53 protein-coding genes, 1 pseudogene and 1 riboswitch (1 of these 55 running past the window's edge) are annotated in these 57671 nt (G+C 67.8%); of the genes and pseudogenes, 20 read left to right on the plus strand and 34 right to left on the minus strand.

What is annotated here, in order from left to right; genetic code table 11:
* Positions 1-613 carry the beginning of a fumarate reductase/succinate dehydrogenase flavoprotein subunit gene (locus tag QJS31_RS18890; protein ID WP_282784105.1) on the minus strand. The gene continues 1316 nt to the left of window position 1, outside the view, so 613 of the gene's 1929 nt are visible here — the first part of the coding sequence; it begins with the start codon at positions 611-613; the stop codon falls past the left edge of the window.
* Between the two features lie 30 nt (positions 614-643).
* Positions 644-1477, minus strand: a complete 834-nt coding sequence (locus QJS31_RS18895; protein ID WP_306357278.1) for a hypothetical protein — start codon at positions 1475-1477, stop codon at positions 644-646.
* 353 nt (positions 1478-1830) lie between these two features.
* Between QJS31_RS18895 and QJS31_RS18900 the strand changes: the two genes are divergently transcribed.
* Complete coding sequence (locus QJS31_RS18900) at positions 1831-3156, plus strand: acetyl-CoA acetyltransferase (RefSeq protein ID WP_282784109.1); 1326 nt, start codon at positions 1831-1833, stop codon at positions 3154-3156.
* Positions 3157-3467: 311 nt separating this feature from the next.
* Positions 3468-3698, plus strand: coding sequence for a hypothetical protein (locus QJS31_RS18905; protein WP_282784111.1), 231 nt, complete (start codon positions 3468-3470; stop codon positions 3696-3698).
* A 182-nt stretch (positions 3699-3880) separates the two neighbouring features.
* Here the strand turns inward: QJS31_RS18905 and QJS31_RS18910 are convergent, their stop codons facing one another.
* The 4 genes from QJS31_RS18910 to QJS31_RS18925 form a co-directional block, all read right to left on the minus strand.
* Positions 3881-4171: a hypothetical protein gene (locus QJS31_RS18910; protein WP_029932390.1), complete on the minus strand. Its 291-nt coding sequence runs from the start codon at positions 4169-4171 to the stop codon at positions 3881-3883.
* 183 nt (positions 4172-4354) lie between these two features.
* Complete coding sequence (locus QJS31_RS18915) at positions 4355-5329, minus strand: alpha/beta fold hydrolase (protein WP_282778208.1); 975 nt, start codon at positions 5327-5329, stop codon at positions 4355-4357.
* Between the two features lie 357 nt (positions 5330-5686).
* Positions 5687-7642 (minus strand): acyl-CoA dehydrogenase family protein, encoded by a 1956-nt coding sequence (locus QJS31_RS18920; protein WP_282778209.1) that lies wholly within the window; start codon positions 7640-7642, stop codon positions 5687-5689.
* Between the two features lie 121 nt (positions 7643-7763).
* On the minus strand, positions 7764-8411 hold the full coding sequence (locus tag QJS31_RS18925; protein WP_282778210.1) for a GNAT family N-acetyltransferase: 648 nt from the start codon (positions 8409-8411) through the stop codon (positions 7764-7766).
* On the opposite strand from QJS31_RS18925, the gene QJS31_RS18930 reads away from it, so the two are divergent.
* Entirely contained in the window at positions 8322-9233 is a 912-nt protein-coding gene (locus QJS31_RS18930) for a LysR family transcriptional regulator (protein ID WP_282778211.1), read from the plus strand. The genes QJS31_RS18925 and QJS31_RS18930 overlap by 90 nt on opposite strands.
* Before the next feature lie 9 nt (positions 9234-9242).
* Here the strand turns inward: QJS31_RS18930 and QJS31_RS18935 are convergent, their stop codons facing one another.
* Complete coding sequence (locus tag QJS31_RS18935) at positions 9243-10427, minus strand: ATP-binding protein (protein ID WP_306357279.1); 1185 nt, start codon at positions 10425-10427, stop codon at positions 9243-9245.
* 230 nt (positions 10428-10657) lie between these two features.
* On the opposite strand from QJS31_RS18935, the gene QJS31_RS18940 reads away from it, so the two are divergent.
* From QJS31_RS18940 to QJS31_RS18950, 3 genes are all read left to right on the plus strand, one after another.
* Positions 10658-10915, plus strand: a complete 258-nt coding sequence (locus QJS31_RS18940) for a hypothetical protein (RefSeq protein WP_306357280.1) — start codon at positions 10658-10660, stop codon at positions 10913-10915.
* Positions 10916-11126: 211 nt separating this feature from the next.
* Positions 11127-11291, plus strand: a riboswitch (cyclic di-AMP (ydaO/yuaA leader).
* 49 nt (positions 11292-11340) lie between these two features.
* Positions 11341-11976 carry a C40 family peptidase gene (locus QJS31_RS18945; protein WP_228813177.1) on the plus strand — a complete coding sequence of 212 codons (636 nt, stop codon included), beginning with the start codon at positions 11341-11343 and terminating at the stop codon, positions 11974-11976.
* 3 nt (positions 11977-11979) lie between these two features.
* The gene (locus tag QJS31_RS18950) at positions 11980-12387 is read left to right on the plus strand and encodes an RNA-binding S4 domain-containing protein (protein WP_282778213.1); all 408 of its coding nucleotides are present in this window, start codon (positions 11980-11982) and stop codon (positions 12385-12387) included.
* An 85-nt stretch (positions 12388-12472) separates the two neighbouring features.
* Here the strand turns inward: QJS31_RS18950 and QJS31_RS18955 are convergent, their stop codons facing one another.
* Together QJS31_RS18955 and QJS31_RS18960 are read right to left on the minus strand one after the other, a co-directional pair.
* Complete coding sequence (locus QJS31_RS18955; protein ID WP_039808334.1) at positions 12473-12850, minus strand: hypothetical protein; 378 nt, start codon at positions 12848-12850, stop codon at positions 12473-12475.
* A 19-nt stretch (positions 12851-12869) separates the two neighbouring features.
* Positions 12870-16103 (minus strand): acyltransferase domain-containing protein, encoded by a 3234-nt coding sequence (locus QJS31_RS18960; RefSeq protein WP_306357281.1) that lies wholly within the window; start codon positions 16101-16103, stop codon positions 12870-12872.
* Positions 16104-17003: 900 nt separating this feature from the next.
* Here QJS31_RS18960 and QJS31_RS18965 point away from each other — a divergent pair.
* Complete coding sequence (locus QJS31_RS18965) at positions 17004-17954, plus strand: MBL fold metallo-hydrolase (RefSeq protein ID WP_306357282.1); 951 nt, start codon at positions 17004-17006, stop codon at positions 17952-17954.
* A gap of 124 nt (positions 17955-18078) precedes the next feature.
* Here QJS31_RS18965 and QJS31_RS18970 read toward each other — a convergent pair whose 3' ends face one another.
* The gene (locus QJS31_RS18970) at positions 18079-19047 is read right to left on the minus strand and encodes a nitronate monooxygenase family protein (RefSeq protein WP_282782694.1); all 969 of its coding nucleotides are present in this window, start codon (positions 19045-19047) and stop codon (positions 18079-18081) included.
* Positions 19048-19354: 307 nt separating this feature from the next.
* Here QJS31_RS18970 and fadD5 point away from each other — a divergent pair, with 307 nt between their 5' ends.
* Positions 19355-20941: a fatty-acid--CoA ligase FadD5 gene (fadD5, locus tag QJS31_RS18975; RefSeq protein ID WP_306357283.1), complete on the plus strand. Its 1587-nt coding sequence runs from the start codon at positions 19355-19357 to the stop codon at positions 20939-20941.
* Between the two features lie 68 nt (positions 20942-21009).
* The gene (locus QJS31_RS18980) at positions 21010-21627 is read left to right on the plus strand and encodes a cysteine hydrolase (RefSeq protein ID WP_306357284.1); all 618 of its coding nucleotides are present in this window, start codon (positions 21010-21012) and stop codon (positions 21625-21627) included.
* Between the two features lie 7 nt (positions 21628-21634).
* Here QJS31_RS18980 and QJS31_RS18985 read toward each other — a convergent pair whose 3' ends face one another.
* Positions 21635-24247, minus strand: a complete 2613-nt coding sequence (locus QJS31_RS18985) for a lysylphosphatidylglycerol synthase transmembrane domain-containing protein (protein WP_306357285.1) — start codon at positions 24245-24247, stop codon at positions 21635-21637.
* A gap of 243 nt (positions 24248-24490) precedes the next feature.
* Here QJS31_RS18985 and QJS31_RS18990 point away from each other — a divergent pair, with 243 nt between their 5' ends.
* From QJS31_RS18990 to QJS31_RS19000, 3 genes are all read left to right on the plus strand, one after another.
* Positions 24491-25117: a GDSL-type esterase/lipase family protein gene (locus tag QJS31_RS18990; RefSeq protein ID WP_282782684.1), complete on the plus strand. Its 627-nt coding sequence runs from the start codon at positions 24491-24493 to the stop codon at positions 25115-25117.
* 85 nt (positions 25118-25202) lie between these two features.
* Positions 25203-25760, plus strand: a complete 558-nt coding sequence (locus QJS31_RS18995; RefSeq protein ID WP_282782686.1) for a dihydrofolate reductase family protein — start codon at positions 25203-25205, stop codon at positions 25758-25760.
* Positions 25761-25867: 107 nt separating this feature from the next.
* Positions 25868-26788, plus strand: coding sequence for a LysR family transcriptional regulator (locus QJS31_RS19000; protein WP_039807933.1), 921 nt, complete (start codon positions 25868-25870; stop codon positions 26786-26788).
* Between the two features lie 138 nt (positions 26789-26926).
* Here QJS31_RS19000 and QJS31_RS19005 read toward each other — a convergent pair whose 3' ends face one another.
* Both QJS31_RS19005 and QJS31_RS19010 read right to left on the minus strand, forming a co-directional pair.
* Entirely contained in the window at positions 26927-28486 is a 1560-nt protein-coding gene (locus tag QJS31_RS19005; protein ID WP_282782689.1) for an NAD(P)/FAD-dependent oxidoreductase, read from the minus strand.
* Between the two features lie 46 nt (positions 28487-28532).
* Positions 28533-29150 (minus strand): class I SAM-dependent methyltransferase, encoded by a 618-nt coding sequence (locus QJS31_RS19010; protein ID WP_282782691.1) that lies wholly within the window; start codon positions 29148-29150, stop codon positions 28533-28535.
* 152 nt (positions 29151-29302) lie between these two features.
* Between QJS31_RS19010 and QJS31_RS19015 the strand changes: the two genes are divergently transcribed.
* The 6 genes and pseudogenes from QJS31_RS19015 to QJS31_RS19040 form a co-directional block, all read left to right on the plus strand.
* On the plus strand, positions 29303-29767 hold the full coding sequence (locus tag QJS31_RS19015; RefSeq protein ID WP_306357286.1) for a hypothetical protein: 465 nt from the start codon (positions 29303-29305) through the stop codon (positions 29765-29767).
* Positions 29767-31176, plus strand: coding sequence for a hypothetical protein (locus QJS31_RS19020; RefSeq protein WP_306357287.1), 1410 nt, complete (start codon positions 29767-29769; stop codon positions 31174-31176). The genes QJS31_RS19015 and QJS31_RS19020 overlap by 1 nt, the downstream gene beginning before the upstream one ends.
* On the plus strand, positions 31173-32486 hold the full coding sequence (locus QJS31_RS19025) for a VWA domain-containing protein (RefSeq protein ID WP_282784976.1): 1314 nt from the start codon (positions 31173-31175) through the stop codon (positions 32484-32486). Before QJS31_RS19020 ends, QJS31_RS19025 begins: the two co-directional genes overlap by 4 nt.
* 9 nt (positions 32487-32495) lie before the next feature.
* Complete coding sequence (locus QJS31_RS19030) at positions 32496-33608, plus strand: AAA family ATPase (RefSeq protein ID WP_282784974.1); 1113 nt, start codon at positions 32496-32498, stop codon at positions 33606-33608.
* The gene (locus QJS31_RS19035; RefSeq protein WP_306357288.1) at positions 33605-36394 is read left to right on the plus strand and encodes a DUF5682 family protein; all 2790 of its coding nucleotides are present in this window, start codon (positions 33605-33607) and stop codon (positions 36392-36394) included. Before QJS31_RS19030 ends, QJS31_RS19035 begins: the two co-directional genes overlap by 4 nt.
* Before the next feature lie 230 nt (positions 36395-36624).
* A pseudogene (locus QJS31_RS19040) lies at positions 36625-40014 on the plus strand (DNA-directed RNA polymerase subunit beta); the annotation flags it as partial.
* 63 nt (positions 40015-40077) lie between these two features.
* On the opposite strand, the gene QJS31_RS19045 reads toward QJS31_RS19040, so the two are convergent.
* From QJS31_RS19045 to QJS31_RS19085, 9 genes are all read right to left on the minus strand, one after another.
* The gene (locus QJS31_RS19045) at positions 40078-40647 is read right to left on the minus strand and encodes an alkaline shock response membrane anchor protein AmaP (protein WP_282786324.1); all 570 of its coding nucleotides are present in this window, start codon (positions 40645-40647) and stop codon (positions 40078-40080) included.
* A complete protein-coding gene (locus QJS31_RS19050; RefSeq protein ID WP_282786326.1) occupies positions 40644-41183 on the minus strand; it encodes a DUF6286 domain-containing protein in 540 nt (179 codons plus the stop codon). The genes QJS31_RS19045 and QJS31_RS19050 overlap by 4 nt, the downstream gene beginning before the upstream one ends.
* Positions 41180-41521, minus strand: coding sequence for an Asp23/Gls24 family envelope stress response protein (locus QJS31_RS19055; RefSeq protein WP_282786328.1), 342 nt, complete (start codon positions 41519-41521; stop codon positions 41180-41182). The genes QJS31_RS19050 and QJS31_RS19055 overlap by 4 nt, the downstream gene beginning before the upstream one ends.
* Positions 41518-41706, minus strand: coding sequence for a hypothetical protein (locus QJS31_RS19060; protein ID WP_029930217.1), 189 nt, complete (start codon positions 41704-41706; stop codon positions 41518-41520). Before QJS31_RS19060 ends, QJS31_RS19055 begins: the two co-directional genes overlap by 4 nt.
* A 30-nt stretch (positions 41707-41736) precedes the next feature.
* Entirely contained in the window at positions 41737-42222 is a 486-nt protein-coding gene (locus QJS31_RS19065) for an Asp23/Gls24 family envelope stress response protein (RefSeq protein ID WP_306357290.1), read from the minus strand.
* A 96-nt stretch (positions 42223-42318) separates the two neighbouring features.
* Entirely contained in the window at positions 42319-42636 is a 318-nt protein-coding gene (locus QJS31_RS19070) for a hypothetical protein (RefSeq protein WP_306357291.1), read from the minus strand.
* Positions 42633-43004, minus strand: a complete 372-nt coding sequence (locus QJS31_RS19075; RefSeq protein ID WP_306357292.1) for an Asp23/Gls24 family envelope stress response protein — start codon at positions 43002-43004, stop codon at positions 42633-42635. Before QJS31_RS19075 ends, QJS31_RS19070 begins: the two co-directional genes overlap by 4 nt.
* Positions 43001-43594: an Asp23/Gls24 family envelope stress response protein gene (locus QJS31_RS19080; protein ID WP_306357293.1), complete on the minus strand. Its 594-nt coding sequence runs from the start codon at positions 43592-43594 to the stop codon at positions 43001-43003. Before QJS31_RS19080 ends, QJS31_RS19075 begins: the two co-directional genes overlap by 4 nt.
* Positions 43585-44151, minus strand: coding sequence for an RNA polymerase sigma factor (locus QJS31_RS19085; RefSeq protein WP_306357294.1), 567 nt, complete (start codon positions 44149-44151; stop codon positions 43585-43587). Before QJS31_RS19085 ends, QJS31_RS19080 begins: the two co-directional genes overlap by 10 nt.
* A gap of 165 nt (positions 44152-44316) precedes the next feature.
* On the opposite strand from QJS31_RS19085, the gene QJS31_RS19090 reads away from it, so the two are divergent.
* Positions 44317-44523, plus strand: a complete 207-nt coding sequence (locus QJS31_RS19090; protein WP_282785721.1) for a CsbD family protein — start codon at positions 44317-44319, stop codon at positions 44521-44523.
* 99 nt (positions 44524-44622) lie between these two features.
* On the opposite strand, the gene QJS31_RS19095 is transcribed toward QJS31_RS19090, so the two are convergent.
* Together QJS31_RS19095 and QJS31_RS19100 are read right to left on the minus strand one after the other, a co-directional pair.
* Positions 44623-44970, minus strand: coding sequence for a DUF1330 domain-containing protein (locus QJS31_RS19095; RefSeq protein ID WP_282785720.1), 348 nt, complete (start codon positions 44968-44970; stop codon positions 44623-44625).
* Positions 44971-45033: 63 nt separating this feature from the next.
* A complete protein-coding gene (locus QJS31_RS19100) occupies positions 45034-45456 on the minus strand; it encodes a helix-turn-helix domain-containing protein (RefSeq protein ID WP_282785719.1) in 423 nt (140 codons plus the stop codon).
* A 78-nt stretch (positions 45457-45534) separates the two neighbouring features.
* Here QJS31_RS19100 and QJS31_RS19105 point away from each other — a divergent pair, with 78 nt between their 5' ends.
* Positions 45535-45945 (plus strand): RidA family protein, encoded by a 411-nt coding sequence (locus QJS31_RS19105; protein WP_282785718.1) that lies wholly within the window; start codon positions 45535-45537, stop codon positions 45943-45945.
* 16 nt (positions 45946-45961) lie between these two features.
* Here QJS31_RS19105 and QJS31_RS19110 read toward each other — a convergent pair whose 3' ends face one another.
* The 10 genes from QJS31_RS19110 to rpsF form a co-directional block, all read right to left on the minus strand.
* Positions 45962-46840 carry an alpha/beta fold hydrolase gene (locus QJS31_RS19110; RefSeq protein WP_282785717.1) on the minus strand — a complete coding sequence of 293 codons (879 nt, stop codon included), beginning with the start codon at positions 46838-46840 and terminating at the stop codon, positions 45962-45964.
* 113 nt (positions 46841-46953) lie between these two features.
* Entirely contained in the window at positions 46954-47151 is a 198-nt protein-coding gene (locus tag QJS31_RS19115) for a hypothetical protein (RefSeq protein ID WP_306357295.1), read from the minus strand.
* 247 nt (positions 47152-47398) lie between these two features.
* Positions 47399-47950 carry a hypothetical protein gene (locus QJS31_RS19120; RefSeq protein ID WP_282785715.1) on the minus strand — a complete coding sequence of 184 codons (552 nt, stop codon included), beginning with the start codon at positions 47948-47950 and terminating at the stop codon, positions 47399-47401.
* A 364-nt stretch (positions 47951-48314) separates the two neighbouring features.
* Positions 48315-49459 (minus strand): IS3 family transposase gene (locus QJS31_RS19125; protein ID WP_306357296.1). Its coding sequence is split into 2 segments (ribosomal slippage): positions 48315-49183 and positions 49183-49459, totalling 1146 coding nucleotides; the frame shifts between segments, so codons are not numbered across the junction.
* A gap of 113 nt (positions 49460-49572) precedes the next feature.
* Positions 49573-51063: a hypothetical protein gene (locus QJS31_RS19130; protein ID WP_282781422.1), complete on the minus strand. Its 1491-nt coding sequence runs from the start codon at positions 51061-51063 to the stop codon at positions 49573-49575.
* A 270-nt stretch (positions 51064-51333) separates the two neighbouring features.
* A complete protein-coding gene (locus QJS31_RS19135; RefSeq protein ID WP_306357297.1) occupies positions 51334-55230 on the minus strand; it encodes a replicative DNA helicase in 3897 nt (1298 codons plus the stop codon).
* Between the two features lie 612 nt (positions 55231-55842).
* Positions 55843-56298: a 50S ribosomal protein L9 gene (rplI, locus tag QJS31_RS19140; protein ID WP_029930204.1), complete on the minus strand. Its 456-nt coding sequence runs from the start codon at positions 56296-56298 to the stop codon at positions 55843-55845.
* 17 nt (positions 56299-56315) lie between these two features.
* Entirely contained in the window at positions 56316-56567 is a 252-nt protein-coding gene (gene rpsR, locus QJS31_RS19145) for a 30S ribosomal protein S18 (RefSeq protein ID WP_029930203.1), read from the minus strand.
* A gap of 57 nt (positions 56568-56624) precedes the next feature.
* Entirely contained in the window at positions 56625-57182 is a 558-nt protein-coding gene (locus QJS31_RS19150; protein WP_282781426.1) for a single-stranded DNA-binding protein, read from the minus strand.
* Between the two features lie 102 nt (positions 57183-57284).
* On the minus strand, positions 57285-57575 hold the full coding sequence (gene rpsF, locus QJS31_RS19155) for a 30S ribosomal protein S6 (RefSeq protein WP_081592823.1): 291 nt from the start codon (positions 57573-57575) through the stop codon (positions 57285-57287).
* Between the last annotated feature and the right edge of the window lie 96 nt (positions 57576-57671).

Consider the following 57671-nt stretch of genomic DNA (forward strand, 5'->3'; position numbering starts at 1 on the left):
CCGCCGGGGTCTCGAACAGGATGAACCGGCCCGACTCCCGCCAGTAGCCGAACGCCCCGGAGATGCGGTCGCCGTCCTTGAGCAGCTCGGTGATCGTGCACTCCTGGAAGATCTTGATGCGCGCCTCGTAGTCGCCGGTCTCCGCGAAATCCTCCTGTTGCAGCGAGACGATCTTCTGCTGCATGGTGCGGATGAGTTCGAGCCCGGTGCGGTCGCCGACGTGCGCGAGGCGGGGGTAGGTGTGCCCGCCGAAATTGCGCTGCGAGATCCGGCCGTCGGAGGTGCGGTCGAACAGCGCGCCGTAGGTCTCCAGCTCCCACACCCGATCCGGGGCCTCCTGCGCGTGCAGTTCGGCCATCCGCCAGTTGTTGAGGAACTTGCCGCCGCGCATGGTGTCCTTGAAATGGGTCTGCCAACTGTCCTTCTCATTGGCATTGCCCATGGCGGCGGCGCACCCGCCCTCGGCCATGACGGTGTGCGCCTTGCCGAACAGCGATTTGCACACCACCGCGACCGAGAGTCCGTGTTCGCGCGCCTCGATTACCGCGCGCAGTCCGGCGCCACCGGCACCGATCACGACGACGTCGTACTTGTGCCGTTCGACTTCAGGCATAGGACCGAATACTCCTGACGATGGGGATGATCAGTTGATGAATCGGAGGTCGCCGATGGTCCCGCTCGCGACCAACATGACGTAGAAATCGGTCAGCATCAGCGTGCCGAGCGTGATCCAGGCGAACAGCATGTGCCGGGTGTTGAGGCGGGATACCTGGGTCCACATCCAGTACCGCACCGGATTGCTGGAGAAGTTCTTGAGCCGTCCGCCGGTGGCATGGCGGCAGGAGTGGCACGACAGCGTGTACGCCCACAGCATCACCACATTGACCAGCAGGACCAGATTGCCCAGACCCAGCCCGAAGCTGCCGTCGGAGTTGGTCAGCGCGTACAGCGCGTCGTAGGTGTTGATCAGGGTCACCACCACCGCCGCGTAGAAGAAGTAGCGGTGCGAGTTCTGGATGATGAGCGGCAGCCGGGTCTCGCCGGTGTACTTGGCGTGCGGTTCGGCGACGGCGCAGGCGGGCGGCGACAGCCACACCGACCGGTAATAGGCCTTGCGGTAGTAATAGCAGGTGAGCCGGAAGCCCAGCAGCAACGGCAGCACCAGGAAGCCGAGCGGAATCCACATCGGGAGCTCACCAACCGGCGTCCCGAAGTGCGCGGAGCCCGCGACACAGGAATCGCTCACGCACGGTGAGTAGAACGGTGTCAGGTAGCGGTACTCGTCGACCCAGTATGCCTCGCGCACAAACGACCTGATGGTCGCGTAGACGACGAATGTGCCCAGGCCGAGCACCGTGATCAGTGGCGGTAGCCACCAGCGGTCGGTGCGGAGGGTGCGGCTCGCAATAGCGGCACGGCTCTTGCTGAATACTCCGGTGGCGCCCGACTCCGGGGCGCTCGTCGGTGCGGCGCTCACTGCTGGATGCCTCGCTGCTCTACCCCGTGGAACGTCATCGTTACCTCCGGCATCGAATGTGATGCCCAGCACCTTACGACAGGTGCGCTATCACCCGGGCACTGTCCCGGGAATTCGGACCCGCCCGCAAACCCGTGATTTGCGCCACATTTCCTCGGTGCGTCGGGGGCGAGCTGCGGTGGTGAACAAACCGCAACCCTCACGAACCAGGCACGAGCCCAGTGAGATTCAGCGAATCGCGCACCGAAACAAAACTTGATTCTGGAAATTCGGTCCACCGGGCGTCACACGGCAGCAACAAGTCTGTGATGCCCTGTCCTGCGAGATCGACATCCGGGGGAAGGAGCCGGACCATGAGGAGAGCCGCCATCGTCATGCCCATGCGCACACCGGTCGGCCTGCCCGCCGGAGCGTTGGGTGCCGTGGCTCCGCATCGCCTGATCGCGACGGCGCTGTCCGCCGTCCTGGGCCGCTCCGGCATCGACCCCGAGCGGATCGAGCACCTGGTCACCGCCGTCCCCACTCCGGAACCCGCCCGCCTGGCCGCCGACCTGGCCGGAATCCCGCCCGCCATCGGACATTTCCCGATCGGTGCGGGGCCGGGCAGCGGACTGCGCGCCCTCATCACCGCGGCCATGATGGTGCAGGCCGAAACCGCCGACGTGGTCCTCGCCGTCGGGGCGGAGTACCCCCGAACGGGGACGATGCCCGGCGGGTCGGGTCAGGGGCAGCCCCCGCCGTACACGGCGGGGTTCGCGCGTCGCGGCGATGGCGAATCCGGCGCGCCGCCACTGATTTCCGCACGGTACGTCGGCGACGGTGACGGTCCGGCGGTTGCTCGGGCCGAGGGGGCGGCCCGAGCGGCCCTGGAGCGGGTCGAGTATCTCGCGGCGCACTACGGGATCACCCGGGTGCAGGCCGACGAGGTGGCGGCGGTGAGCCATCGGCGGGCGGCGAAGGCCCGCCGCCAGGGCGTGTTCGGGACCGAGACCGCGCCGGTGGTGGTATGCGCCGATCCCGACGACATGAACTCGGACGTGGTCCAGCTGATGGACCGGGACGAGGGGCTGCGCGACGACGTGTCGCCCCGCGCCTTCTCCACCCTCCTGCCACTGTTGCCCGGCGGGATCACCACCACCGCCAACAGCAGCGCCCGTACCTTCGCCGCTTCCGCGTGCCTGGTGGTGGCCGAGGAGCGGCTGGCCGACCTCGACCTGGAACCCCTGGGCTATCTGGTCGGGTGGGTGAACGCCGCCGTGGATCCGGCCGTTCCCCTTCCCGCTTCCGCCGAGGCCACCGCGAAGGTGCTGTCCCGCAACGGTTTCGAACTCGGCGATCTGGACCTGGTCGAGGTGGACGAATCCGACGCCGTCGAAATCCTGGCCCTCGAGCACCTGTGGGGCGACTGGGATCCCGAGGACACCCGCCTCAACGTACACGGCGGCGCAATCGCCCTCGGCGATCCGGGCGGCGCGGCGGGACTGCGCATCGTCACCACTTTGCTCCACGAGCTGTCCCGCCGCGAGGGCGGCCGTGGTCTCGCCGTAACCGCTTCCGGCACTTCGCAATCCCTGGCCGTGCTGTTCGAAACCCCGCACTCCCGCCCCATCACACCCACCCCGCGCGGCGCCCGCTTCCACGGTTCCCGCTCCCGCCGCTCCGGCCGCCACCGTGCCTGACCGCCACCGTGCCTGACCGGCCCTGTGCCTGAACGGCTGTCGTGCGTGTTCGGCGGCCGCGGCTGACTGGCCGCCGTGCGTGTTCGGCCGCCGTGGCTTGATCGCCGCTGCGCCCGGTCGACCGCTGCGCCTGGCCGACACCGCGTGCTCGACCGGTCCTGTGCCCGTTGACCCCGGTGGCGCGGTGCCCCATGATGTGGGGGCTGACCGGCGCGGTGTCGCGCGGCTACCGTGCTGTGGATACCGGCCGGAAGGCCATGCGGCGCAACAAGATCGTGTGCCGTTCAGCTTGAGAACACGGAGGCTTTGCCGTGCGTCGAACCGCTCGTCTCGTCATGATCGGGGCGGTGTCGGCCGCCGCCCTCACCACCGCGACCGCTCCCGCGTCCGCGGATATCACCGGCTCGGCCAGTGGTTCGGCCTCCGGCTCGGCCACCGGCAGCGCCGATCTGGCGACGGTGATCAGCCAGCTGTTCATCACCATGTCCGCCAACACCGCCCCGAACTGCCCTTACGGCAACATCTTCTGCTTCGTCCGCTGATCGGCCGTTCACGCTGTCCGGCGGGGCGTACGAATGCGGCGGCCGTGCGCCGTGTTCGCGGTGGCGTGGTCGGCCGGTTCGTACCGCCCCGCGTAAGCGGTCCCGCACCCCGCTGCGGTGCGGGACCGCGCACGGCCCCTGGGGATCGCACCCGCGCGTGGCGGGTGCGGAGGTCGATCCCCCTACTTGGTGCGGGGACGAGAGTGGAAGCCCAGCCCCTCGTCCTGCGCGCCCATCCAGGCGGCCTCGTCGGACTTGGAGTCCGGGACGTAGATGACGTCCTGGTCGCGGCGGGCGGCGACCTCGGGCGGCGGTGCCTGCTCGAAGTCGTCCGCGTCGATGGCGAGCCGCTCGAGGTCGTTCTCCAGGCGGCGGACCGGGCCCGCGTCCCCGTAGTGCGAGCGCAGGGCGGTCACGCACTGCCGGAGCTGGCCGACCGCGTAGCGGAGTTCCGCAATCTCGCTGCGTGTCATCGAAACCTCCTCGAGCCGTGTGACAGACCACACATCGTGATCTACAACACAGTACGGCATGGATCGGGATATGGCTCGTCCGAGCGATGTAAGCGCAGGTCAGCCGGGTGGCTGACCGTCGACTCCACCCACGATAGCCCGAAATTTGCCCGTTCGGCAGGGGGGTGCTGAGCGCATCCCGCGCTATCCCGCGACCGCGAATTCCGGACCGAGTTCCGGCCCTCGACCGGGCAGTGCGGCCAGCGCCCGGTCGACGAGGGCGACGATGGCCGCGGCCACCTCCGCGGCCCGTTCCAGGATCACGCTGTGCCCGGCCCCGTCGATGCGGACCAGCTCGCTGTCGTCGAGTTGGGAGGCGAGTACGACGGAGTGGGCGAAGGGGATGACGATATCCGCCGATCCCGCGAGCACCAGGGTGGGAATCGCGCCCAGCCGGTGCAGGGTGGCGGTCTCGTCGAAGCGGATCAGCGAGTCCAGGAAGGCCGACATGGTCAGTAGCGGCGTCTCGTTGAGGATGGTGGTGGCCACCGCGAGCACCCGCGGGCTGACCTGGCGGGTGCCCAGCGCCGCCTCCCGCATGATCGGTTCGAAGAAGCGGCGACTCAGATGCTTCGACGCCTGCATGAACCGCGGCGCGCGGCGCACGGCCAGGTTCAGCGAGCTGACGGCCGGACCGGAGAGGAAGCGCCCGAGCCCCACCCGGGTGACCCCGTTGGCGGCCCCGGCGATCAGGCCGACGCCCGCCACCCGGCTGCCGATGGTCTCCGGGTACAGCCGCGCGTAGGCGAGCGTCACCATCGCCCCCATCGAATGTCCCACCAACACGACTGGGCCGGTGGGCACCACCGTGCGCAGCACAGCGTCCAGATCCTGCGCGAGTTGGTCGACGGTGTAGGTGCGCGGATCGGCCACCCCGGAATCCCCGTGCCCGCGATGGTCGTAGAACACCATGCGGACATCCGCGCCCCAGTGCCGCTGCAGATGTTCGCGCAGGAAGGTCCAGGATTCGGTGCGCAGGCAGTGCCCGTGGACGAACACCACGGTGACGGGCGCGGCGGCCGGACCGAAGTCGCGCACCGCGATGGGGGTGCCGTCGGCGGCCGTGACAGTGGTGTGGTGGCCGTCGGAATCGGCGGCGCGGCGGCTGAGCAGGGACATGACGCCTCCTCGAAGAGATCGCCTTTAGCCCGGTTGTCGATAGTCATTGCCGCGGCGTTAACCGGCCACACCTGGCGTTATGCACAAGTTGTCTAACCGACGCCGCCGATCGATACGAGCCGATCGGCGAATCTTCGAATATCTGGCCAACGGCCTAGAACCCGCTAGAAAACACTGCCAAGGTGAACACCTTGAGGATTCTAGATAAATCTAGCGATCTCACTAGAAAAGTGTAGATAATGCTGACGACCGTGCCGCGCACAAGAATCTGCCCCTATCTAGCGCGATTGCTAGATAGGGGCAGATTGGTCTGAGCACCGGGGCGCCCAGCCCCTTTCCGGTCCGGCGTCCGGAGTATCAGGTCGACGCGGAGGTGCGCGTCGACGGCAGGAACGGCCGCAGCAGATTCGGTTCCGTGGACGGTCCCATCTGCCAATCCGAGATCCACGGCCCGGTGCCCTCGCTCGGGTCCAGCGCCCCCGCCTCGAGCCAGCGGTACCGGCCGTCCAGCAACCCGCGCGCGATCTCGGTGTCGGCGTCGTCGGTGTTGTCCCACAGCGCGTCGAACAGGCGCTGCACCCGCAGTCGCGACTGGCGGCAGAACACATCGGCCAGTTCCTGTGCCGCCGCGCCCTCGGGTCCGCCCTTGCGCATCTCGGCCTGCGCCCGCACGCACGACGCCGCCATGGCGAACAGCTCTGCGCCGATATCCACGATGCGTCCCAGGAAGCCCTGCTTGTACTCGAGCTTGGCTTGCCACCGTGCCATGCCGTACATGAGCGCCCGCGCCTGCTTGCGCGACATCCGCTCCACGAAGCGCATATGCCGTGCCAGCGGCCCGAATTCGCCGAAGCTGGCGGGTACCGTGCCCGAACCGACGGCCAGCTGCGGGAACCACTTGGCGTAGAAGCCGCTCGCCCCCACCGCGGCCTTGGCCTTGTCCTTCAACTCGGCATTGCGATCGACCAGCGCTCCGGCCGCCGCCATGTGCGCGTCGGCCATCTCGCGGGCGATGAGCAGGCGCATGATCTCGCTGGAGCCCTCGAAGATGCGGTTGATGCGCAGATCCCGCACCAGCTGCTCGGCGGCCACCGCCCGTTCACCGCGCGCCCGCAGCGAGGCCGACGACTCGTAGCCGCGTCCGCCGCGAATCTGCACCAGTTCGTCGGCGATGGCGCAGCTCATCTCCGAGGCCCACAGTTTGGCCAGGGCCGCTTCGATGCGGATGTCGTTGCGGTCCTCGTCGCACATGGTGGCCGAGAGGTCCAGCACCGCTTCCAGCGCGAAGGTGGTCGCGGTGATGAAGGACAGCTTCTGGCCGACCGCGGCGTGCTCGCCGACCGGCCGCCCCCACTGCACGCGGGTCGCCGACCACTCCCGTCCGATCTTGGTCGCCCATTTGGCGGCGGCGGTGCACATGGCCGGAATGGCGAGCCGGCCCGCGTTGAGGGTGGTGAGCGCGATCTTCAACCCGTCCCCCTCGCGCCCGACCAGATTCCGCTTGGGCACCCGCACCTCGTGCAGCCGCGTGACACCGTTCTCGATACCGCGCAGCCCCATGAACGAATTGCGGCGCTCTACGGTGATGCCCGGGCTGTCGGCCTCCACGATGAAGGCCGAGATCCCGCCCCGATGCCCGTCGCTGCGGGGCACGCGCGCCATGACCACCAGCAGTTCCGCGACCACGCCATTGGTGGTCCACAGTTTCACGCCGTTGAGCTCGTAGGCTTCCCCGTCCGGGGTCGGCGTGGCGGTGGAGGCCATGCGCGCCGGATCGGAGCCGACATCGGGTTCGGTGAGCAGGAACGCCGACACGGCCCCCTTGGCGCAGCGCGGCAGGAACTCCCGCTTCTGGTCGTCCGTGCCCGCGAGCTTGAGCGGTTCCGGTACGCCGATGGACTGGTGCGCCGAGAGCAGCACGCCCAGGCTGGGGTGGGCGGAGCCGACCAGCATGAGCGCCTTGTTGTAGCCGACCTGCGAAAGCCCTTGTCCGCCGTACTCTTCGGGGATCTTGAGGCCGAAGCAGCCGAGCGCTGCCAGTCCTTCCACGTATTCGGTGGGGATGCGGCCCTCGGCCTCGATCCGGTCGCCGTCGATGGTTTCGCAGAAGGCCCGCAGCCGGGTCAGGTACGCCTCGTACTTCGCCGTGTCCTCGGCGCTGGGCCGCGGGTAGGGATGGATCAGGTCCAGCCGGAAGCGCCCCAGAAACATCTCTTTGGCGAAAGAGGGTTTGGCCCAGGTGGTTTCGCGGGATTCCTCGACAAGTTGCCGGGCTTGCTCCTCGGTGGCGTCGACTTTGGCGGCAGTCGCCATGATGTCCTCCCTCGGACGTGATCGGAATCACATTCGAGTGTAGGAGTGTTTGTTACCCGCCGGTAGATCCGTTGTCAGTCTGAAATATGCTGCCTTGCAATGATCTTGAATGGGTGGGCAATTACTCGGCTAATACAGTCAGGTCGTACTTCATGAACACATCGGCGCGGTCGTAGGGGCTCGGCGGCAGTTCCTCCGGTGGCACGTGCACGAACCCCGCCGACTCGTACAGGTGCACCGCATTGGCGAGCTTCCGATTGCTCGCCAGAATCAGGGTGGTCGCGCCGAGTTCGCGCGCCGCGTCGATGGCCGCCGCGAGCACGAGCCGTCCGATTCCCTGCCCCCGATACCGCGGCGACACCGCCATTTTCGAGATCTCGTAGACCCCGTGGCCCTCCGGCACCACCGCACCGCAGCCCACGATCTCGTCACCGACGCGGGCGATCAGCACCCGACCGCCCTTGGCGACGATCTCGCGTTCCGGATAGTCGAGCAGGGCCGAATCGGCGGGTTCGAGGGTGAAGTAGGCGCGAATCCACTCCTCGTTGAGTTCCTTGAACGCCCGAGCATGGGCGGGCGTGCTCATGGTTTCGATAGTCGGTTGTCGCACCTGATCAGCATGCCCGGCCTGGAACAATAAGGTCCAATACTTGATAGCTGCGATTGATACGCTCGTCTTATGGTTGAGGGTGTGGAGCTGCGGCACCTGCGGTATTTCCTGGCGGTCGCCGACGAACTGCACTTCGGACGGGCCGCCGTCCGGCTGCACATCGCCCAGCCCGCGCTGACCCAGCAGATTCGCCGGCTCGAAACCCTGCTCGGCACCAAGCTGTTCGACCGCACCTCGCGCAGCGTCGCGCTCACCGCCGCCGGTGCGGTGCTGCGCGAGCGGGCCGCCGCCATCCTCGGGCACGCCGCCCGCGACCTGGACGAGGTGAGCCGGGTGGGACGCGGCAGCCAGGGGCGGCTGTACCTCGGTTTCGTCCCCTCGGTGCTGCCGCTGGAGCCGCTGCGCGGAGTGCGTCGCTTTCGTGAGCTGTATCCGCTGGTCCGGGTGGATCTGGTGGAGGGTTACACCTCGCGGATGATGGAGCAGCTCGGCCACGGCGCGCTCGATACGGTCATCGTGCGCGACCCCGACGAACTGCCGAATGTCCGGACCGCGCCGCTGATCACCGAGCCCTACGTCGCGGTGCTGCCCGCCGACCATCCCGACGCCGGGCGCGCGGCCATCACCGGCGCCGAACTCGCCGACCATCCGCTGGTCTTCTTCCCCAGGGCCGCGGGACGGCTGGCGCACGAGAAGAATCTCGCGCCGCTGCTGCGCTCGGGACGGCAGCCGCAGGTGGTGCAGGAGGGCAATACCTGGACGACCATCATGTATCTGGTGGCCGAGGGGCTCGGGGTCACCATCGCGCCGCGCAGCGCGACCTTCACCGCGCCCGCCTCGGTCCGCATCCTCCCGCTCGCCGAAACCGATGCGGAGACCACCGTCTACGTCGCCCATCGCCGCGATGACGACCGCGCGCTGATCCACAATTTCCTCGCGCTGCTGCCGAATCACGGGAATGCGGGCAAACTTCCGGCATAATCTCCGGTCCTAGGGCACGCCGCGCAGATATCGGCCGAAATGCGGAACCGTGAATCCGATGGAACCGCGCTCCGCCGAATAGATGAGACCTTTCTTGATCAAACCGTCGCGGGCCGGTGACAGCGACGCGGGTTTGCGTTCCAGATGTTTCGCCACCGCGGCGGTCGGCACCGGGCCCTCGTCACCGGCGAGATCGGCCATGGCGCGCATGTACTCCCGCTCGGCCGGGGTGGCGCGCTCGTACCGGGAACCGAAGAACCCCACGGCCAACTCCTCCTCGGCGTGCGGTGCGGCCACCTCGACATCCTCGGCGGTGATGGGGCTCTGGGCGGCCACGTCCCAGGTCGCCTTCCCGTACGCCTGCACGAAATACGGGTAGCCGTCGGCCTTCCGGTAGAGCGTGTCGAGGGCCTGTTCGGTGTACTTCACGTTCTCCCGCTCGGCCGGCGCGATCAGCGCCTGATCGGCGGAGTCGCGGTCGAGGCGGTCGATGCGGTGATAGGAGAACAAGCGCTCGGAGTACGACTTGGAGGCCGAGAGCACGGCGGGCAGATGCGGCAATCCCGCGCCCACCACGATCAAAGGCGCGGCGTCCTGGCTCAATTCGTGGCACGCGCCGCAGATGGCGGAGACGTCGGCCGGGCCGAGATCCTGCATCTCGTCGATGAACACCGCGATGCCGACCCCGCGGTCGCGCACCAGCTGTGCCGCCTCCAGCAGCAGTTCCACCAGGTCGATCTCGATATCGCCGGAATCGGCGCGGCCGGTGACGGCGGGGACGTCGATACCCGGATTCCAGCGCTCCCGCATGCCCTTGTCGGCGGTGGCGCGCAGGGCGAAAGCCTTGAGAATGCCGAGGAAGTCGTCCATCTGCTCGGGATTGCGATGCGTGGTCGCGATGGAGCGCACCGCCATGTGCAGTGCCGACGACAGCGGTCGCCGCAACCCCTGATCGGGCCGCGCCTCCAGCTTGCCGGTACCCCAGCCGCGCGCCCCCGCCGCCGAGCGCAGCTGATTCAACAGCACCGTCTTGCCGACGCCGCGCAGCCCGGTGAGCATGACGCTGCGTTCGGGGCGGCCGCGTGCCACCCGCTCCAGCACGACATCGAAGGCGTCGAGCTGACGGCCACGGCCCGCGAGTTCGGGCGGACGCTGGCCCGCTCCGGGGGCGTACGGGTTGCGCACGGGATCCATGCCGCCCAACCGTAGCGTGAAATCGGTGGACTATCGGGGTATCTACGGAGTCCCCTAGAGATGGCTATCGATTGGCATATCGGCCGCCCGGGTACTGCGTCGGCGACGGTCCGAAGCATCGACGGTCCGAAGCATTCGTGCGTCCGCGAGATTCCGGTTCGCATCGCGGGCGAGCGCACGTCTCTACTCTTATGTCTGATTCGCGAAGTAGCCCAGCGCAGGGAGGGACCATGTCGGAGGAAGCTGCACCTGTTCCCACCGTCGCGGAGGTGGTCGAATCGTGGAACGTGCCCGAGGAGGCGCCCGTGGCGGCGCGTATCCGCAACAACATCCTGGTGGCCATCGAGCGCGGATACGACGATCCGCAACTGGTCGCCGACCTCGCGGTGGGTCCGCTGGTCATGGCGCTGGGAAAACTCGAGGTGGAGTTGGCCGACGCCCGGCGGCGGATCGAGCACCTGGAGCGCACGGTGACTCCGGACGAGTGAGGCGCTCGCCGTCCGGTTTCCGTTTCGGTAACGGGGGTAACGCCTCCCGTGACCCGGTTGTGACTCGGCGTGTGTGCGTTGAATCGTCCGCTCAGCGGGCGCTTTTGCGCCACGCCGCAACACACCCGCGTGTGGGGTGGACAACATCGGCCCCGAGCCGTAATCTTCTCGTGACTTAGCGGAGTCTGTCGCTTCATCGGAGAGGCGGCCCGCGACGTTACCGCCTAATCGGAAGTCGGGAGAAGGTGCCGACACCGAACCGGGGACCCAGAGTTCGTGGGGTGAATCCTCATCGGCCGCAAGGCCACCGAGGTAGGGCCGATCTTCCCGGCCCGAACCCGTCAGCTAACTCGGTCGGCGGTCAGAGCAAGGAAGATCGGAGATGTAACTCGGTGGGTAAGCACAGCTTGCAACGGGAATCTCGGTTGCCGAATTCCGTGAAGGGCGCTCTTGTCATGGGCGCGTTCGCCACGGGTGCGTTCCCGGCGATCAACGCCAACGCGGCTCCGATCGAGATCCCCGGAATCGGTACCTTCGACACTCCGCTGTCGGAACAGGATGCCTCGGCGGTCAATACACAGGTTCAGGCATTCACCTCCGGGGTGCTCAACCCGGAGACCAACCACTTCGGTGGTGGCCTGGGTGTCGGTGGCGGCGCGCAGCTGCCCGGCATCGCCCCGCCGCAGTTCGACCTCCCCGGCTTCGGTCAGCAGCAGGGCCCCGGCAATATCGCCCTGGAGGCCGCCAGGACCAAGGTCGGCGCTCAGTACTCCTGGGGCGCGTCCGGCCCGTACAGCTTCGACTGCTCCGGTCTGGTGCAGTGGGCGTACAAGCAGGCCGGAATCGACCTGCCCCGCACCAGCTTCGAGCAGTCCCACGTCGGCGCGCCGATCGCCTTCGAGAACCTGGCTCCCGGCGATATCGTCATCACCAACGGCGGTGGCCACGTCGGCATCTACGCCGGCGACGGCAAGCTGCTGAACGCGGTCCAGTCCGGCACCCCGGTCTCCTACACCCAGCTCAGCGAGGATCAGGTCGTCACCGCACGCCGTATCGTCTAGGACGTGGCGTCCGACCGAACCAGTGCACCGGCTCAGGCCCGCGTCGATTCGTGGATCTGGGCCGTTCGCCTTTTCAAGACCCGCTCGGCGGCGGCGACGGCCTGCCGCGGCGGGCATGTGCGCGTCAACGGTACGGCGGTGAAGCCCGCCCACCAGATCAAGCCCGGCGACGAGATCCGAGTCCGGGTGGGCGGTCTGGAGCGCATCGTGATCGTCGAGCGCGTCATCACCAAGCGTGTCGGCGCACCGATCGCCGCCCAGTGCATGATCGACCGCAGCCCACCCCCGCCCGATCCGCAGCTCACCGCGCTCATGCCGCGCCGTGACCGCGGCTCCGGTCGACCGACCAAGCGCGAGCGTCGCGAGACCGATCGACTCCTCCGCCTGCCCGGAGCGTCAGGGCGCGACTGAGCCGACGCCCGTGCCCGTGGACCGGTGAGTCACGTCGGCCCGCTGACCGACGGTCAGCCGCCGCACGGACGAGCGTGCCGGCGTTTCAGGGCAGCGCGGCGATCTTCAGCGGGATGGCGATGTTCTCGTCCGCGTAGTGCACGGCGCACACCCGGTGGTAGCCGTCGGCGATCTGGAGCGGCACGCCGGTGCGGAAGTCGCCGCGCACCAGCAGGATCGGCGAGAGCGCCTTTCCGGTCACGATCTTCTCCAGGTCCCGCCGCACGTACGGATTCATGGCGGGCGCGAGGTCGAGCCGGGCCGCCCGCAGAATGTCCTTGGCCTTCTTGTGTACGACCGGTGCGGCCCGCAGCTCCCGCACCACCGTCTCGATCACGTCCGGTTCGGCCAGCAGTTCCAGGAAATCTGCCGCCGCCGGATAGTCGTGCTCCTCCGGCTCCTTCTTCCACTTCACCTCGACCACGGGCTGCGCCATGCGGTCATCATCCCCGCGTGCCCTTCGCGTGGTCGTCCGACACGCGGTGGTCGGCATCCTCCCAATCGACCCGCACCACCCGCCGATATCCGTGGGCGGCGGCCAGCCCATCCAAGTCCCCCCGCGCCCCGTCCGCCACGGCCACCAGCACCGTGAAGTCGGGAGCATCGGCGGCCGTCAGTTCCAGCACATTCGCGGCCGCCCCGGTCCACCCCGCCCCGGTGTGCACCACCCCGCGAATCGGCGGCCCGCACTCCCGCAGATCGTGCAGTACCTGCGCGAGGTCGTCGCGGTCCGCGATATCGCAGCGCACCAGCACGATTCGATCCTCCCACCCGTCCAACGGCGGCGGCAGCGCGCGCGGCTCCCGCGCCAACAGCACCACATCGCTCGCCCCCGCCGCCAACAGCCAGCACACCGCCCGCACCCCCGCCGGCCCGAGACCCCCGGTCACCACATACGTACTCTCCGCCCGCACCTCGGCATCCCACACCGGACCATCCACCACACCGGGCCTGTCACAGTCCGCCCACCGGACCGGGTGATGCGACGAGCCTTCCCCCGCCGTGCCCGCCCCGGTACCGACGACCCGTCGCTCGTCACCTGGTGCGGCCACCCGTTGCTGTGGCTCGGCCATGCTCGGGTGCGGGCGGTCGCCAGGCACGATCTCCGGATGCTGTGACACGGAAGTGCCACGATGCCGCCGGTCGTTTACTGCGGCCGCCGATTGCCGTTGTGCGACGGAGTGCGGCTCGTCGGCTGGAGCTGTGCTCGGCCGCTTGGGCGCGGTGGGGTTCGGACGCAGCCGGTTGCCCGGCGTTGTGGTCGGCTGGTGTCGCGTGTCGGCGAATGGCTCGCCATCCGGAGTGGTGGCCGGGGTCCGTGGTGCGGCAGTGCATGAGCCTCGCCGGTCGTCCGATGTGGTGGAGACGGCGTGCGCACCGGTGTCGTGGGTGGTGGGCTGGTGTGGCGTGGGGTGGGGGTGTCGCCAGTGGCGGGGTGGGGGTGGGGCGGTGAAGGGGCCGAGGGCGGTCCAGTCGAGGGGGCGGCCTTCCAGGTGCAGGTGGGCGAGGGCGCGCAGGAAGGTGGCGGGTTCGTCGGCGCGGGCGGCGACCGGGTGGGTGGAGTCGCGGAAAGTGGCGTGTTCCCGGACGGTGGCGGTCAGCGTGGGGTGCGGCGCGATCTCCAGGATTGTCGACATGCCCGCGGCGGCGGCGTGTTCCAGGGCGGCGGTGAGGTTGACGGGACCGCGGGCGTGCTCGCCCCAGTAGGCGGCGTCCATCTCGGCGGACAGTGCGGCACCGGCGCGGGTCGTCGAATAGAGCGCGACGGTGGGCACCCGGGGCGTTATTCCGGCGAGTTCGTCGACCAGCAGCGGGGCCAGTTCCCGGCTGCGCGGGCTCGGCACCGCCGGATGCCAGCCGCCGTTGTGGTCGGTCAGGCGCTGCGCGGATATGGTGCGGCGATGGGCGCGGCGCACCAGTGCGTCGATATAGCGCGCCTCCCCGGATACCGTGACCGACCGGGGACTGTCGATGGCCGCCACCGCGACGGCGGCCCGCATGGGTTCCACCAGCCGCATGGCCTCGACGGCGGTGGCCTCCAGGACGGCCGTGGCGGCATAGTCGGCCCGCGCGGCCATCCGACTGTGCGCCACCACCACACGCGCCGCGTCCGCGAGCGACAGCGCTCCGCCGACGGCGGCCGCCGCCATCTCGCCCGTGCCATAGCCGACCACCGCATCGGGCCGAACTCCCCACCGGGCCAGCAGTTCCGCCATGGCCACCTGATAGACGAAGGTCGCCGCCTGCGCGAATTCTCCGCCGCCCGTGCCGTTTCCGAAACCGAACCGCGGCGTCCACACCCGCGGCCCGCCCGCCGCCGCCACGGCATCGGTGGCCGCCATGAGCGCCCGCGCGAACACGGGATACCGGGCCGCCATGCCGCGCCCCATACCCGGATACGGTTCGCGCGCACCGGAACACAGAAGTAGCAGCCCGCCACCGGCACCGACGGTGGTCGGCCCGAATACCTCGATCACCGCCGCCGGGGTCGCCTCCGTCCGACAACCCGGCCCGGTCCGGCACTCGCCCTGCGGTGCCTGCCCGAACGTCTGGATGCACTCGCCGGGATGGGGACGAGGCACGTGTGCCGGCTGCTGCGTGTGCTGATGCGGCTCGACCGGCCGCGTCAGTGCCGATTGCCGTGTCTCCCTCGGCGATCCGGAGCGGCCGTTCCGTTCACCGTGCCCGGGCTGCCCGGTCCGCAAGGGATACCCGTCCTGTCCGCCTCGCTCCTGCTGAGCTCGCGCCGCTCGAGCGGTCCGCGCGGCCGGACGGACCTGCTCGGCCTGCCCGATTCGTTCAGCCTGTCGAGCGCGTTCCGCCGCCGAGACCGGCTGCCGGGTCGCCGCGATCCGGTCGGCCAGTGAGCGCAGTTGCGCGGCGGCATCGTCGGTGTCCCGCCCGAGGATCGCCGCCCGCACCGGTCCCGGCAGCAATCGCCCGGTGGCGGCGGCGAATTCCCGCAGCGAGCGGTACGTACCGAGCTGCTGCGCCCAGTACAGCGCCGTCTCGTGTACCTCCAGGGCATCACGGCCGCTCAGTGCGATAAATACCGGCGGTTCGTCGCCGCGGTCCGACCGCGCCAACCGATCGTTGTGCGCGTGCGCGCTGTTCGGATCGAGCGGAATGCGCGCCTCACCCGCGCCGTCGGAAAATCCGATGATATCGGTGAGCTCGGCGTGCATCCGGATGCCGCTGAGCGTGGCATCGGCCACCCGCTGCATGACGACCACGGTGAATTCGCTGCCATTCCAGTCGGTTTCTCCGTGCGCGCTCGAAACGTCGAGCGTCAGCGGTAGATCCACGCCGCCAGCGATGACGAAGGGCACGGCCGGGTCGGCCAGCAACCGTGCCGCGGTATCCACTGCGGCGGCCGCCGCGGAGGGCTCGCTGTCCAATATCAGGCTGGGACCGCGCAACCCGAGTGCCCGCGACAGCCGGTTGGCGAGATTGTCCGCGCCGCGCGGCCGGTGTCCCGCTGCCCCGAACACCACCGCCGCATTCGATCCGCGCGCCACGTAACCCAGACCGGACTCGTCCAGTGCCGCGACGGCCAACTCGATCCCGGCACACTGCCAGGCCGCCAACCTCGCGGCATCCGCCGCGGTCAACCCGAACCACGGGTAATCGAACCGGGCCGGAGAACCGGAACTCAGCGCCGCGTGCCCGAGGTCCACTCCCGCATGGCCGAGGTGCACTCCCGCATGACCGGGTTCCGCTGTCGGATGGCCGGGTTCCGCTGTCGGGCCGCTGGGACCTGCTGTCGGCTTGCCGGGTTCCGCTGTCGGGCCGCCGGGACCTGCTGCCGGGCCGCCGGGTTCCAGTGCCGGACGGCCGAATCCAACCGTCGGTACACCGACCCCGACTGCCGGACTGTCGCCTCTCACCTGCGCGGCTCCGCAGTCCGCCCAGCTCACCGAGCCGCGGGCGAGGCCGACCACGCAGACCGCCGGAAGGGTCGCCGGCGCTGGCTGATCCGATACCGGCGCTGGCTGATCCGGCGCACCACCCCCATTCATGGCGCGCCGCACCGTGGTCGTGCGGGTCCGGTGCGCCCGGAATCGCGTGGGGCTGACTTGTGTGCGGCTGTGTCGTGTGCGGCTGACTCGTGCACGGCTGTGTCGTGTGCGGCCGAATCGTGCATGGCTGTGTGGTGTTCGGCTGACTCGTGTGCGGCTGTGTCGTGTGCGGCCGAATCGTGCATGGCTGTGTGGTGTTCGGCTGACTTGCGCACGGCCGAGTCGTGTACAGCTGTGTCAGGCACGGCCGAGTCGGGCACGGCCGAGTCGGACACGGCCGAGTCGGGCACGGCTGTGCCGCGTGCGTGCCGGTGCCGCACGGTGGTTCCGGCCGATGCTGTCGTACTCTCCCGCACAGGAATTCCCTCCCGCGTCCGGCGGTCCCGGCCGCCGAGGTACCCCCCGCGATTATGCCGAGCACACACCTCGCTCCGAAAGTCCCGTCGGCGTGCCGACCCGACCGGTCGGCACTAAATGTCCCCGCGCAGCGAGCCTTCCCCGCATGTCTCCACACCGTGAGCCTTCCCCGCCCGAGTCGGGATCGCATAGCCTGGCGCGGTGAACCTCGACGTCACCGCCGGTCGCCCGTCCACTCTCGGCACCCTGGCGCGCTGCTGCACCGCGCTCGCCGCCACCCCGGCGCGACTGCTGCGGCCCCGCCGACCGGACGCCGACTTCCTGGCCGGACTCGAGGTAGCCGATCCGGCCACCCCGCGCGCCACGGTCACGCTGCGCGCACTCATCCAGGGTCGGATGGCGGCCCCGGAGATCATCGTGGCGGAGGGGGTGCGCAGCCTGCGCGAGCTGCCCATGGCCATGGGCGCGTTCCTGATCGAGCATCCGCGCGCCAGATTCCTGGTCGATCCCGCGCTGTGCGCGAATGTGCACGAGCGTGTCATTCCCGGTCTGCCGTTTCCGGTGCCGCTGCTGGTCGCCCCGGAGAAGCCGGTACTCGGCCTGCGCGACGCCCTGGCCGCCCGCGATCTCTCCGGTGCCGATGTCGATTTCGTGCTGGCCACCCACCTGCACTGGGATCACGTGTCGGGTCTGCTGGAACTGCCCGACTCGGTCGAATTACGGCTGCCCGCCGTCGAATACGACTGGGCCATGCACGGCGAGCACGCCCCCATCGGCGTGGTGCGCGCACCCCTGCACGACCGCGCCGTCGGCAGCCTGGAACTGGACGGCCCCCCGGTGCTGACCTTCCCGCGCAGCCACGACCTGTTCGGCGACGGCGCGGTCGTCCTGGTCGACCTCGCGGGTCACACCCCGGGCAGCGTCGGCGTCCTGCTGGCCGTGGCCGACGGCACCCGCGTCCTGCTCGCGGGCGACGCCGTGTGGAATCGGGTGCAGGTGCGCCTGATTCGCGAGAAGGCCCCCATGCCCGGCCAACTCTTCGACGCCGACCGCGACGCCGCCTTCCGTACTATTCAGCGCCTGCACGCCCTGCCCGAGGGCATCGAGATCATCGCCTCCCACGACTACGACGCCTGCGCCGCCCGCGCCTGACATCCCTAGCGCCCGCCGAACGTCGTCGACCGCCGGGTACCGGTGCCCGGCGGTCGAGTGCCGACCCGATGTCGTCCCCGGGGTCACCCGGCAGGCCGCGACATCGGTTGTCCGGTCGGGTGAATCAGCTCATCATGCTCGCCAGGCGGGAGTTGATGATCGACTCCGCCTCGGTGACCATGCGCGACACCAGTTCCGCGCAGGTCGGAATGTCATTGATCAGACCCTGCACCTGACCGGCCGACCAAATGCCCGCGTCCAGGTCGCCCTCTTCGAAGACGCGCCGTCCGCGCGCACCGGCGACGAGATCGCGCACATCCTCGAACTTGCCGCCGGACTTCTCGATCTCGACGACCTTGCGGCTGATCTCGTTGTTCGCCACGCGCGCGGTGTTGTGCATGGTGCGGAAGATGAGCTGGGTGTCGCGCTCGCTGTGCGCCACGATCTGCTCCTTCACCGTCTGGTGAATGGCCGACTCCTGGGTGCACATGAAACGGGTGCCCATATTCACGCCGTCCGCGCCCAGCGCCAGCGCGGCCACCAGGCCGCGGGCGTCGGCGATACCGCCGGAGGCGATGACCGGAATGTCCAGTACCTGGGTGGCGGCCGGAATCAGGATCAGGCCGGGCACATCGTCCTCACCCGGGTGACCGGCGCATTCGAAGCCGTCGATGCTCACGCCGTCGACGCCGATCTTCTGCGCCTTGAGGGCGTGCCGCACGCTGGTGCACTTGTGCAGCACCTTGATTCCGGCTTCCTTGTAGTAGGGCAGGAAGGGTTCCGGATTGCTGCCCGCGGTCTCGACGATCTTCACGCCGGACTCGATGATGGCCTTGACGTAGTCCTGGTACGGCGGCGGGTTGATGGACGGCAGGATGGTGACGTTGACGCCGAAGGGCTTGTCGGTCAGCGACCGCGCCTTCTCGATCTCGGCCAGCAGATCGTCCGGGGTGGGCTGGGTGAGCGCGGTGATGATGCCGAGACCACCGGCTTCCGACACCGCGGCGGCGAGTTCGGCGCGGCCGACCCACATCATGCCGCCCTGCACGATCGGGTGCTCGACCCCGAACTCCTCGGTGAACCTGGTACGCAGCGTCACGCTGTCCTCCTAGCCTCTCGCGGGTCGCACGCACGCCCGGACTGGCCCGATAGTCGCATAGTTGCATATGGGTGGACAACCCTCATGTGAGCGATCGTTTGCACTCTGAAATAGCGATCTGCGGCGAGCCTGTGGATAAACAGTCGCTCGTCAGCGCCTGGTGTGGCCAGAAATTATGGTCTTGAGCTGCTAAATGATCGAATGAGAAAATTTCGGCAGAACCTTCTCTGTAACCCTTGTCACGCCGAAAAGTTAGTTGCTATTCTCTCGACTATTCACTCCCCGTGTGAGAGGAAGCAGCATGACCGCCGGCATCCAGCCGCTCGACGAGCCCCTTCGGTCGCGGCGCAACCACTGGGTCAACCAGATCGCGACCCATGCGGCCATGCGGCCCGACCGGGTGGCCTTCCGTTTCCAGGGCGTGGACACCACGTGGCGGCAGTTGCACGAGCGTTCGGAGAAGTTCGCCGACGCGCTCGCCCGTCGAGGGGTCGGGTTCGGCGATCGCGTGCTCATCCTGGCGCTCAACTACACCGAGTACATCGAGGCCGTGATGGGCATCAACGCCCTCGGAGCCATCGCGGTGCCGGTGAACTTCCGCCTCACTCCGCCCGAGGTGGCCTACATCGTGGGTGATTCCGGCGCGAAGGCCATCGTCACCGACGCGCCGCTGCAACCGCTCGCCACCGCCATGGTCGGCCAAGCGCCCGCGCTGGAGACCTGCGTGGTCATCAACGGGCAGACCGGCGACGGCGCGATCGGCTACGAAGACTTCATCGCCGAGCCGGGCGAACCGCATGCGCCGCTGGACATTCCGGAGGACACGCCCTGCCTGATCATGTACACCTCGGGCACCACCGGCAGCCCCAAGGGCGCGGTGCTCACCCACGCGAACATGACCGCGCAGGGGCTCACCTGCATCCGGGCCATGGAGATCACCGAGGACTCCATCGGCTTCTGCACCTCCCCGCTGTTCCACATCGCGGGCCTGGGATCGCTGACCCCGTATTTCCTGTTGGGCGGCAAGACGATCCTGCACCCGCTGGGCGCTTTCGACGCCGGTCAGTGGCTCGACGCCGTGGAGGCCGAGCAGGCCACCACCGCCTTCTGCGTCCCCGCCCAGTGGCAGATGATCTGCGAGGACCCGACGATCGAGCAGCGCAAGCTCGCGCTGCGCTCGCTGTGCTGGGGCGCGGCCCCGGCCTCCGACACGGTGCTGCGGGCCATGGCGGACCGCTTCCCGGAGGCGTTCAACGTAGCGGTGTTCGGCCAGACCGAGATGTCACCCATCACCTGTGTGCTGGAGGGCAGGGACGCGCTGCGCAAACTCGGCTCGGTCGGCAAGCCCATCCCCACCATCCAGGCCCGCGTGGTCGACGACGAGATGAACGATGTGGCTCCCGGCGAGGTCGGTGAGATCGTCTATCGCGGACCGACTCTCATGCAGGGCTACTGGAACAAGCCCGAGGCCACCGCGGAGGCGTTCGCGGGCGGCTGGTTCCACTCCGGTGACCTGGTGAAGCAGGACGAGGAGGGCTTCGTCTGGGTGGTGGACCGCAAGAAGGACATGATCATCTCCGGCGGCGAGAACATCTACTGCGCGGAGGTGGAGAACGTGCTGTTCGCCCACCCCAAGGTCCGTGAGGCGGCGGTGATCGGCCGCCCGCACGAGAAGTGGGGCGAGGTGCCGGTGGCGGTGGTCGCGCTGCTGCCGGGCACCGACCTGACCCTGGCGGAGCTCGAGCCCTTCCTCAACGAGAACCTGGCCCGCTACAAGCACCCCAAGGATCTGGTGATCGTGCCGGAGCTGCCCCGCAACGCCAGCGGCAAGGTCGTCAAAGTCGCACTGCGCAAGGACTTCTCAGATACCGATCACTCGGGTAGCTGAGTGCCGCCGCGGCGCGCTGTACCGCCATTCCGGCGCGCCGCGGCCCCTGCATGGCGCACCATGGGGTCATGATGCTCGAACCGGAGCGCACCGCGGTGCTCGCTCTGCATTGGCAGGTGAATGTGATTCGGCCCGAAGGGTTCTTCGGTCCCATGCTGGCGGAACCGGTCGCGGAGAGCGGGGTGGTTGACCGGGCGGTCGAGTTCCACGGTGCGGTCGCCGCGGCGGGACTTCCGGTCGTGTTCACCCGCTTCACCATTCCGGTCGGCGAGGGCGCTTTGGTGCGCAATACCGGATTCATGCGTTCGGTCGCCGCCGCGCAGACCGAGTTCCGCCCGAATTCTCCAGGCACGCAGATCATTCCGGAAATGTCGGAGCAGGCCCGCGCGGGTGCGGTCTTCGACAATCAGAAGCTGTCCGGTCTGGCGGGCAGCGCCCTGCCGGACTGGCTCGCCGCCCGCGGCATCGACACCCTGCTCGTCACCGGCGTCGCCACCAACCTCACGGTCGAGCAGACCGCCAGGCACGGTACGGATCTCGGCTTCTACGTGCATCCCGTGGCCGACTGCGTTGCCGCCGCGACGGCCGAGGCCCACGCCGCCTCGCTGTCCGATCTCGAATTGACCACGGCCGGTTGTCTTTCCAGCGAGCAGGTGCTCGAGAACGTGCACGCCACCCGCCGCTGAGCCGCGCTCAGATCATGTCGTTCGCGGTGAGCCACCGCATGATCGGCCAGCCGACGAACACCGGCAGCCAGCAGGTGAGCACCCGGTAGAGCAGCACCGACGGCACCGCGATACTCGCGGGCACGCCGAACGCCGCCAGACCGCCGATGAGCGCCGCCTCCACCGCACCCACACCGCCGGGTGTCGGCGCGGCCGAGGCGAGCGTGCCGCCGATCATGGTCACCACCGTGACCGTCACGAAAGTCGTACTGCCGCCGAAGGCTTCGATACTCGTCCACAGCGCCAGCGCCGCGCCCAGCGTGGTCGCCGCGCACCCGCCCACGATCATGACCAGCCGCAGCGGGCTGCGCGCCAGCTCGCGCAGCGAACTCACCACCTCGGCCAGCTGCGGTCGCACCTCGGTGCGCAGCCACCGCCGCACGGTGGGCAGGAAGATGGACACGCCCAGCAGGCCGAGCAGCACACCGCCCACCAGGTACAGCACCGTGGCATTGGGGAAGATGTGCGACAGATCCGCCGAAACGCCCGCCGCCACACTGAAGAAGATGAGCAGCACGATGTGCGTGACAACCTGCACCGACTGCTGCATGGCCACCGCGGCCGTGGCCCGCACCGCGCCCAACCCGCTCCTCTGCAGGAACCGCACGCTCAGCGCCAGACCACCCACACCCGCCGGGGTCGTGGTGGCGGCGAAGGTGTTCGCCACCTGCATGAGCATGAGATTGCGGAGGTTCACCGCGGCCCCGGCACACGCCCACAGCGCCATGGCCGCGCCGATGTACTTGAGCACCGAGACGAGCAGGCCGAGCAGCGCCCACCACCAGTTGGCGCTGCTGAGTTCGGAGGTGAAGGTCGGCACCGCGCTGATATACGGGTAGGCCACGTACACCAGGCCGATGAGCAGCACCAGCTGGATGATCTGATTGCGGGAGAACCGGGTGATCTGCGCGGCCTCGATGCGGTCCTGCCCGGTCTGGTGCGCCACTTGATCGCGGGTGGCCTTCAGCACCTCCTTGAAGTCCGGCACCGACTTGCGCACCTGCACCGGAATGGCGACCTTGGTGAGCCGTCGCGACGCGGTCAGCACCCGCTGCGTGCCCAGCACCTCGAGGGCCGTCCGCACGGCCGTCTCCGCGCCGAACACATCGGCCGTGGTGACCAGCAGCTGCGCCACATCCGACTGGAACCGCGCCTCGTACGCCCCGAATTCGGATTGGGTGAAGCCGCCGAACAACACGTCGCCGCCCGCCACCCGCACATCCTCGGCGCGCAGTTCACCGTGCGAGATCTGCGCCTTGTGCATGGTGTCCAGCGCCCGCCACACATCGGCCAGCTGTTCGCCGTGCGTGTCGGCCAGCGGCTCCCCGGCGGCCACGGTGTGCGCGTACAGCATCCAGCCGCGATCCAGCGCCGCCACGGTGAGCGGTTTGTTGCTGCCCAGGCCGAGATCTCCGATGGCGATGCCCATGAGCGCCCGGTGCTCCACCGCCCGCCGCATGGAGGCGAACAGCGCCGGGTACTCGCCGCTGCGGATGGTCAGCCACCGCCGCAGCGCCTGCAATGCGCTGCGGCTGCGCTGATTGGCCCCGTAGAGCTCCACGATCAGCTCGTCCTCGGCGGGCGTGTGCCGCATGGCATCGAGCGCGGCGGCACCGGAGTCCGCCTGGTCCCGCGCGGCGGCGAGTCCGTCCGGTGTGGATGTCGTATCCGCGGCCGTCTGGTTCGCGGTGGCGACGGCCGTGGTGACACCGCCGCCGGCGGCGCGCGCCGTCTTGCGTGTCGAACCGCGCACCGATACCGACCCGGAGGCGATGACCGCCGCCATCCCGGGCGTGGCGGCCGGGCTGGTTCCCGCTCGCGGCGTGGTGCTGGCCGAGAGCACCAACGGCCCCCGTCCGCCCGGCCGCAGCACCGTGAAGGCGTTCACCTGGTATCCGCGCCGGGCGAGCACCCGCACCGCGGCGTCCAGCGGCACCTCCAGCGCGGGCGTGCCGACCACGAGCACGATCACCGCGCCCACGAACCAGCCGATGGCCAGGCCGAGCAGGGCGCGCGCGGGCACCACCAGGCTCACCACCAGGTGAATCGGCACGAAGGCCAGCAGCAGCGTCCACCACCACCGGCGGGCGCGGACGGGCAGCCACGGGCTGGCGACCGTCAGCGTGGCGGCCAGCATGGCGATCCAGCGCGGATCGTCGAGGAACTGCGACAGGAAGGTGTTGACCTGCTGCGGTTCCGACAGATGCCAGGTGGGGGCGGCGAATCCGGTTCCGGTGAAGGAGAAGGCCAGCAGGGCGATCAGGCCCGCGGACAGATACCCGCCCAGCAGTTTCCACTGCCGCCGCCAGATCAGGCGCAGGAAGATGGCGAACGGCAGCGCCAGGATCGCGAAGCCGTACACGATGTAGACCGCGTTGGACTGCTCCGGCGTCAGGAAGCCGATGATCTCGGACAGCGAGCGCTCCAGCGCCTCCCACTGCGGCCGGGTGATGAGCGAGCCCACGATGACGACGGCGACCAGCAGCGTCGACAGCACCACCCGCAGGATGTCGCTGGTACGCCGGAGCCGTGGCTGCAGCAGGCTGCCGGCGACGGGGATCTCCCGTCCGTCGACTCGCATGTCCTATCGGCGCTTTCGGATCGTGGGAACTGCCTCGGTCCCATGGTCGGCTCGGTGTCTGGCGGGCAGGTGAACGGACGAACCCGCACACCTACTCGCCGGCTACGGTAACCCGTCGCGCCGGTCCAGCGGGACGAGCCCATCTCCCAGTGTGTCCGGCGTGTCCGCCCCGATGCGTCCGATACGGCCGAGCAACCTCCAGGCGCACCTGGAAGTATCGTCGGCGTGCTCGAGGATCTTCGCGTGTGTTTCGTCGGTGAATCGTTCGTCGCGGGGGTCGGCGACCAACGCTGCCTGGGCTGGGCGGGCCGCCTGGCGGTGCGGGCCATCGCGGCCGGGCAACCGCTCACCCACTACAACCTCGGCGTGCGCCGGGAGACCTCCACCCAGTTGCGCGCCCGCTGGCTCACCGAATGCGAACCGCGGCTACCGACGGGCTGCGACGCCCGCCTGGTGCTGTCGACCGGTGTGAACGACACCATGCACGAGCACGGGTGGCCACGCGTCCCGCTCGACGAATCGGTGGCGAATCTGGCGGCCGTGCTCGAGGTCGCGCGCGCCCGGGAGTGGCCCGTCCTGGTGGTCGCGCCGCCGCCTATCGCCGATGCCGCGCACACCGACCGCATCGCCGCCCTGGACGAGCGCTTCGCGGCGCACTGCGACGCGGTCGGCGTCCCGTACGTGCGGGCGCATCAACCCCTGCGGGACAACCGGGTGTGGATGGCGGAGGTCGCCGCCGGGGACGGGGCGCATCCGGGTGCGGCCGGATACGACGAATTCGCCGAACTGCTGGCCCCGCACTGGCTGCGGTGGCTCACCGACCCCGGGTTCCTAGCCCGTGGGCGAATCTCCGGCGGCGGGCGCCGATGAGTTCTCGCGGGTCTTTCCGTCTGCATGTTCGAGCCCGCTCGGCCATGCCGAGGCGGAAGAACCCACACCGAGAGTGAGAAGAATCATGGGCAAGATCGTTGTCGCCGAATTCGTTTCGCTGGACGGCGTTATCGAGAATCCGGCCTGGACCGTGCCGTTCTGGAACGACGACATCGCCGACTACAAGAGCGCCGAAATGCGGGAGGCCGACGCGCTGCTGCTCGGGCGCGTCACGCACGAGGCGTTCGCCGCGGCCTGGCCGAACCACCCGGAGGAGGGTGAGTACAAGGACAAGATGAACGCCATGCCCAAGCACGTGGCGAGCTCCCGGTCCGACCTGGAATGGAACGGGCACCGCATCGAGGGCGATCTGGCCGACTCCATCGCCAAGCTGCGCGGAGAGCAGAATCTGCTGGTCTTCGGTAGCTCCAAGCTGGTCCACTTCCTCGAAGCGAACGGTCTGGTGGACGAATACCGCCTGGTCGTCTACCCCGTGCTGCTCGGCAAGGGCGACCGGCTGTGGACCGATGTCGATGCCGAGGCCACCCTGGAGGCGGTCGAGACCACCGCGCTCGACAACGGCGTCATCCTGTCCACCTACCGGGTCGGCGCTCCCACCGTCACCCGCCCCAGTTTCGGGTGAATCGGGCACCGCGACAGCGCCGGAATCACGAATAGCATCACGAACTCCGGCCGCTGCGGCGGACGCCGGGATATGCCTACGGGTACATGCGTTCGTAACCTTGTGGCGTGGACATCGATACGCGACTGCTGCGTTACTTCATGGCGGTCGCGGAAACCGAGAATTTGGCGCGGGCCGCGCAGCGACTGCATGTCGCGCAGCCCGCGCTGGCCACACAGATAAAACAGCTGGAAAACCAGCTGGGAGTGGAACTGTTCATCCGGTCCCGGGCGGGGATGACGCTCACCGCGCCCGGCAAGGTGCTGGCAAAACAGGTGCCGGGATTACTGGCCGGGTGGGACCGCATTCTGCGCGAGACCAAGAGCGACGCCAGCCGCACCGCCTGCGTGCTGCGCCTCGGCGCGGTGCCCAGCGCCGCCGATGGGCATATCCCCGAGATCATCCGGGTCTTCCACCGGCTGCATCCGGACTGGGAGGTCGATCTGCGGCAGGGCGGGTGGACCGATCCGACCGCCGGACTCGACGACGGCGATGTCGACGTCGCCATCCTGCGGCTGCCGTTCCCGGGGCAGGACGAGTACCACGTCCGGGAACTGTTCACCGAACCCCGCTGGATCGCGCTGCCGGAGGACCATCCGTTGGCCGAGCGCGAGGACATCGCCTTCCGGGAGCTGTGGGACGAGCCCTACGTGGCCTCGCCCGCGGATACCGGGTGGTGGCGCGACTACTGGATGGGGTTGGACGCCCGGCCTCGCGATACCGCCATCGTCGGGGCCATCGCCCGCAATACCGACGAGTGGCTGACCGCCATCGCGAGCGGCTACGGGGTCAGCTTCACCCCCGCGTCCACCTCGCACACCCACGCCCGGCCCGGGGTGGTGTTCCGGCCGGTGCACGGCATCGGGCCGACCCGGGTCGCGGTGGTGTGGCCGGACGCCTCCGAAACCGATCCCGTGGTGCGGTATTTCATCCGCTGCTGTTCCGATGTGATCGGCCAGTCCGCCGACGGGTATCGGCGTCCGTCGTAGCTGAACACCGTCGTAGCTGAACACCGTTGTAGCCGAGACACCGTGTAGCCGAATCCCGGTCGTGGCCGCATCCCCGTGCTGGCGAATCCCGGTCGTAACCACATTGCCGCCGGAGCCGCATCATCACCGCCGCCGCGGTCAGGGCTCGTCGAGGACCGCCATGGCCGCGTTGTGGCCGCCGATACCACTCACCCCGCCGCCGCGTACCGCGCCCGCGCCGCACAGGTACACATTGCGGTGCCCGGTGGCCACACCCCAGCGGGTGGCCGGGCTGTCGTCGGAATCGTCGGCGCGATAGGGGAATTCCAGATCACCGTGGAAGATGTGCCCGCCGGGCATCCCGATCTCGTGCTCCAGGTCGAGCGGTGACTTGGCCTCCAGGCAGGGGCGGCCGTCCGCGTCCAGGGCCAGGCAGTCGCGAATGGGTTCCGCCAGCACCGAATCCAGTCGCGCGAGGGTGGCGGCCACCAGCTCCGACTTCGCGCCCTCCGGATCCTCGTCGAAAAGCCGCGCGGGCGTGTGCAATCCGAACAGAGTCAGGGTGTGCACCCCCTGCGCGGCCAGATCGGGTGACAGGATCGACGGATCGGTGAGCGTATGGCAGTAGATCTCCGACGGCGGCTCGGCGGGCAGCCGTCCCGTCGCCGCCTCCCGGTAGGCGCGTTCCAGTTGCGTGGCCGCCTCCCCCACATGGAAGGTGCCCGCGAAGGCGTCGCGCGGATCGACCGCCGGATCCCGCAGCGCCGGTAGCCGCCGCAGCAGCATATTGATCTTCAGCTGCGCGCCTTCGGGTTTGGCGCGCGGCTCGCCCAGCAGTCGCCCCAGCTCATACGGTGCGGCATTGACCAGCACGCGGTCGGCTCCCACCGCGCCGCCGTCGAATCGCACCTCCGCGGTGCGGCCGTCGGTATCGATCCCGGTCACGGCGCGGCCGGTGACGATCTCCGCCCCCGCCGTCCGCGCGACCGTCGCGAGCGCGTCGGTCAGGGCCCCCATGCCGCCGACCGGCACATCCCAATCCCCGGTCCCGCCACCGATCACGTGGTAGAGGAAGCACCGGTTCTGTGCCAGCGTCGCGTCGTGCGCATGGCTGAACGTCCCGATCAGCGCATCGGTGAGCACCACCCCGCGCACCGTATCGTCGGTGAAGGTCCGTTCCACGAGTTCGCCGAGCGGCCGCTCGAAGATCGCCTCCCACATCGCGTCGTCGGCCACGATGCCGCGTAGCTCCGTCCGTGTCGGCAGTTGTTCGGTGAACGTCGGAAACACCCGCCGCGCCAACTCCCCCATCTCGGCGTAGAACCGCTGCCAGGCGTCGAACTCCCGTTCCGATCCGGTGACCCGGGCGAAACTCGCCCGCGTGGCCCCCGCCGATCCCCCGTCCACGAGCAGCCCGCCGTCCCCCACCGGCGTATACGACGAGATCCGCCGTTTGCGCGTCTCGAACCGCACCCCGAGGTCCCGAATGATCTTCGCGGGCAACAGGCTCACCAGATACGAGAACCGTGACAGCCGCGCGTCCACCCCGGCGAACACCCGCTCCGACACCGCCGCGCCACCGGTGTGCGCCTGCCGTTCCAGCATCAGCACCGACCGACCCGCCCGCGCCAGATAACCCGCCGCGACGAGGCCGTTGTGGCCGCCCCCGACGATGACGGCGTCGTACCGACCCCGGACCGGAGAGCTGCTGTCGTTCATGCGTCGACTCTAGAAGCGCGCACCGACAATCACCGGTAGGCCACGGTCAGCGCCGCACCGCCAGCAGGCAGCCCTGTGCGCCGCGTTCGTTCTCCTGGGGTTCGCGGACCATCCGGAAGACGGTGTGCAGGCCGTGCGGGGCCAGCACCTCGGCGAGGGCGTCCGGGGCCCAGCGGTAGGCAGTCGTGACCCTGTGGTCGTATGCCTCATATCCGCGTTCGGTGGCCTGAAACCCGAAGAGCGCAACACCATCCGGGCGGAGCACCCGCGCGATCTCGGCGAATGCGAGTGGCAGCCGCCGCGGGTGGGTGTGAATCGTCGAGTACCAGGCGAGAATGCCGCCCAGGGAGGTGTCGGGTAGGTCGAGGGCCTCCATGGAGCCCTCCTCGAAGCGGAGGCCGGGGTGGGCGGCGCGGGCCAGCCGGATCATCTCCGGCGAGAGGTCGATACCGGAGACGTCCAGGCCGAGATCGCGCAGATGGCCGGTGAGCCGCCCGGGGCCGCAGCCCAGATCGAGGACCGGATCCGATGCCAGTTCCGCGAACACGCCCAGCAGGGCGCGGTCGAAGGGCATATCCCGCAGCGCGTGCTCGAACGTGGCCGCGTACAGTTCCGCGACCCGGTCGTACGCCGTCCCTACCACCAGCATCTCGTCATCCGCCATAGACCCGACTGTAGCCAGTGCCGGACCCGCGAACGTCCCGTCGGGAACCTGTCGGTGGCATGGCATAGCTTCATGCCCATCGCGACCAAGTGGGAGGCAAAGTGATGGTCTCGAATTCGAATGATGAAGCCGCACAAGAAAATTCGACAAGCATGTCGATTGTGCGAGTGCTGCCCGCCGTCGCGCCGCGCAAGCTGGCGAAGGTGCCGTTCGTCGAACTGGCGGAGGGGCGGCTACAGGGTGTGGTGTCCAGCGGTTCCGATATCGCCCGGGTGTACGTGGCGTCGGTGACGGCCGGGACGCACGGATTCAGCTGTAGCACCAACAACAATCGGCCCTGCGGCGGCCTGTCCGGGAACTGGACCTGCAAACACCTGGACGCGCTCATCGCCGAGGCGGTGCTCCAGTACGGGCAGCAGCGCGTCGCCCGCTACCTGCGGGTGGAGGTGCCCGAGGGGGCACGGCTGGCCGACGCGCTCGACGGGACTCGCGATCCGGCCCCGGCGGACCCGGTCTTCAGCCGGTTCCTGCGGCATCTGTCGTATCTGGAACTGCCGGGCAGCAATTCGCCGATTCCCGAACTCCAGTGGTTTCCGGCGGCGGGGGTGAGCCGCTGATGTCGGTGCGCTGGGAAGAACTGCTGGGCGCGTCGCCCGAGGAGATAGCGGTTGCCCAGGAGGTGGTGGCCGGATTCGACGCCGCACTGGTGAACGGTTTCGCCCGCGTGGACGACCGGCAGACCATGGCGCTCCAGGCATTGGCGGGCGCGGTGGCCGGATCACCGCTGGCGGCTCCGGTGGCCGAAGCCGTCACCGCGACCGGGACCGGGTCGATCGGCCAGCATCAGCTGGCCGCGCTGGCGGCGGCGCGCGCCGCCCTGCTCGGTGCCGTGCACGACGCCCTGCTGGAGCGGCTCGACACCGCGCTGGGCCGAACCCGGGCCGACTGGGTGCAGCCCGCGGTGACCGCCGCCGATCCGCATCCGCTGGCCGTCGGTTGCCGCTCCTGGCTGGGCGAGGTGGCCATCGCGGGCTGGCGCGGGGTGGACCACGACCTGGTGACGGCGGCCGATCGCACGGTGGAGGGGCTGCTCGCCGAGCCGGGGCAGCGTCGGCTGGCCGTCCTGCTCGACGGGCTCACCGCCGAGCTGAGCGCCTCGGCCCCGATCGCGACCATGGACGCGCTGCCCGTGCGGCGCTGGGCCGACCTGTGGACGCGCGCCCTGTTGCTGACCTGGCGCACCGCGGACACTCTTGTACCGGAAGCCACTGTGCCGGAAACCGCTGCGTCGGAAACCGCTTCGGGCCGCCTGTTGCCGCTCGGCGTGGATGTGCACGAACACGGCACCGCCGTTCAGGCGCAGGTGCACGCCATCCTGGAAGCACCGGGCGCACCTTCGCGCACGGTGCGGGTGAGTGTGGCGGCCGCCAAGGTGGACACCATTGTCGGACCGGCGGTCTGGCAACTGCTGGGCGCGCACCCGCGCCTGCTCACGGCACTGGCCGAACACCGCGCCCTGACGGTGACCGATATGCCGCTCACCGCGAGTGGTGATCTGGTGTGGCGGGACGGGCGGGCGAGCGTCGGCGATCCGGCCGACCCCTTCGCCACCGCGAGCGTGCAGCTGACCGATGCGCTCGCCGCGCCCACCGCCCCGCTGGACCGCGATCCGGTGCACATCGCCGAACCGGTGTTGCTCGAGGGCTACCGCATCAAGGACGGCGCAATGGAATTGGGCGGCCTGCGGTTGCCGCTCGAACTGGACCGGCTGCCGTCGTGCGGACCGCTCACCCCGGCCGCGGTATCGGGTTCGTTCGCCTGCCTCGGATTGCTGCGCTGGGACGGCGGACGCTGGAGCCTGCGCCCGCTGGCGGTGCGGCGCAAGGTCAAGTCCACCGTCGTCGCCCTGCACAACGGTGACTGGGCCTGCGGCCCCACCGACCCCAAGGTGGCCAAGGCACAGGCGAAATCGGGTGACGCGGTGCTGGTGCTGCGTGAGCGGGCGGGACGGTTGCTGCGGAAATGACCGATCATGAGACCCGCCGCCAGATTCTGTACTGGCGGCTGCTGTCGGGCGTCTTCGGGGGCGATCCGCAGCCCACCCTGGAATCCGCGAGTGCGAGCATCGTCGAGGATATCGGGCTGCCACTGGCGGTCCTCGACCCCGGCGTCTCCATAGACACTGTCGTCCAGCGCTTTCCGGAGCTCGCCGCGGAATTCGCGGCACTCGATCTCACGGCCGAGCGCGCCGCGGCCGAAACCGAGGCCGAAACCGAGGAGCCGGCGGCGATCGGCGGCACCGATGTGCGCACCGCCGCGCTGGTATCCAAGCTCCTGCTGAACATCTTCGCCACCGGCTGCGGTGCGGTGAGCGCCGATCAGCTGTCCGGCTGGCAGAGCGACGCCAACTGGCTGCGCCGCGGCCTCGGCGAACAGCGCGCCGGGGAGGTGCGCGGTGTGCTCGCCGAACTGGAGGGCGATCTGGTCTCCCGGATGCGGCTGCGCGAGGTGCTGGCCGACCCGAAGCTGGCCGCCCAGCTCACCCCGAGTATGTCGCTGGTCGAACAGCTGTTGCGGGACAAGCACAATCTGTCCGGTGTCGCGCTGGCCAATGCCAAGGCCCTGATCCGACGCTACGTGGACGAGGTCGCGGAGGTGCTGCGCACCCAGGTGCGGCAGAGCAGCGCGGGCACCGTCGACCGGTCGGTGCCGCCCAAGCGCATCCTGCGCAATCTCGATATCGACCGCACCATCTGGAAGAACCTGCCCAACTGGAACCCGCGCGACGAACGCCTCTACGTGGACCGGCTGTTCTACCGGCAGACGGCCAAACGCACCGTGCCCGCCCGCATGATCGTGGTGGTCGACCAGTCGGGATCCATGACCGATTCCATGGTCAACTGCACCATTCTGGCGTCCATCTTCGCGGGCCTGCCCAAGGTGGACGTGCACCTGATCGCCTACGACACCCGGGCGCTGGATCTCACGCCGTGGGTGCACGACCCGTTCGAGGTGCTGCTGCGCACCAACCTCGGCGGCGGCAACGACGGCCCGGTCGCGATGGCCATGGCGCAGCCCAAGATCACCGATCCGAAGAACACCGTGCTGGTGTGGATTTCGGACTTCTACGAGTTCGACCGGTCGCAACCGCTGTTCGATGCCATGGCGGCGGTGCACCGCTCCGGGGTGAAGCTCATCCCGGTGGGTTCGGTCAACAGTTCCGGCCAGCAGAGCGTCAATCCGTGGTTCCGCGAACGGTTCAAAACCCTCGGTACCCCGGTGATTTCGGGACGCATTCAAAAACTTGTCAACGAACTCAAGAACTTTCTCGACTAGGAGACCATCATGTCCGACGTCCTGCGCGCTCCCGCCGAAGTCAAGTACGCCGAGGAGCTGGATTGGCTGGAGTCCATCGACGACGGTCCCAAGCCCTTCGCCTGGCGGCTGAGCCCGAAAATGGTGCGGCTGTTCATTCTCGGCTCCGAACGCGCCGACGGCCTGGATCGCACCGTCGAGCAGAAGTGGTTCGGCGACCGCAGTTTCGTCGAACGCAGCATCGTCACCCTGGCCTCCGATCGTGGCCTGCTGCTCATCGGCGATCCGGGTACCGGCAAGAGCTGGCTGGCCGAACTGCTGTCCGCGGCCATCAGCCGCAACTCCACCCTGGTGGTGCAGGGCACCGCGGGCACCACCGAGGACCACATCAAATACTCGTGGAATATCTCCATGGTCATCGCCAAGGGCCAGTCGCGGGAATCCATGATCCCCTCGCCGATCATGACCGCCATGGAGCGGGGCGTGATCGGCCGGTTCGAGGAGCTGACCCGTTCCACCAGCGATGTGCAGGACGCGCTCATTTCCATCCTGTCGGAGAAGTACGTCTCCATTCCCGAACTCGACGACGACAATGTGGTGTTCGCCCAGCCCGGGTTCTCCATCATCGCCACCGCCAACAGCCGTGACCGCGGTGTGAACGATCTGTCCTCGGCGCTCAAGCGGCGCTTCAATTTCGTGCGCATCCCGGTGGTGTCGAACAAGCGCAGCGAGGCCGAGATCGTGCGGTTCCGCACCCAGGAACTGTTGCGCCGCCATCGGATCGAGCTGGAACTGCCGCCGACGCTGCTGGATATCCTGCTGGAGAGCTTCGCCGATCTGCGCGCCGCCGCCGCGGCGGCCACCAGCGATGACGACAAGCTGGAATCGGCGCTGTCGACCGCCGAGCAGATCGGCGTGCTCGAGGACGCGATTCTGCACAGCCAGTTCTTCGGCGAGCGGGAATTGCGCGCCGAAACCCTCGCCGGTTCCCTGGTCGGTTCGCTGGCGCGGCGTGCGCCGGAGGATCTCGCCATTCTGAACAAGTACCTGCACGGCGTGGTCGAGCCACGCAGCAAGGATCAGGGCGGGTCCTGGGGCGAGTTCCTCGAGGGCGGCCGGGCGGCGATCGCGAGGCTGTCGTGACCACCTCCGAAACCCGTTCGGCGACTTCGGTGTTCGGCGCGCTGCGGGAGCAGCTGGCGGACGCGGCCGCCGCGTTCGCCGGTGATCCCGGTGCGGCGGGCGACATTCTGGCGGGCATGGTCGACGATGTCGACCGGGCGCTGTCGGAGCGGCTGGAGATCTTCCCGGTCTGCCACCATTCGCCCGCCTCCGGACTGGCCATGGTGCGTCGCCTGCGTGAGAAGCAGCCCACCGTCATCTACATGGAGCTGTGCGAGGATCTGCGGCCGCTGCTGGACGAGCTGCGCAACTGTCGGCTGCCGGTGGCATTGCAGGCGTTCGCCAGTGCGGTCGACGGTTTCCCGGCCTCCTGGTCCCCGCTCTCGATCGTCGCCCCCATTACCGAATCGTCGGCCGAATATCAGGCCATCGCGTACGCGCTCGACACTCCGGGCGTCGAGCTGGTGCTGGTGGACCGGTCCACCGATCACGTCTTCCAGTGGTCGCCGACCGAGGACGATGCCACGGCGGACGCCGACACCCCGGAGTCCGACAACGGCCTGCACGGCGAAGCCGTCGGCATCGACATCGGCGATATGCGGCCGCGTTTCGCCGAGTTGGAGCAGTACCTGCTGCACCACGGCAAGGTGCGGCACTGGTCGGAGTGGTGGGACCAGTACGTCGAACAGCCTCTCGCCGACGCCGACTACGACACCTACCGGCAGGTCATGGTGATGATCGGCAGCCTGTTCCGGCGGTTGCGGCGCGGCAGTACCGAGGTGGACGAGAACCGCGAGCGGTACATGTGGACGCGCATGCGCGAACATCTCGCCGCCACCGGTGCCGACCCCGAACGCGCCCTGTACATCTGCGGCGCGGCCCACGCCGCCAGCCGGGTGGAGCAGTTCGGATCGGATTCCACCGCGCCGTACGAGATCTCCCCGCGCACGGCCACCACCTGGCATTACGGGCTCATCCCCTCCAGCCACTCCGCCATCGAGGAGCAGTTCGGGCTGGCCGGCGGCGCGGTCTCCATCGCCGCCGCCACCTGGGCGAAGGGTTTGCGGCGCGCCAAGACGCAGGCGTTCCGGCTGGCGGGGCAACCGGGGTCGCGGGGTCGCGCCGGGAAGAAGACGCTGCCCGTCGCGACACCGGCCGCGGCCGTCGCGGATCACCTGTCCGGCTTCCTGACCAGCGCACCGGCCCTGGACCCGCTGGACGAATCCGAACTGCTCGAGTGGTCGGTCGATATCGTCCGGCTGGCTCGCCGCAATGGTTACCTGGCCAGCACCGCCGACGCCATCGCCATCTTCGAACACGCCATTCTCTTGGCGGGCCTGCGCAATCGGACGCGTCCGACGCCGTACGACTTCCAGGACGCCGCCATCACCTGCATCGAGAAGGACACCGTGCCCGGCCGCCGCGATGTGCGGCGGCTGTGCGAGATCCTGCTCGGCGGGGATCGGATCGGGCAGGTCGGCTATTCGGCGCTGCCGCCGCTGGCCCGCGACGTGCTCGATCGGCTGGCGCCCCTGGGGCTGGACCTGTCCAAGCGCACCCTGCAACGGGCACTGCTGGACCTGCGCGCCGACCCGCACCTGCGGCCGTGCTCGGATCTGCTGTGGCTGCTGCGCAAGCTGATTCCCGCCGACGCCGTCCGGCCCATCATGGGCTCGCGCGGTCTGGGCGAGCAGGCTGTGCAAGAGAGCTGGGATCTGGGGCTCGGCAAGTATCAGCGCTCCCTGGTGGAACTCGGCTACGAGGGCGTCACCGTCGAGCAGGTCTTCGAACAGCGCCTGCGCCGGGCAGTCGACGACCCGGACGCCACGGCGGCGGCGGCCCTGGCCGCTGTCGAAGACGCCCTGGTGTATCTGGGCTCGGCGCGGTTGGCCGACGAGATCGGCTCCCGCGCGGTGGAATTGCTCGCCGCCGAACGCACGGTGGACGACGCACCCGCGGTGCTGCGCCGAATCCGACTGCTGATCAACCACTTCCGCTCGTCGGCAGCGGGCATGCCGGAATGGTGCGAGCGTTTCGTGACCGTGGGCTACGCGCACTACTGCACGCTGTTGCCGACGGCCTTCGCCGCCGACGACAGCGGCGCGGGTCAGGTGGCGGCCATGCTCGGCTTCCTGTTCGGGATGGAAAGCCTCGCCCTGTCGCTGGGCTGTGACCACACCCAGCTGGAACTGGCCGTACTGCAATCCCATCCGGAGGCCCCCGACAAGGTGGCGCTGCTGTGGGCGGCGCGTTTCCAACTCGGGCTGCTCCCGCTGGCCGAGCTGCGCGAGCGCTGCGACGACATGCTGGTCAATCCCCTGGTGCTGCCGTCGTTCCCGCGCTACCTCACCGGTTTCGTGCACGCGATCGATCCGGCCCCGGCGCTGCAACCCTTCGTGGTGGAACTGCTGTCGAAAGCCTTCGGTCGACTGCCCGATCGAGTGCTGCTGCCGTGGCTGCCCACACTGATCACCACGCTGCGCAAACAGGTGGGCGAGGTGATGCCGGCGCTGGTCCGGGAGGCGGGCCGCACCTTCCCGGGCGCGCTGCCCGCGGTGGACGGTTGGGTGCCGCCGTGGTCCGAGATGGCGGCCGCGCCGACCGCGCCGCTGACCTCGGCACCTCGCGGCCCCGCCACCGACCTGCTCGCCGCGCATCCGGCCGCGTGCGACGCGTTGGCGGTGCTGTTCGGCCACGATCCGGTCTGGCAGGAGCCACCCGCGGCCGCCGATACCGCGGTCGCCGACCTGCTCGACCGGTATCCGGCGACGGCGACGGCACTGGCCGCGAACCTCGGCATCGGCTGATCCGTCCGGGGTCCGGTCCACTGCGACCGGGCCCCGGCGAATCCTCGCCGATTACTTGACGAATCGCCGCCGCCCCTGTAAATATTGAAATGGGAAGACGCCGATAATTCGGATGTCTATTTGTTCGTGCCCTCGACATAAGTCGTTTTCGGGTGTAATTTTGGACTTCGTTTCCGGGGAAGAACCGTCCAGATCTCGAAATCCGAACGACTGTGGGGATGTAAATGTCGAGTCGAGTATCGTTCGCCGAAATCCGTGAGCCGCTGGCGGTTCCGGACCTGTTGGGTATCCAGACCGATTCGTTCGAGTGGCTGGTCACGAGTGGTTTAGCGGAGGTGCTCGAGGAGATCAGCCCGATCGAGGACTTCGCCGCGACAATGTCGCTGACGCTCTCCGAGCCGCGCTTCGAGGAGATCAAGACCTCCGTCGAGGAATGCAAAGACAAGGATATGACCTATGCGGCGCCGCTGTTCGTGACCGCGGAGTTCATCAACAACAGCACCGGGGAGATCAAGTCTCAGACGGTGTTCATGGGCGATTTTCCGTTGATGACCGACCAGGGCACGTTCGTCATCAACGGCACCGAGCGCGTCGTCATCTCACAGCTGGTCCGCTCCCCCGGGGTCTACTTCGACGAGACCATCGACAAGGCGAGCGAGAAGACGCTGCACAGCGTCCGCGTCATCCCGTCGCGCGGTGCGTGGCTGGAGTTCGACGTGGACAAGCGCGACACCGTCGGCGTGCGCATCGACCGCAAGCGGCGGCAACCGGTGACCGTGCTGCTCAAGGCGCTCGGATGGACCGGCGAGCGGATCGAGGAGCGGTTCGGCTTCTCCGAGATCATGATGACCTCGCTGGCCAAGGACGGCACACCGGGCACGGACGAGGCGCTGCTCGACATCCACCGCAAGCTGCGGCCGGGCGAACCGCCGACCAAGGAGTCCGCGCAGAACCTGCTGGAGAACCTCTTCTTCCGGGAGAAGCGCTACGACCTGGCCCGCGTCGGCCGCTACAAAGTGGACAAGAAACTCGGCATCGGCACCGGCGCCGACGCGGCCCAGCGTCCGGGAGTGCTCACCGAGGCCGATATCGCCGCGATCATCGAATATCTGCTGCGCCTGCACCGGGGCGAGCAGGTCATGACCGGACCGGGCGGCGTGGAGGTGCCGGTCGAGGTCGACGATATCGACCACTTCGGCAACCGTCGCCTGCGCACGGTCGGCGAGCTGATCCAGAACCAGTTTCGTGTCGGCCTCTCCCGCATGGAACGTGTGGTGCGCGAGCGCATGACCACCCAGGACGTCGAGGCCATCACACCGCAGTCGCTGATCAATATCCGCCCCGTCGTGGCCGGGCTCCGGGAATTCTTCGGCACCTCGCAGATGTCGCAGTTCCTGGATCACCGCAACCCGCTCGCCAGCCTGACTCATAAGCGTCGGCTCTCGGCGCTGGGTCCGGGTGGCCTGTCCCGCGATCGTGCCAGCCTCGAGGTCCGCGACGTGCACTACAGCCACTACGGCCGCATGTGCCCGATCGAGACGCCCGAAGGCCCCAATATCGGTCTGATGGGCTATCTCTCGGTGTACGCGCGGATCAATCCGTTCGGATTCGTCGAGACGCCGTACCGCAAGGTCGTCAACGGCATCGTCACCGATGAGGTCGACTATCTGACCGCCGACCAGGAGGATCTGCACGTCGTCGCGCAGGCCAACGAACGGCTCGACGCGTCCGGGCGCTTCCTCGCCGGTCGAGTCGCGGTGCGGCGCAAGAACTCCGAGGTCGAACTCGTCGATACCGCCGAGGTCGACTACATGGATGTCTCGCCGCGCCAGATGGTGTCGGTGGCGACCGCCATGATCCCGTTCCTCGAGCACGACGACGCCAACCGCGCCCTGATGGGCGCGAACATGCAGAAGCAGGCGGTGCCGCTGTTGCGGTCCGAGGCCCCGCTCGTGGGCACCGGTATGGAGGCGCGGGCGGCGGTCGATTCCGGTGATGTCATCCTCGCCGAGAAAACCGGTGTGGTGGAGGAGGTTTCGGCCGATTTCATCACCGTCATGCACGATGACGGCACCCGCCGCAGCTACCGGCTGCGGAAGTTCGAGCGTTCCAATCAGGGCACGTGCGCGAATCAGCGTCCGATCGTGGACGAGGGTCAGCGGGTGGAGGCCGGTCATGTGCTCGCCGATGGTCCGTGCACCGAGAACGGTGAGATGGCCCTGGGTAAGAACCTGCTGGTGGCGATCATGCCGTGGGAGGGTCACAACTACGAGGACGCGATCATCCTGTCGCAGCGCCTGGTGGAGGAGGACGTGCTGACCTCGATCCACATCGAGGAGCACGAGATCGACGCGCGGGACACCAAGCTCGGTGCCGAGGAGATCACCCGCGATATCCCGAATGTTTCCGACGAGGTGCTCGCCGACCTCGACGAGCGGGGCATCGTGCGGATCGGTGCCGAGGTGCGTGACGGTGACATTCTGGTGGGCAAGGTGACGCCGAAGGGTGAGACCGAGTTGACGCCGGAGGAGCGGTTGCTGCGGGCGATCTTCGGTGAGAAGGCCCGCGAGGTCCGTGACACGTCGTTGAAGGTGCCGCACGGTGAGTCGGGCAAGGTCATCGGTGTGCGGGTGTTCTCCCGTGATGACGATGACGATCTGCCGCCGGGTGTCAACGAGTTGGTGCGGGTGTACGTGGCGCAGAAGCGCAAGATCCAGGATGGTGACAAGCTCGCCGGTCGCCACGGTAACAAGGGTGTGATCGGCAAGATCCTGCCCGTGGAGGATATGCCGTTCCTGCCGGATGGCACCCCGGTGGACATCATCCTCAACACCCACGGTGTCCCGCGTCGTATGAACATCGGTCAGATCTTCGAGACGCATCTCGGCTGGGTGGGCAAGGCGGGCTGGAACATTCAGGCCGTCGACGGCACCCGGCCCGAATGGGCACACCGGCTGCCCGAGGAACTGCTGTCGGCGGACCCGGGCACCAAACTCGCCACACCGGTCTTCGACGGCGTGCGCGAGGACGAACTCGCCGGACTGCTCGCCTCCACCCGTCCCAACCGCGACGGCGACGCCGTGGTCGGTCCGGACGGCAAGGCGACGCTGTTCGACGGCCGCTCCGGTGAGCCGTTCCCGTACCCGGTGGCCGTGGGCTACATGTACATCCTGAAGCTGCACCACCTGGTCGACGACAAGATCCACGCGCGTTCGACCGGCCCGTACTCGATGATCACCCAGCAGCCCCTCGGTGGTAAGGCGCAGTTCGGTGGTCAGCGCTTCGGTGAGATGGAATGTTGGGCCATGCAGGCCTACGGCGCGGCCTACACGCTGCAGGAACTGCTCACCATCAAGTCCGACGACGTGGTCGGCCGCGTGAAGGTCTACGAGGCCATCGTCAAGGGCGACAACGTCCCCGAACCCGGCGTGCCGGAATCGTTCAAGGTGTTGTTGAAGGAACTCCAGTCGCTGTGCCTGAACGTGGAGGTACTGTCCTCCGACGGTGCCGCCATCGAGATGCACTCCCAGGACGACGACGACATCGACCGTACCGCGGCCAATCTCGGTATCACGCTGTCGCGCAACGAGTCGGCCTCGATCAGCGACCTGCCGGGCTGAGCGGTGGGCCGCGCACGGAATCCGTTGCGCGGCCCACCATCACCCCGATGTGAGTGGTCGATGTCAGCGCACGCGGGCCTCGTCGTCGGACAGGCGCAGTTCCATGGTCACCGGAATCACGCCCACCTCCAGCGCCTCCCGCAGCCGGGCCACGGCCTCGCCGAGTATGCGCCGCCGCAACTCGGTGAGGTCGGCCTCCGGCGTGGCGGTGACCACCAGGTGCAGCTCCGGCGCCCGGCCCGGTCCGGACAGCCACGCGGCGGCCGAAGCCACGGTGTCGAAGGATTCGATATCGGCCGCCACCGCGCGCGCCGCCGTGGCCGAGGACAGCGTGGTCCGCCCGGCTGACTTCGCCTCCGCCAGTTGCCAGGTCACCGCTGATGGCAGGCGGAACAACTGCACGCTCAGCCAGCGCAGACACAGCAGTGCCAGCACCGCCGCACCCGCGATGACCGCGTAGAACACCCAGGTGGGCGGTTCGGCGGCGCCGGGGGTGAGCGGCTGCGAGCGATCCACCCAGCCCACCCAGCCGCGCTGGGCCGCGATCAGATAGCCGCCCGCGGCCAGTAGCAGCACGCCGACCACGGCGATGAGCGATCGGTTGAGGCGAGCCGGGCGGTTGACGGTGATCATCGGGAACCTCCGGTCCGGGCGGGACGCAACCGGGCGCGCACCCGCGTGGGATGCCGCGGGGCAATGCGATCGAGCGTGTCGGCTAGGGCCGCGTGCACGGTATCGGGCAACTCGCTGATATCCACGCGATTCGAGGCCGCGGAGACCCGCACCCCCTTGCCGCGCACCCGAACCCGCGCCCTCTCGATCCCCTGCACCCCGGCGGCGGAACGGTGCAGCGCCGTGCGCAGGCTGCGGCGCTCGATGCCGGCGTCGCTGCCGTCCACGGTGCGCAGTGGCAGCACCACCGCGCGGCCGGGAATCGCGGCCAGGGCGATGAGCAGCAGCCCGATCGCCGCGACCGTCGCCCCCGCGGCGAGCACCACGACGTCACCCCACTCGGTGTCGTGCAGTCGGGCGGCGACGCTGTCGTAGGAGACGAACTCCCCACTGCCCGTGAGCCGCTGGACGAGCGACACGATGACGGCCACCGCCAGCGCCAGCAGCGCCAGCGCCACCACCACCGCCGTGCCCACCCGCCGCGGCCGCCGGATCACCGCACCCTCCGGCGCGCCGACTCGGTAGCGGGAGCGGCGGGTTCCAGCTCCATGGCGGAGATCTCGATATCCACGCCGGTGACCCTCAGGCCCGCGAGTTCGCCGACCCGTGCGATCAAGTGCGCGCGGCAGGACTCGGCGATGCGGGCCACCGGCAGCGGATACCGCACCGGCAGGCGCACCCGCAGGGCGGCGGCATCGGAGGTGACATCGGCGTCCACGCCGACCTGCGACCCCACCCCGTCCACCTCGGTGGCCGCGTGCGCCGCCAGACGGCGCACCGCCCGTTCGGAAACGGTGGTGGTGCCGGGCAGTTCGAGCGCGACCGCGGCGGTCACCGCCGGCTCCGATCCTGTGCCGACCGGATCAGGCCGGCCAGATCGATCGCGCCGTCGAGCCAGCGGCCGACCAGCAGGCCCAGCCCGGCGAACACCAACACGATGGCGAACGCGCCGAATCCGCCGAAGGCCATGGCGAACCCGAGCGCGATACCGACGGCGAGACTGATCGTCGTGGCGTTCATGTGCGTCTCCTCAGCTGCGGGCGGATGGGATTACTGCACGCGATTGGATGCGGGCGACTCGTCATCGTCGTCGCCGGGAATGTAGACGTCGTTGACGTTGATATTCACCTCGACGACCTCGAGGCCGGTCATCTGCTCGATGGCGGTGATGACATTGCGGCGCACCGCACGCGCCAGCTCCGCGATGGAAACGCCGTATTCGACCACCAGCTCCAGATCGACGGCGGCCTGCTTCTCACCGACCTCCACCGAAACACCCTGGCCCACACTGGCCGACGCGCCCGGAATGCGGTCCCGGATCGCGCCGAACGCGCGGGCCGCGCCGCCGCCCAGCGCGTGCACGCCGCGCACCTCGCGGGCGGCGAGTCCGGCGATCTTCTGCACCACGATGTCGCCGATGGTGGTGGTGCCCTGATCGGTCACCAGCGCATCATCATTCGCCGCCTTGCGCACGGCCGTGTCCTGGCCGTCGGCGGCGGTCTTGCCGGTCGACTTCTCGGTGCTGGTTCCGGTCATGTCTTCCTCCTGAATTTGGTTGTAGTGCAGCGGAACAACGTGTCCGTACTGGTTCGACACCGGGAGTGCGACAAGCTCACGCCCGCTGTCCGTGATCTAGGTAACTGCGTCGTCGCCGAAAGCCGCGGCGTCGAGTTCGGCGACCACCACGCGGATAGCCGCCTCGGCCCAGGCGGTGTCCCGCAACAGCGCCCGCACCGCGGTGGACAGTCGTTCCACCAGCGGGCGCAGCGGCAAAGCGGTTGCCGCCACCCGGATTTCGACGACCTCCTTCGTCAGATCGACCGCATACGCCCGGCCGCCGCGGGGCAGCCAGGTCACCGCGTCGAGACCGAACGGCGCGACCGGGCGCAACCCATCCGTCGCCTCGATCGCCTCGACGATCGCTTCCAGCAATTCCGCCGCAGCGGTCACAGTGCCCCCGGTTCGATATCGAGAATGGTCACCGACACCTCGTCGACGGTGACTCCGGTCTGCTCCCGGACGGTGTCGACCACCGCCCGCTGTACCGCCGCGCCCACGGTCGCGGCACGACTTTCGGCTCCCAGGGACAGGTCCACCTGGACGGCGAGTCCGCCGGTGGCCGTGCGCTGCACGCGCACCCCCTCCGAAGCCGCCGACTCCTGGCCGATCAGCAGCTGCTTGCCCAGGCGCGCCCAGCCCACCACCAGACCGCGCAGGCCGGGCTCGAGCCGTGCCACCCCCGGCACCGACGCGGCGGCGCGCGCGGCCACCGCGGCCACCACCGCGTCCGAGACGACGAGTTCCGCGTCCACCGTCATCGGTCTCGTTCCTGGTAGACGTCGTCGACGGTGACATCCAGGCGGCCGAGCAGCAGGCCCGCGCGCGCCGAGACGGCCGCCGCCACCCGCTGGCGCACCAGCGGCACGATGCCCTCCAGGCTGCCGCCGCGCATGCGCACCGCGATGGACAGCGTCACCCGCACGATATTCGCGCCGTCGGGCCCGGTGCCGACACTGCGCATCCGGCACCGCCGCGCCCGCACCCCCGGAACGCTGTCGGCGGCGTAGCGGATCACCACCGCGACCGCCTGCTCGCTCACCTCCACCGTGCCCGGCAGGTCGGTGGGCAGCTCCAGCGTCTGCCCGCGCCGCACCTCGGCGCGCACCGCGAACATGATCCGGCCGAACAGGTCCGGCGGTGTCGGTTCCGGTTCGTCGATCAGCTCCTGGGTGGCCTCGCGCAGCGCCAGCAGACTCTCCCGCGCCGCCCGGCAGTCCGCGCAGCGCGCCTCGTGCGCGTCCGCGTTGCCCGACTGCACGGCGTCCAGCCGCCGCCACACCTGTTCCATGCCGCGCCCACAGGGCAGCAGATAGTCCTCGTCGGTATCGGTTACATCCGTCATCGCCATGCCTTCATCACCTCCGCCAATTGCACCCGGGCCCGGGCGATGCGCCCGCGGACCGCCGTGACGTTCGCACCGACGATGTCGCCGATCTCCTCGTACGAGCGGCCGTGCACCTCCCGCAGCAGCCAGCACGCCCGCTGCTCCGGCGTCAGTTGCTGCAAGGCCGCCGTCAGCGCCTCCAATTGGCTGTTCACCTGCACCGCGTGCTCGGGTCGGATGTCGTGACGTGGTGACACCGTGCTGTCCGGATCCACATCCGCCGCGGGCTGACGGGCCCGCAGCACATTCAGGCACCGGTTCGTGGTCGCCCGGTACAGCCACCCCGCGAACGCGGCATCGTCGTGTAGCTGACCGATCCGTCGCCACGCCGTCAGGAAGACCTCCTGCACGACATCCTCGGCCTCGCTCCGGTCCGCCAGCATCTTCGCCGCCAACCGGAACATCGGCCCCTGATAGCGCAGGACTAGCTGTTCGTAGGAACGAACATCGCCGTCCCGCGCCCGACTCACCAGGGTGGCATCGTCGAGTTCTGCCGCATGTGCCGCATCCGTCGGGGTCACCACGCCTCCTCACCGTTCACCAATCAGGACACGGCTATCTCGAAAACATCACGCTCCAGTATCCGTGACCGTTGTCTCATCGTTAGCCGAGTGACGTTCCCGTGCCTCCAGTGTCCTCATATCGGTGCCTGAATCCGGGCACAAACACTCGATACGGAGGTTTCGATGTCTCTGAGTGACAAGATCAGCAACAAGGCCGAGGACCTCACCGGCAAGGCCAAGGAAGCCGCCGGTGACGTGACCGGTGACGACGAACTGCGCGGCGAGGGCAAGGCCGACCAGCTCTCCGCCGGGCTGAAGGACGCCGCCGAGGACATCAAGGACGCGGTCGGCGACGTCGTGGACAAGGTGAAGGGCACGTTCGGGAAATAGTCCGGCGAGCCGTGCACGGCATCGAGCCCCGCCCGGGAAGGGCGGGGCTCGATGCGCGGATACGGCTGCCGGTGCGATCCCGGCGAACGGGCGGCCGCGCTACCCGCCCGCCAGGCTCTCGCGGATGGCCCGCACCGCCGCGGTCGGCGAGTAGTCCGCGGGCACCCCCTCCACCATGATGATGTCCCCCTCGATATGCCGCGACCGCAGCGGCGCGATCTCCCGATAAGCGGGCGAATCCCACCACGCCCGCGCCTCCTCGATCCCCGGGAACCCGATCATCACCACGTGCCCGGGCCAACTCCCCTCCTTCACCTCATGCTCCTTCATGTGCACGAGGTAGCGCCCCCCGAACTCCGCGAAGGTCCCCGGCAACCGCTCAATGTACTCGGCGATATCCGGATGTGGAGTGGCATCACGCAGATGGGCGATTACGTAGGCAGACATGGCATCCTCCGGTCGATCTTGTTCGTCTCACCGATGGTTGCACGCGGATGGCCCTGGGAGCGATTACCTTTCGGGTAACGGCCGCGCGGTGCCCGCTCGTTGGTGCTCTGCCAGCACCTCGTCGTCGAAGCGGGCGCGGGCGCGCTCGACATCGGGCAGCGTGACGGTCGCCCAGTGCAGCAGGGCGTCGATGAGGCCCTGCAACGATTTTCCCAGTGGTGTGATGCGGTATTCGACCGCGACGGGCCGCGTGCCGATCACCACGCGCTCGACCATGCCGTTGCGCTCCAGGCGGCGCAGGGCGGTGGTGAGCGACTTCTGCGTCACCACCGGGATGGCGCGGCGAAGTTCGTTGAAGCGCAGCGACTTTCCGCAGAGGGCGTCCATGATCTGCAGCGACCACTTGTCCAGCATCTGATCGAGCAGCTCACGGTGCTGGTCGGTGAGCTGCGGGGCGTCCGTGCCGGAGGGGGTGGTTTCCTGCATGCCACCTAGTCTCGTTGAAGTTCCCTTCGAGTACCAGGTAGACATCGGATACCTACTCCGACAATGAAGGGATCATCCGTGACAGTGCAGCTGCTCACCCCGCCCGGCATGTTCACGCCCGTTCCGTACCACCACGTCTCGATCGGTACCGGGTCCCGCCACATTCACGTCGCCGGCCAGATCGCCCGCGACGCCGACGGCAATCCGGTGGCGCCCGGTGACCTGGCCGGACAGCTCGTACAGGCCCTGCGCAATACCGCGCGCGGCCTGGCCGGTGCCGGGGCCACCTTCGCCGACGTGGTCCGCCTCCGCTTCTTCGTCACCGGATGGACCCCCGACAAGTACGACGAGTTCGTCGCGGGCATCGAACGCGTCACCGACGAACTCGGCATCCCCCGACCGCTGCCGCCCGTCTCGGCCATCGGCGTCGACTACCTCTTCGAGCCCGACGTGCTCGTCGAGGTCGAGGCATACGCCGTGCTCGACTGACCCGCGTTCGCCGATCTCAGGATTGCGCCCGCTCGACCAGGGCGGCAATCCGGTCGGCGATCGCGGAGGCGCTGTCCTCGGGGAAGAAATGCCTGCCCGCCACCACGTCCGGCGCCGCCAGTCCGGCTGCCTCCGCCGCCTGCCGCCCATGCTTGGTCAAGGTCAGCGCCGGATCATCGCGAGCCCACACCACCTGCACCGGATATTCGTCCGCACCGAGCACCCCTCGGTACAGGCGCTCCTTCTCCGGTGTCGTCTCGAACGACCGCATGATCCGCAGGAACGCCCGTCCACCGTCTCCGCGGGTCAGCAGTGCCCGATGCACGTCGATCTCAGCGCCGGTGACCGAGGTGTCGGCGGCGAGTCCGATGCGCCGCATGAGCGCACGGAAGACCGGCCCCCGCGCTCCCGCCAACCACATCCGATTCACCCCGGGTACCTCGAAAGGCCGCATGGACCATGGCTTCCGAAACGACGCCGCCGCCACCACGGTATCCAATACGGTCAGCGAGGCGATCCGCCCGGGATCGGCCGCGACCGCCTCGAACCCCACCGGCCCGCCGATGTCGTGCACCACCAGATGCACCCGCTCCAACCCCATCCCCCGAATCAGTTCCCCCACATGCCGCCCCAGCCCACTCCAGCTGTAATCGAACTCCACCGGCCGCTCCGACAACCCCAACCCCGGCAGATCCGGCGCGATCCCCCGAAACCCCCGCCCCGCCAACTCCCCGAGCACATGCCGCCACAGATAGCTCGACACCGGAACCCCGTGCAGCAGCAGCACACTCGGCCCCGCCCCCACATCCCGCACAAAGGTCCGCACCCCACCGACCTCGACATACCGCCCAGCCGCCGCATGCGCATCCAACAACCGCGCCACCCTGGCATCCATATCGACCATGCTGGTCGATTGCACCTCGATTACCAAGGCTTCTCGCGCATCCGATCACCCTCCGCCACACGAACGGGTGCGACCGGTCCCCCGCGACCGGTCGCGCATCGCACCTAGCCGGACAGGCTGCTGAGGATGCAGGAGAACTGCGCCAGCGGGTGGATGACGGTCTGGCAGTTGTTCGCGATCTGCTCGGTCGCCGCCGGAGCGTGCGGTTCGAGCGACAGCGGGGCAGCGGCAGCGGCCCCCGCACCGGCCAGGGCCGCGGCGCCGACAACAGCACCAACGAGGACTCCGCGCAGTACGCGCATCTGAAACTCCTTGCGTATCAGGAAACGGCGGCCGGAGAACGCCCGGACGCGCCGCCCAACCTACCCGATTCTGTTGTGTCCGAGCGACTTCGGCGAGTGCTCGGCACAATGAACCGACGTTCATCCCTCGTTGTGTCGAGAACCCTTCGATTCCTACGACACTCCTGACTCATCGTTGAGGCCGGCGAACCGGGTTCCGGGCTTCTTCTACGATTCGAAGGGGCATCGTGTGGTGTAGTGGCCGATCCTATGATTGACGGGCCATCGACGTTGGTGTCTCGGCCCGTGTATGAGAAGGGGGCGAGTCCGATCCGAGTTGGAGTGCGATGGCCGCGATAAGCAGCGCTGCGCCCCCGATGGTGTAGAAGAGGCGGAGCTTCCCGGTCGAGTGCACTTCCTTCTTCCATGCGAAGAAAAACCGAACCTCCTGCGGGCTACTCTTCCCGATCTGTCCGGTCAGGCCCGCTTGTGGAAGATGGGTTCTGAGTTGCTGCTCAAGATCGAGGCCGTGTTGTACGGCGCCAGTCAGCAGGCGGTGATACCAGACTTTGTCGACGAAATAGAAGGACATCCATAACACAAATCCCAGGAACAGTACAATAAAAGACAGTTGAACCGAGTGGCCAAAGACCTTCACTGCAGTGCTGTCCTTCGCGGCAACTGCGGCGGCGCCGAAGGCAAACGTTAGAACAGTCATGGCGAGTCCGCGTATGCGCCATTCAATATCGTTGAAATGCTGCTGCACTTCAATTGTCTTCTTCCACATCTCAAGATAGTGGGGAATATCTTCCTTCTCCAACTAGGCCTCCTTGAAATCGAAACATAACAGAATCTCTGAGAACCCTTCTGCAAGCGTGTAACTTGGGTGAACTTCATGACCTGCAGATATTGATTGTTCCCGCTCTATGTCGTCGTCAGTCCAATGGGATACTCGACGCAGGAGCTCGTAATCTGTCCGGTGCTGTGCGACGCCGGGTGGTGAACCCCGTCCTCGGCAAACAGATTGCCGGTGAAGGTTGTTCGTCGGTGATGGTGTCGGTGAGGGCTTCGGCCTGTGCAGCGATCCGTATCGCCCGGGCGGGATCAGTTTCTGTTATTGCAGTCACGATCCCCGCCAACGCTTTTGCCTTCCCCCTGGAATCGTCGAGGGCGAGGTTCCGTGTTCAGTTGGTCCCGCAGCCCACTGGGTGGTGGGTGTGGGTGCAGGCCGCAGCGTACTCGGCCGGCGTCAGGTAGCCCAGCGCCGAATGCCGATGCCGATGGTTATGGTCGGCCTTGAAATCGCCGATCACCACCCGGGCCTCGAGCAGGCTGGTCCAGTGGTTGCGGTTGAGGCACTCGGCCCGCAGCCGGCGGTTGAACGATTCGACGAACCCGTTGTTCCAGGGCGTGCCGGGCGGGATGTAGAAGAGCCCGACCCGATCGGTGCAGAACTGTTGCAGGGCAACGGAAATGAACTCCGGACCGTTGTCCATCCGCAACACCCTCGGTGGACCTCCCGCCGCCGCGAATGCCCTGTCCAGCTCGGCGACGAGTCGCTCGGCGGTGATCGAGCGTTCCACCACGTGCAACAGCGATTCACGGGTGTGTTCGTCGATCATCGACGCGATCTTCACCGCCCGACCGTCGGTGGTGGAATCGAACTGGAAATCCAACGCCCACACCACCTTCGGCGCATCCGCCTCCACCGGTGGAACCGAGGAGACCCCGGCCCGTTTGCGCGGGTGATGTTCACGAACCTGCAGACCCTCCTCACGCCAGAGCCGGTGGACCTTCTTGATGTTCACATCGCTGCCCTCGTCGAACCGCAGCGCCGCCCAGGCACGGCGGAACCCGTGGCCTTGGTGTTTGACCGCGTAGGAGCGCAGCCAGGCCCGCAAACCGGCGTCCGGATCGGTCGGGGTGTCCTTGATCGGCAGCCGCCGATAGGTCGACCGATTCAGCCCAACGACCTTGCACGCGAACCGTTCCGACATGCTCTTGACTTCGCGAAGCATGTCCACGGCGCGACGCTTGGTGGCTGGGCTCAGAATTTTCCCCGAGCGATCTCCCGCAGCGCGTCCTTCTCCAGCTCGGCGTCGGCGAGCAGCCGCTTGAGGCGGGCGTTCTGCTCGCGCAGCTCCTTGAGTTCCTTGGCGGCGTCGGTGTCCACGCCGCCGTACTGGCGGCGCCAGTTGTACAGCGTCGCTGCCGATATCCCGATTTCGGCGGCGGCTTCCTCGCCGGTCTTACCGGCGGCGGTCAGCTCGTCGGCACGGCGCAGCTTCCGCACGATGTCCTCCGCGGAATGCCGCTTGCGTCCTGCCATGTCGATCAGTGTCCCTTCTCGGCCCCCATCAGGCCAAACAGGACTCTAATGCCAAGTGGTCTCATTCATTGGGGACGGCCCACTTGCGCGCTGCTCCATTCAAATCTGTGGTGTTACCTACCTCCTGATGCTCCCATGAGGAACGCCCACACCTGGGCCAACGCTGAGTAAGGCTGCGACGACGATCCTCGTGCTTGGCGAGTACTGCTGCTTAGCGAGGCGGGTGGGAAGACGTCGAACGAGTCATGACGACCCAGCGCGGCTCGGGCGGTGTGGTCGTAAGTAGAGTTGATGCTTGCGCCCGTTGTCTCAAACTCCAGTGTCCAGTCCTCAATGAGGTCAGCTGGGTGAACCAATTCCGCCTTTTCGACCCGCCCACCTGGGCCTCGCAGCTCGAACATCTTTGGTAGGTCGAGATCATCGCCGAGGGGATGGACGGTGATGTGCTGCCACTCGCTCAGTTCCTCTGTGTAGAGCCACTGATAGGCATCGAAATTGTCATCGAAACGTGGTGATGCGGTGTCGTTTTCGGCTGGGCCGGTCTGGGTAATGTCGAGCAGGGCACCGTCGCGGAGCTCTGCGGTGTAAGGCACGGTCAACAGACGGTCACGCAGAATCACCCAGTCCCAGTATCCGTTGCCATCGTTATCGATCTTCTGGCCTTCGACTCGGACATCGGCGAGCAGACGCACGGTGTAGTCGACCATCACGCCGGTTCCGTCCTCGTCGGTGGCGTATACGTCCATCACTGCAACGTCAACAAGCTCCACACCGGCTGCGACTTCGGCTTCGGGATCCATCATCGTTTCGATCTCGGCGTCCTCGCCCCAGTCATGATCCCTGCCGATGCTGACGTCGACGATGTCGATCCATTCCGGGGGCGGCCCATGACGATCGTAGGCCTTCCACGCCTCTTCATAGTCGCTCTGCAGCGACGCAGCGACGATCCCGAGCACCGCGACCACGTCGATTTGCTCAACAGGCGGAGGTGGGGCAGGCGCTGGGCCGAAGAACTTGTCGAGCATCTCTTGTTCGAGTGCCGCGCCGGATTGCTTCCAAATCCGTATATCGCTCTTCGCGTGGCCGAGCGTCAGCACGGTCTTCACCACATCGGCCTCGTTGCCACTGAGGAAGACGACGGACCGCAGCTCGTTGCCGGCCCGGTCGAGGACACCGCGCACCCAGGCGGAATCGGCGGCACCAGTACGCACGCCGGTCTTCACAGAGCCGGGACCGGTGCCCAGGATCTGATCACGCAGGCCAGCCATTGCTGATTCTCCGGTCAACCCGATGACGATGACGTTCGGAATGCCGGCGCATGTCTTGCGCAGCTTGTCGGCGATCTGCGCACTGTCGAGGTCTGAGAGCGGTGGGTCCTCGGCAAGGCCTGCCCGGCGCAACCTCTTGTGCATCTGACGCTGCGACCTCAGGTCTTCCCAGGCATGCACTGCAAACTCCAGCATCACAACTTCTGGAATCCACAGCTCGGCGTCGCGCGCTGCGAGACCAGCGGCCAGACGTTGGATACCGCCGATATTGAGGCGGCCATCGCCGAAGAAGCATGCATCGAGCACCGCAGCTTTGGCCCAGGCGCTATCGCTCACACGAGCCATCTTGTCACCACGAGGCCGGGTTGGGCTTGGAACTGAGGGTGGTGGTCACTCAGAGCTCAGCAGCGGAACGAGTGCGTATCTGTGGCTGTATTGCGTTGCTAAAGCGTCGATGTGGGCTACCTCTGCTGCCGCGCGTGCGCGCAGTAAGTCGTCGGGGCAGTTTGGCTGCCCGTCTCACAACCGCTTCATATACGAAGTCGACCTGAAGTTGATCGTGAGATCATGAAGCGCGGCGTGAGACCCTACAACAACAACAACGCGTTAGCCGCGTGCCATATCCACGAACCGGCTCAAATGCAGCTGGTGCGCAACGGTAATCGTCGCGGTGGGGCCGTTGCGGTGCTTGCCGAGGATGAGGTCGGCCTCGCCGCCGCGCGGGTCGTCCCGTTCGAAGGCGTCGGGGCGGTGCAGCAGGATGACCATATCGGCGTCCTGTTCGAGGCTGTTGTGGACGGCGATCCCCTGTGCCACGAAGTTGTGTGTGCCGGGAACGGTGCCGTCGTAGACGTCCTGCTCGCCGAGGCTGGTGATCTCGACGATGCGGTCCCAGAAGACGTCGTTCGTCGCGAACATCTCGATATCGGCGTCGTCCAAGACGTCGGCGACGCGCGCCAGGCGAGAACGGCTCGGGGAGTGCTTCCACATGGTGGAACCGCAGAAGCGGGAGCCCATGGCAGCCTGGAACTCGCGATGTGAGATCTCCTTGGTGGCCAGCAGGGTGCGAACCTTGTTCCAGATCTCCTTGGGTACCGTGTCTACGTTGGTGTTTCGAGTCATTGGCTCGAGTTCGAGCAGCGCCGCCTCAGCGGCTGTTCCCCTGGCACCGTGAACGCCGATGTTCTTCAGGAAGATTGTCTGATTGTCCGCGCCGTCGATGGTGAGGTGCCAGCCGTCACGGTAGCCCGGTTTGCGGACCTGCCTGATGCGTCCGTGGACACCGACGCGGAGCAGCAGTTGCGCGAGGTCATCGATGAGTCGACGGCTGGTGCTGGAGTAATAGATGCGGGCCTGGCGTCCCTTCACGTCCCATCGCACCGAACCATCGGTTGCCCACAGGTGCCGGATGAACAGTGCAACCTGATCGTTGGGTAGCGTGTGAATGCGCTGCGGGATGAACTTTTCGTAGCTGCGGAGGCCGAAGAGTCCCAGTTCGTCCAACCATGCGGCGATCGGATTGCGCTTGCCGTGTGTGAGGCGGTACGGCGCGGGCAGGCGCAGCGTCGTCACCCGGGCGGCGGCATACTCGTCGCGGACGGGCGTGATGCCGAAATGCGCTGCGGCGGTGCTCACCGCGGCGAGGTTCTCCTCATCGATGCTGGCGTATCGGATCGGCTGCCCCTTCACACAGGAGCCGTCACCGATCATGTGCGCGAGCATGATCACTTCCGCGTCCGCCATGCGCTCGGTGTGCACCGGTTCGGGAACGACACGTGGGGTCGCAAGGCGGTCGCCGACAGCGAGCTTTTCCAGGGGGATCCACCCATCCACGGTCAGGAACGGGTGATTGCCGGTCGCCTCGACCTCGCGGCCGGAGGCCAGGCGCAGGCGAAAGACTTCTTTCCGGCCGCTGGGGAACACCTTCACCATCGGACGCGCGACCATGCGCATGCGCTCGTCGAGCGACCACACCAGTGGCTGTTCGCCGCTGGTCAGCAGTTCGCCCAGCGTGACTTCATTTCCGGTGTCTGCTCGCAGGATTCGCGTCGACGCCGGGAGACAGCCGGACTCACGAAGGTCGGACACCATCGGCCGCTTATCCGTTCGCTGTTCCGGACCACGGTTCAGCTGGGAGATCGCGACCACCGGAACCTCGAGTTCCTTCGCCAGCAGCTTGAGGCTTCGGGAGAATTCCGAGACTTCCTGCTGCCGGGATTCGACCTTCTTGCCGGAGGTCATCAGCTGGAGGTAGTCCACAACTACCAGGCGTAGGTCGTGCCGCTGCTTCAAACGACGCGCCTTCGCGCGGATCTCCATCATGGTGAGGTTGGGCGAATCATCCACGAACAGCGGCGATTCGGAAATCTCACTCATCCGCCGCGCCAGCTTCGCCCAGTCGTCATCACTCATCCGCCCCGACCGCATATCGCCCAGCTTGATCTTCGCCTCGGCGGACAGCAGACGCATGACGATTTCGGTCCGGCTCATTTCGAGCGAGAAGATGACACTCGCCAAGCCGTGCCGAATCGAGCAGCTCCGCATGAAATCCATGCCCAGGGTGGAGTTGTGGGTCGGGACCATCGAACGGCTCGCGAGGTATAGGTGGTCGACGTTGTCGACCTCTACACACCGGACGGGGACGCTCGCTACCGGTCGGACGTCGACAATGAAGCGTGAGCCGGAGCGAGCGGTGTTCTTCGCGCCACGACGCTGTTTGTGCAGCAGTTCTTTCCTGCTGAGCCCGAACACCGCGTCCTCGGTGGCGAAGGTCAGGGTGTAGGCGGTCGAGGATTGCTCGGTGCGACCCCGGACCGACTTGGTGGATAGCTGGCAGCGGTAGCCGAGGCTGACGATCAGTTCCGAAACATCGCGGGCCAGACGCTCATTGGTGACACTGAATTGGACGGAACCACCCTTGGTGACTGTGCCGTCGGTATCGAGTAATCCGGCGAGCAGTGCCCGCCGCTGGCTCTCCGAGGCGCGCAGGTACTCGAGCGGAATGTGCTTGTCCCCCAGCACCCCGATCGTCCGCAGCCGCGCCTGTAGCGTCCCGATGGCATTTCGGCAGGACTGGCACAGCCGCAGACCGATGGATGGCCCGCCGCATTGCGGGCAGGTGGGGCCGGGGACAGTTGCGGAGACGAACCGCACTCTGCCGCCGCAGGTGCGGACCTGGCTGGTGAACGGCACGAATTCTGCTCCGCACACGATGCATTCGCGAGGCGGAACCGGATCTGCCGCAGGCAATTGCAGGCTGTAGCGCAGGGGAGCCGATTCCGACTGCACCGTGACGATTCCCTCGTTCTCGATGCGGAGAATGATCTCGGGATCGGCGGTGGTCAGCTGGGCGCAGGCCGAACTTCCGTCGCCGAGCCATGCACCGAGCGTGTACGGCGGAACCAGCAGATCGCGTTCCGGCAACTGTAGCGGCCCGGTGTTCGGTACCGAGTGGTTGAGTCGCCGGTCCGCGGTGTCGCAGCGGAGCGTGTCGGCGATCTCCGCGGTGGTGCGGACCGCGGCGACGGTGCGCTGATCGCGGCTGGGGTCGGCTGCGGTGGCCTGTGCCGCCCGGCGGGACGCGCGGGTCTCGGTGAGCCACTGGTGCTGTGCGTCGGCGACGATCACCGTGCCGTCGGAGAACTCCACCTCGTAACAGGGGCGGTCGCGCATGACCTCGGTGGCCGCCACCACGCGTGTGGGGCGGCCCTGTGCATCGAGCAGGTCGTCCCCGGCCCGGACCTCACCCATCGTCGTCCACCCGGTCGGCGTCGGCAGCGGCGTATCGAGGGCGAGTGCCTTGCCCACGCCGGGCCGCGCCGCGACGATGATCATCTGCCCCGGGTGCAACCCGTTGGTCACTTCGTCGAGTTCGGTGAAGCCGGTGGGGACGCCGAGGGAGATGCCGCCGCGGGAGGCGATGGAGTCGAGTTCGTCCATGGTGGGCTGGAGGATTTCCTCCAGGGGGGCGAAGTCCTCGGTGGAGCGGCGTTCGGTGACCTCGTAGATTTCGGCCTGGGCGCGGTCCACGACCTCGGCGACGTCTTGGCCGTCGGCGCCCGCGTAGCCGTACTGGACGATGCGGGTGCCGGCTTCGACCAGGCGGCGGAGGATGGCCTTCTCGGCGACGATCTCGGCGTAGTAGCCGGCGTTGGCGGCGGTGGGGACGGTTTGGGTCAGGGTGACCAGGTACGGGGGGCCGCCGATGCGTTTGAGTTCGCCGCGGCGGTCCAGGGCGGCGGAGACGGTGACGGGGTCGGCGGGTTCGCCGCGGCCGTAGAGATCCAGGATGGCGTCGTAGACGGCCTGGTGGGCGGGGCGGTAGAAGTCACCGGGACGGATCACCTCGACCACGTCGGCGATGGCGTCCTTGGACAGCAGCATGCCGCCGAGGACGGATTGCTCCGCGGCCATGTCGTGCGGCGGCTGGCGGCCGAAGTCCTCACCGGGCGGCTCGTAGGACGGGCCCTGCTCCTCGTGGCCGCGGTCGTCGACGACTGCCATCAGACTCGACCGTCCTCTCTCATCTCCAACCACCTTCGATGACTCGTTGTACGCCTGCGCACCGACATGTTTCGGGACGCTTCGCGGCGTTGCGAGTGCGCGTCGGCAAACTCGTGGTGCCGAGCGCTGGATACGTGAGATCACGTCGTCACCGGGCTGCGGTCACGACACCGAAGCGAACGTAGGCGAGTGCCCGGGCACCCGACAAACCGAGCTGTGCACAGATCTGGGGATAACGTGGGCATTGTTCACCAGCTGTTGTGCACCCCCTGTGGATCACCTGGGGAGAAACCGGGGCCGAATAGATCAATCCGCAGGCAGTGTTGCAATTCGCACTGTGCGCAACTGTGGATCAATTCGGTACGGCGTGTCGCTGGACATGAACATTCGGGCGTGTTGGGTGAACGGCATCCCTCCGAAATGTGTCGTGTGACACAACGAGAGGGGTCGGTTTCGACCGGTAATCCCCAGGGCGACAACCGCTGTGGATCGGCAAATGGGAGACCGCCCCGATGAACACCGTTAACACCCGAAAGCCATCAGCGGGCAAATCAATCGGAGGCCACCCTCGCGATGAAGATGGCCTCCGATCGAGACGTCAGCGCGTCCAGCTCACTCCGCGGCGTTCACCTGGAGGTCGAACTTGGCGACCACGGACGGGTGCAGGTGCACCACGACGCCGTGCTTGCCGGTGTTCTTGATGTGCGCCTTCGGCAGCTCGATGCTGCGCTTGTCCACGACCGGGCCACCGGCCGCCTTGATGGCGGCGGCGACATCGGCGGTGGTGACCGAGCCGAACAGCTTGCCGGTGCCCGCGGTCTTGACCGACAGGGAGACCGACTCCAGGCCCTCGATGGCCTGCTTCAGCTCGTTGGCGTGGTCGAGGTCGCGCACCTTGCGGGCGTCCTGCGCCCGGCGGATGCCCGCGACCTGCTTCTCGGCGCCACGGGTGGCGACGATGGCCAGCCCGCGGGGCAGCAGGTAGTTGCGGCCGTAGCCGTCCTTGACCTCCACGGTGTCGCCGGGCGCACCGAGGTTGTCCACATCAGCAGTAAGAATCAACTTCATTGCTGTGCCTTCCCTTCTCAGCGAGCCGTGGACACGTAAGGCAGCAGGGCGACCTCACGCGAGTTCTTGACGGCGACAGCGATATCGCGCTGATGCTGCACGCAGTTGCCGGTCACCCGACGCGCGCGGATCTTGCCGCGGTCGGAGACGTACTTGCGGAGCATCGTCGTGTCCTTGTAATCGATCTTGACGATGCCGGACTTGCTCTCCTTGCAGAAGGAGCAAGCCTTCTTCTTCAGCACCTTTTCACGCGCCGGTGCTTTGGCCATGGTCATCTACTCCGTAATTTCGGGAGCCTCACCTCTCGGAGGCTCCGATGCCGTTGTCTAGAACGGCGGTTCATCGTCCATATGCCCGCCCCCGAAGGAGCCGGCCGCGGGCGCGCTACCCCAAGGGTCGTCGCCGCCGGAGCCACCAGCGTTCTGCTGCTGGCCGCCCCGACCACCGCCACCACCGGAGTTGTTGAAGTTGCCGCCACCGCCGGAGCCGCCGAAGCCGCCCCCACCGCCACCGCCACGGGTGGTCTTGTTGATCTTCGCGGTGGCATACCGCAGGGAGGGACCGACCTCGTCGACCTCGAGTTCGACGACCGTGCGCTTCTCACCCTCGCGGGTTTCGAAGGAGCGCTGCTTGAGTCGTCCGCTCACGATCACTCGTGAGCCCCGGGTCAGACTCTCGGCGACATTCTCCGCAGCTTCACGCCAGATGTTGCAGCGCAGGAAAAGCGCTTCGCCGTCTTTCCATTCATTGGTATTACGGTCGAACACACGGGGGGTCGACGCGACGGTGAAGTTCGCGACGGCCGCGCCCGCGGGCGTGAATCGAAGTTCGGGGTCAGCCGTCAGGTTTCCGATGACGGTGATGACCGTGTCGCCTTGGGCCATTATTCCTCCTGCTCTCCGGTGCAGTCCGCAGTGCACTCGCTGTTGCGCTCAGCCTAGAGGCGGGCACAGACAGTTACGAGCACACGTGCTGGAGGACTGGACTTACTTCTTGTCGAGGCGCAGCACCTTGGTGCGCAGCACCGATTCGTTCAGACCCAGCTGGCGATCGAGCTCGCTCACGGTGTCCGAATTGGCGGTCAGGTTGACCACCGCGTAGATACCTTCGCTCTGCTTCGCGATCTCGTAAGCCAGGCGGCGGCGACCCCAGATGTCGACGTTGTCGACCTTGCCGCCCTCGGCCGTCACAACATTGAGCATGTTGTTCAGGTTCGGGCCGACGGTGCGCTCGTCCAGGCTCGGATCGAGAATAACCATCACTTCATAATGACGCACGGACCTCATCACCTCCTGTGGACTAGGAACGGCCCACGGACGGTCCGTGGGCAGGAGGGTTCGTTGCGTCAGCAACCCGACAAGGGTACATGGGTC

The organism is Nocardia sp. CC213A (genome assembly GCF_030766805.1).
In the GTDB taxonomy this organism is placed as follows: Bacteria; Actinomycetota; Actinomycetes; order Mycobacteriales; family Mycobacteriaceae; genus Nocardia; species Nocardia otitidiscaviarum.

Bases quoted from the DNA above. Each gene is read 5' to 3' on its own strand.
- QJS31_RS18900 (WP_282784109.1), top strand. From the start codon at position 1,831: ATGAGGAGAGCCGCCATCGTCATGCCCATGCGCACACCGGTCGGCCTG.
- QJS31_RS18910 (WP_029932390.1), bottom strand. From the start codon at position 4,171: ATGACACGCAGCGAGATTGCGGAACTCCGCTACGCGGTCGGCCAGCTC.
- QJS31_RS18915 (WP_282778208.1), bottom strand. From the start codon at position 5,329: ATGTCCCTGCTCAGCCGCCGCGCCGCCGATTCCGACGGCCACCACACC.
- QJS31_RS18920 (WP_282778209.1), bottom strand. From the start codon at position 7,642: ATGGCGACTGCCGCCAAAGTCGACGCCACCGAGGAGCAAGCCCGGCAA.
- QJS31_RS18930 (WP_282778211.1), top strand. From the start codon at position 8,322: ATGGTTGAGGGTGTGGAGCTGCGGCACCTGCGGTATTTCCTGGCGGTC.
- QJS31_RS18935 (WP_306357279.1), bottom strand. From the start codon at position 10,427: ATGGATCCCGTGCGCAACCCGTACGCCCCCGGAGCGGGCCAGCGTCCG.
- QJS31_RS18940 (WP_306357280.1), top strand. From the start codon at position 10,658: ATGTCGGAGGAAGCTGCACCTGTTCCCACCGTCGCGGAGGTGGTCGAA.
- fadD5 (WP_306357283.1), top strand. From the start codon at position 19,355: ATGACCGCCGGCATCCAGCCGCTCGACGAGCCCCTTCGGTCGCGGCGC.
- QJS31_RS18980 (WP_306357284.1), top strand. From the start codon at position 21,010: ATGATGCTCGAACCGGAGCGCACCGCGGTGCTCGCTCTGCATTGGCAG.
- QJS31_RS18985 (WP_306357285.1), bottom strand. From the start codon at position 24,247: ATGCGAGTCGACGGACGGGAGATCCCCGTCGCCGGCAGCCTGCTGCAG.
- QJS31_RS18995 (WP_282782686.1), top strand. From the start codon at position 25,203: ATGGGCAAGATCGTTGTCGCCGAATTCGTTTCGCTGGACGGCGTTATC.
- QJS31_RS19005 (WP_282782689.1), bottom strand. From the start codon at position 28,486: ATGAACGACAGCAGCTCTCCGGTCCGGGGTCGGTACGACGCCGTCATC.
- QJS31_RS19010 (WP_282782691.1), bottom strand. From the start codon at position 29,150: ATGGCGGATGACGAGATGCTGGTGGTAGGGACGGCGTACGACCGGGTC.
- QJS31_RS19015 (WP_306357286.1), top strand. From the start codon at position 29,303: ATGTCGATTGTGCGAGTGCTGCCCGCCGTCGCGCCGCGCAAGCTGGCG.
- QJS31_RS19020 (WP_306357287.1), top strand. From the start codon at position 29,767: ATGTCGGTGCGCTGGGAAGAACTGCTGGGCGCGTCGCCCGAGGAGATA.
- QJS31_RS19025 (WP_282784976.1), top strand. From the start codon at position 31,173: ATGACCGATCATGAGACCCGCCGCCAGATTCTGTACTGGCGGCTGCTG.
- QJS31_RS19030 (WP_282784974.1), top strand. From the start codon at position 32,496: ATGTCCGACGTCCTGCGCGCTCCCGCCGAAGTCAAGTACGCCGAGGAG.
- QJS31_RS19045 (WP_282786324.1), bottom strand. From the start codon at position 40,647: ATGATCACCGTCAACCGCCCGGCTCGCCTCAACCGATCGCTCATCGCC.
- QJS31_RS19060 (WP_029930217.1), bottom strand. From the start codon at position 41,706: ATGAACGCCACGACGATCAGTCTCGCCGTCGGTATCGCGCTCGGGTTC.
- QJS31_RS19065 (WP_306357290.1), bottom strand. From the start codon at position 42,222: ATGACCGGAACCAGCACCGAGAAGTCGACCGGCAAGACCGCCGCCGAC.
- QJS31_RS19075 (WP_306357292.1), bottom strand. From the start codon at position 43,004: ATGACGGTGGACGCGGAACTCGTCGTCTCGGACGCGGTGGTGGCCGCG.
- QJS31_RS19080 (WP_306357293.1), bottom strand. From the start codon at position 43,594: ATGGCGATGACGGATGTAACCGATACCGACGAGGACTATCTGCTGCCC.
- QJS31_RS19090 (WP_282785721.1), top strand. From the start codon at position 44,317: ATGTCTCTGAGTGACAAGATCAGCAACAAGGCCGAGGACCTCACCGGC.
- QJS31_RS19095 (WP_282785720.1), bottom strand. From the start codon at position 44,970: ATGTCTGCCTACGTAATCGCCCATCTGCGTGATGCCACTCCACATCCG.
- QJS31_RS19100 (WP_282785719.1), bottom strand. From the start codon at position 45,456: ATGCAGGAAACCACCCCCTCCGGCACGGACGCCCCGCAGCTCACCGAC.
- QJS31_RS19110 (WP_282785717.1), bottom strand. From the start codon at position 46,840: ATGGATGCCAGGGTGGCGCGGTTGTTGGATGCGCATGCGGCGGCTGGG.
- QJS31_RS19115 (WP_306357295.1), bottom strand. From the start codon at position 47,151: ATGCGCGTACTGCGCGGAGTCCTCGTTGGTGCTGTTGTCGGCGCCGCG.
- QJS31_RS19135 (WP_306357297.1), bottom strand. From the start codon at position 55,230: ATGGCAGTCGTCGACGACCGCGGCCACGAGGAGCAGGGCCCGTCCTAC.
- rplI (WP_029930204.1), bottom strand. From the start codon at position 56,298: ATGAAGTTGATTCTTACTGCTGATGTGGACAACCTCGGTGCGCCCGGC.
- rpsR (WP_029930203.1), bottom strand. From the start codon at position 56,567: ATGGCCAAAGCACCGGCGCGTGAAAAGGTGCTGAAGAAGAAGGCTTGC.
- QJS31_RS19150 (WP_282781426.1), bottom strand. From the start codon at position 57,182: ATGGCCCAAGGCGACACGGTCATCACCGTCATCGGAAACCTGACGGCT.